Raw genomic sequence first — 57,671 nt, 5'->3', positions numbered from 1 at the left:
TTGGCTAAATTCAGGGCTTTGGCAACCACCTTAGCTTTGTTATTGCTTGTTTTGTCGGCTATATCTTCAATAGAAACGGCGAGTGCTAAAAATTCACCTAAAGAATCCCATCTGAGATGCCCTTCTTTTACAAACTGCTGTACGTGTTTCGGAGCAGAACCACCGGCTCCGGTTTCATACAATCCTCCCCCTGCAAGGAGAGGAACAATAGAAAGCATTTTGGCACTGGTACCCAATTCCAAAATAGGAAATAAGTCGGTCAGGTAATCTCTCAATACATTTCCTGTAACAGAAATCGTGTCTTTACCAGCTTTTACTCTCTCCAGGGTATACTGCATGGCTTCTTTCGGATTCATGATTTGAATATCCAATCCAGATAAATCATAATCTTTAAGATAGGTATCTACCTTTTTGATAAGATTGGTATCATGAGCTCTGTTTTCATCCAACCAAAAAATGGCCGGATTTCCCGTATTTTTAGCGCGTTTTACAGCAAGTCCTACCCAGTCTTTTATAGGTAGATCTTTAGTCTGGCACATTCTCCAGATATCACCTTCTTCTACTTCATGAGACAGTAGGGCGTGTCCTTCTCTGTTTAAGACATCTACACGACCGTTTTTAGGTATGATGAAGGTTTTGTCATGAGAGCCATATTCTTCGGCTTTTTTGGCCATCAAACCTACGTTGGATACATTTCCCATGCTGGTCACATCAAATGCACCGTGTTTTTGACAAAAATCGATAACCTGCTGGTAAATGCCTGCGTAACTCCTGTCTGGAATCACAGCTTTCATATCCTGTGTTGCGTCATTTTTGTTCCACATCTTTCCGCCTTCTTTCAGGGCAGCTGGCATAGAGGCATCAATAATAACATCGCTGGGAACATGTAAATTGGTGATCCCTTTCGATGAATCCACCATAGCTAAATCGGCTTTCTTTTCATAAATGGCCTCAATATCTTTTTGGATAGCTTTGGATTTTTCTTCCGGAAGTTTAGAGATTTTGTTATAGACATCTCCAAGTCCGTTGGTAGGATCAACCCCAATGCTTTCGAATTCATCTTTATATTTATCAAAAACCTCTTTGAAAAATACGGTAACGGCATGACCGAAAATCACAGGATCTGAAACTTTCATCATGGTCGCTTTCAGGTGTACTGAAAACAAGACCCCTTTTTCTTCAGCATCTTTGATCTGTTCGGCCAGAAATTTCCTTAAGGCTTTAGAATTCATGACCGACGCATCAATGACTTCCTTTTCGTTGAGTTCGGTACTTTCTTTTAAAACCGTGCGGTTGCCTTCACTATCGAAATGAACGATTTTCACATCATCTTTCTTAGCTAAGACCACAGATTTTTCACTGCCGTAAAAATCTCCTTCAGTCATGGCAGAGACGTGCGATTTTGAATCTTTACTCCATGATTTCAGCTTGTGAGGATGTTCCTGTGCATATTCTTTTACAGGCTGTGCCACACGGCGATCGGAGTTTCCTTCTCTCAACACCGGATTTACAGCACTTCCTAAGACTTTCGCATATCTTTTTTTAATTTTTTCCTGGTCCTCATTTTGAGGATTTTCAGGATAATCTGGTATTTTATAGCCTTTGTCCTGCAATTCTTTGATTGCTGAAGTGAGTTGAGGCACTGAGGCACTAATGTTAGGCAGTTTGATGATATTGGCTTCAGGAGTTTTTGCTAATTCACCCAGGTAGGCTAAATTATCCTCTACTTTTTGATCATCGGTTAGGTAATCCTCAAAATCGGCAAGTATCCTCGCTGCCAGAGATATGTCTTTAGAAGTTATTTTTATATCAGCACTTTCGGTAAACCTCCTCACAATTGGTAAAAATGAGTAAGTTGCCAGAGCAGGTGCTTCGTCCGTTTTCGTGTAAATGATTTTAGTACTTTGATCTCCCATATGTCATTTGTTATTTTTGGAATTAATTAAATAAAGTTCAACCTTTCAAATATAAAGATTAAGCATATAATAACCTTGCCAGGGCAGGTTATAACCCTGTTAAAAACCAAAAAACCTTCTTTCAATTTTGAAAGAAGGTTTGTGTGAATCGGAAAAACAAACTTAATTCGTTCTTTTTTCTTTAATTCTTGCTTTTTTACCTGTAAGATTTCTGAAGTAATAAATTCTCGCTCGTCTAACGGAACCTCTTTTATTAATTTCAATTTTTTGAATTGCAGGCATGTTGATAGGAAATATTTTTTCAACTCCTACAGTTCCACTCATTTTTCGAATGGTAAATGTTTTAGAAGTACCAGAACCTTTAACTTGTATCACAACTCCTTTGAAGAACTGTGTACGTGTTTTCTGACCTTCTTTAATTTCGTAGTAAACCGTGATTGTATCACCTGAAGAAAATTTTGGAAAATCCTTCTTTTCTACAAATTCGTCTTGAACAAACTTTACTAAATCCATTTTATTTTAGTTTTTCTATTACCCAAACCAACATTCACGGATCTCGTCAGAGGTTGATTTAGAGATTGCAAAAGTAAACAAAAATTATACTTATACAAATTAAGAACCTTAATCTTCCAATAAATCTGGTCTTCGATCTTTCGTTCTTTGTAAGGCTTTTTCATCTCGCCAGTCATCGATTTTTCGCTGATGACCACTCAACAATATTTTAGGAACCTCGTGTCCTTTATATTCTGCCGGTCTTGTGTAAATAGGAGGAGATAATAAATTATCCTGGAAGGCATCAGTGAGGGCTGATGTTTCGTTGCCTAAAACCCCTGGAATTAAACGTATAATCGAATCACAAAGCACGGCTGCAGCGAGTTCCCCTCCCGACAGGACATAATCTCCTATGGAAATTTCTTTTGTGATAAACATATCCCTAACCCTTTGGTCCACTCCTTTATAGTGTCCGCAAAGCATGATCATATTTCCCTGTAATGACAGGGAATTTGCCATGCCCTGATTGAGCACATCGCCGTCTGGGGTCAAATAAATAACCTCATCGTAAGTTCTTTCAGACTTCAGTTTGGAAATACACTTATCTATAGGCTCTACCATCATGACCATACCCGCACCACCTCCATACTGATAATCATCAATTTGATTGTAGCTGGAAGTAGTGTAATCTCTCAGGTTGTGCAGATGAATCTCAACCATCCCCTTTTCAATAGCTCTTTTTAAAATGGAAGCTTCAAAAGGACTTTTTAGTAAATCTGGAACGACTGTGATGATATCAATTCTCATTTTTTTAAACTTTTTTAAGGGTGAAGCTTAATGAAATACAGGCTACCAGTAGCAAAAGAAAAAACCAAAACTGATAAGCCAGGCCAAAATATTCGGCAATAAGCCCAAAAGAAGCCGCTACTATGGTGAATAAACCAATCAAGGTGTTGGCGACAGAAACGTAAGTAGGTCTTTCATCATCGGGTGCATAATCTATGATATAGGTTTTTCGGCTCAATCTGGCTCCCGCATATGCTATACCATTTATAAATATGACAGGCATAAAATAATAAAAATTGAGAAAATCAGAATCAGAATAGACAAAAACCAAAGCGTAAAGTATGCTTAAGATAGAAAGTCCGGCTGAAATCCTCATGAGATAAAGACTGGATTGGTCTGCCAGTTTTCCCCAAAACGGACTGCTTACAATTTGCGCTAAACTGCCAATAATGATGATAAATCCTAAATAATTCCAGTTTTCTTGACTCACGTCTTTGGCTACTAGGATAAAAAAAGGATCTAAAAGGGGTATGGTCATCAACAAGGCTCTGGTGATGATGAAGTTTCTGTAAGAATGATCTGTTTTCAAAAGTGAAGCGCCGGACTTCAACTCCTGGATGGGTGTTCTCCCCCCTTTTGTAGACCCTGGTTCTTCTACAATTCTAGAAAAAATTAAAGCTGCAGCGATCCAAAGCAAAGCGGCCCCTGCAAATAATCCAGTATACATCCACTTATTATCCTCTTCTTTGAAAAAAAATACCAGAGCGCCTCCCGCTATTAATGCCAAAGCACCACCAAAGGTAGATCTATAACTCAACATTTGTCCCCTTTCGCCTTTTGGGACGGTCTTTCCAGTTACGTCTTTAAAACTAACTGAGCCAACCCCCGAGGCAACACTAAACAGGAGTAGCAATACCACAATCGCATAGCTTACAAAGCTTTGATTATCAATAAAGGCTAGAAGGATAGCAGAAAACAGTAAACAAATGCCCTGGGTTAACCCAGCACCTACCCAATATGGCTTTCTTTTTTTTTCTTTTCTAAGCTTTCCACTCACCAATAACTGGGGCAGGAGAGAGCCTACATTTTTTATAGGGACCAACATCCCGATAAGAAAAAGAGGGGCTCCCAAGTAACTTAGAATCCAGGGTAAAGTAAGCCCCGGACTAATCAATTTTTCAGCGAGTTTGGTTAGGCTGCCGTTAAGAATATTTAAGGAGAAGTTTTTAGGAACTTGTGTACATTCGGAATCTGGAATCGACTCACATGCCCTTGTTTCGTCATCTTCGGTCAAAAATTCATAAAATTCTTCCGTCTTCGACATTATTTTTTATTCCCCTTATTGAATTTTTGGTTTTTATTTTTTTCGTCCTGAAGTTCTCTTCCTAGTTTTTGTTGTTTTTCTAAGGCAATACGCTTATAGTTTTCATAATCAGCATCAAGATTTTTCAAATTCTGTTTGGCCTCCCGGGTAAGCAGATTACTTCTGTTAAATTTGAATAGAAAGAACAAAAGCAAAGCTATTAATATCCCGATTATTGACCAAGTGATAGTGTTATATGTCGCTTTGGTTAATGCCATTCCCAAAAATTGAATTTCATCTTTCTCATTTTGAAGATTAGTAAGTTCTGCATTTAAATCTGAAACTTCTTTATTTAAAGATTTGATAATTTTATCTTGGGATTGAATACTATCCTTTAATTCAGAAATTTGCGAAGTCAAACGATCAAATTCAGTCGAAACCTTTTCAATAGCATTATTGATATTCACTTTTTCAATCACTTTGTATTGCTGGTAATTGTTTGATTCATCAACAACAGCCTTTAGGTTCTCGACAGCGGAAGGCTCTTCTGTTTTTTCTTCTGTAGAGCTGTCTTGTGAATAGCTAGACAGCGTTAAAAATAAAACGACAACAAGAAAATAGAAAGATTTCATATAACTAAGGTTTTTGCAAAAGTATCTAAAATGCTTTTAATACTATTCAATTTGAAAAAATAAAATCCTTAATTTCTTAAGGATTTTTATTCTTTAGTAGTAAGTAAATCGTCTGACCTTAGAAATATATTTTGCTAATCTTATCACCTGGTGGCTATAGCCAAACTCATTATCATACCAAATATAAAGCACCACAGAATTGGTATTTTCATCTGCAATAGTCGCATGGCTGTCTAAAATGGCTGGTGCAGATACACCAACAATATCAGAAGAGACAAGTTCATTATCTATGGAATATTTGATTTGTTCTACCAAATCTCCATTTAGTGCAGCGTCTTTGATTCTGGCGTTCAGTTCTTCTTTTGTGGTCTTCGTTTTTAGGTTCAAATTTAATATAGCCAACGACCCATTGGGAACTGGCACACGAATAGCGTTGGAGGTTAATTTTCCTTCCAGCTGAGGAAGTGCTTTGGCTACAGCCTTACCAGCTCCTGTTTCAGTAATCACCATATTTAATGCTGCAGCACGGCCTCTCCTGTATTTACTGTGCATATTATCGACCAGATTTTGGTCATTGGTATAGGCATGTATGGTTTCTAAATGGCCATGTTCTACACCAAAATTATCTTCAATGGCTTTTAGAATTGGGGTAATGGCGTTGGTTGTACAAGAGGCCGCAGAAAAAATGGAGTCTTTCGTTATATCATGATTTTTGTGATTTACTCCATGAACAATGTTTGGAATGCCTTTTCCCGGAGCTGTCAGTAAAACTTTGTCAGCGCCTTTGGATTTTAAATGTCGGCTTAAGGCTTCCTGATCTCTAAAAGCTCCTGTATTATCGATAATTAAGGCCCTGTCAATTCCATATATGGTATAGTCAATGTCTTCAGGCTTATTAGCAGAAATCATCTTTACAGTGGTATCATTTATGATTAAAGCCGAATTTTTCATATCTATTTGAACTGTTCCATTGAAATCGGCATGGATGGAGTCATTTTTAAGCAGTGAAGCTCTTTTCTCTAAAATCTCCTGTGTGATTTCTCCTCGAGTAACAATAGCTCTCAATCTTAACTGATTGCCTTTGCCTGTTTTGGCCATCAATTCTCTGGCGATAAGACGCCCAATTCTACCAAAACCATACAACACAACATCTTTGGGAGTGATAGTATTGAAATGTTCAGAATCTTTAAGTTTATCGGTAAGAAAACTCATCACATTTTGATCTTTGTTTCCGTTTTGAAGATATTCAAAAGTGAGTTTCCCAATATCCAACTTGGAAGGTGGCAAATTCAAGTTTTTGATACCTTCTGCTACTTCAGTAGAATCAAAAATAGAGATGGGTTTATCTACAAATTTTCCTGCATATTCATGAAGTTTGAGAATCTCTCCTACGTTTTTGTTGATGAGCGAGTTTCTAAATAAAACAAGTTCGATTGATTTATCATACCAGAGTTCGTTTACAATGCTAATAAATTTTACTGAAGCACGACGCCTGTCGGCCTGAAAGGAAAGTTCCTTTTCATAAATTTGAGATGGGTTCATTACGAGGTTACGTTTTTAAAAATTTCTGGCAAAAGTATAGATTTCAATCGTTTTCGTAAACACTTATCAAAGAATAAACATATTTTTTTTTGCAGTTTTATAATCCCATAAGCAGGTTGACTCACGAAGCGAAATTTGTTAATTAATTTTTACTGCTCGTATTGTAAATCAGAAAATTCAAAATACTTTTGCAAAAATTTACATCAACTTATTATACAAGTAATGACAGAGTTAATCGCTTTTGGAATTTTATCTTTTACAACCTTTTTCACGATCATCAATCCGCTTGGTGTCATGCCTATTTTTATGACTATGACTTCAGATCTGGATCAGGCCAGTAGAAAATCTACTGCCAAAAAGGCTATTGTCGCTTCGTTTGTTACGATCCTCATATTTGCTTTTACAGGTCAGATTTTATTTACGTTTTTCGGGATTTCTGTCAATAGCTTTAGAGTCGTAGGTGGAATTATTTTCTTTTTGATGGGCATGGATATGTTGCAAGCCAGATTGGGGAAAGTGAAAGTTCAGGAGGCTGAAATTAAAACCTATGTGAATGATATTTCTATAACGCCTTTGGCAATTCCAATGATTTGCGGACCAGGAGCTATTACCAATGCTATCGTTATGATGGAAGATGCACAAAGCGTAGAAATGAAAACCGTACTTATCGGAGCTATCATTGTGGTTATGGGAATCACCCTGGCGATTCTTCTGAGTGCGGGAAAAATCATGAAAATTTTAGGTCAAACGGGTAATAATGTATTAATGAGATTGATGGGACTTATTATCATGGTTATCGCTATCGAATTCTTCCTGAGCGGCTTTAAACCTATTTTTCAGGATATTATAGCGGGGAGGTAAATAGTAAACTCAGTGTTCTCGCTGGCTCTGTGGTAAAAAAAAATACCACTAAGTCACAGAGTTCACAGAGAAAAATATTAATCTAAGTTAGTAAGCAACTTTGACAAAGATTCCTTTATCGTCTGTATGCTGTCTATCTTGAATAAAGTTCAATCCAGAAGAATTTCTTTTCAAATTGGAGACACAAAGCGCCATGGCATCTAGGATATCGTCCGGTTTCACTTTCGATTTAGGGAAGGTTTCAATGATATCCTGATACAGTAGTTTTAGTTGAGGATCTTGTTTTTGAAGCAAGTGAAAGCGTTCTAGAAATCCTTTTTTGGTCGACTTTTTAGTCTGAATCACTTTTGAATCATTCAAATACTTAAAGCAGATCTCCGGATGACTTTCATAGACTTCTAGTCCGTCAGGTTTAGAGGTCATAAACCGGTCAATTTCTTTTATTTTTTTAGAGATGTTGTAACTCTGAATCGAAATGCTTTGACCTAAGACCTGCTTATTGATTTCCCGGGCTTCATCGTAATCTGCAGCATAGACAGCTTTCCTGCAGGCTGGTGTAAATATGGTTGAAGACCTGCTTCCCAGTTCTTTTCTGAGTTTTGATTCGATTGTCCGGGTGTAATTTTCGGAAGACAAACCAATGGGAATGTCAATAAAGAATCTTTGAAGGTCCGGATGTAATTCCATCAAATGACCGATGGACTTGACGGCTTCAAAGCCAAAGTCCTTAGAGTCGTGATGGATGACAATCCAGCCCAGCGGACAGGAATCTATTCCGGCTATTTTCATGTGTTGGATGCTTTAGGTGAACGAAACATACGCATTATTAGAAAAACATTCAAGGCTTCTGCCACTCAGGGCGGCACATCAAGTTTGTGGTTAGCCTGAAGCTAGCTATCTTGAACATTTTAAATAATCGCAAACAAAATCGAAATAAAAAAAAGCCGATACATCAGGATATCGGCTTGATTGTAATATTTACGGGAGGTTTAAATATGTAAAGCTCTGTCTCCTGTTGCCGCGAGAGCAGCTTCTTTTACTGCCTCTGCATAAGTTGGGTGAGCATGGCTCATCCTGGCAATGTCCTCGGCACTGGCACGGAACTCCATAGCGGTAACCGCCTCGGCGATAAGGTCGGCCACTCTCGCACCTACCATATGAACGCCCAGAACTTCATCGGTTTTCTTGTCTGAAAGAATTTTTACAAAGCCGTCCACATCTCCACTGGCTCTGGCTCTTCCCAGAGCACGCATCGGAAATTTACCTGTTTTGTATTCGACATTTTCATCCTTCAGCTGTTCTTCATTTTTACCTACGGAAGCCACTTCTGGCCAAGTATAAACGACTCCTGGAATCAAATTATAATTGATATGCGGCTTCTGTCCTGCAATCACTTCGGCGACAAAAGTACCTTCTTCTTCAGCTTTGTGAGCTAACATGGGGCCTTTGATGACGTCTCCGATAGCGTATATGTTATCTGCGGAAGTTTGGAGTTTTTCATTAACGATGACCTGACCTTTGTCATTGATTTCAACGCCAGCTTTTTCAGCTCCTAGGCCATCTGTATAGGGCTTTCTTCCAACAGAAACCAGACAATAATCACCCTTGAATTCTACTTCTTTATCATTTTTATCATCTGCTTTTACGGTGATTTCGTCTCCATCGCGCTCAACAGATTTTACTTTGTGAGAGAGATGAAATTTCACTTTTTGTTTTTTCATAGCTTTCATCAATTCCTTGCTCTGGTCTTTGTCCATGCCCGGAATGATACGGTCCATAAATTCAATAACTGTCACTTCGGCACCCAGTCTTTTGTAGACCTGTCCAAGTTCAAGACCAATCACTCCGCCGCCTATCATAATCATGTGCTTTGGAATTTCTTTTAGCGAAAGCACTTCGGTGGACGTGATAATACGTTCTTTATCGATCTCTATAAAGGGAAGACTGGAAGGTTTACTTCCCGTAGCGATAATGCTGTGTTTGGCTTCAATTTCGGTTTCTTCGCCGTCATTATCCGTGATGATAAGGTGGGTTTTGTCTTTAAACGAAGCCACACCCTGTAATGATTCGATATTGTTTTTGTCCATCAGGAAATCAATTCCTTTTGTGGTTTGCTCCACAACGCTTGACTTGCGCTCCATCATTTTTTTCAAATTGACCTTTACTTCTCCGGAAATATCGATGCCGTGTTCTTCGAAATGCTTGATGGCATCTTCGTAATGGTGAGAGGAATCCAGTAAAGCTTTGGATGGGATACATCCTACATTAAGACAGGTGCCACCTTTGGTAGCGTATTTTTCGATAATAACAGTTTTCATACCCAGCTGTGCACAGCGAATGGCCGCTACATAGCCTCCAGGTCCCGAGCCGATTACGGCTACATCATATGTGTTCATAAAATGAATTTTAAGTTCTAAAAATAAAGTCTTACAAATTTACACCTTCTGTTATAAAGGGCAATTGAATCCTTTTAAAACCTTATTAAATTCTTGAATAATTTGAATTATAAGCGCAATGCATCTGAAACCTCTTCAAAAAGACAGGTGAAAGCTTACAAACTGTGACTTAATTTCCTGCTCATAAATACTATCATGATTTTAAATGGATTACAACGAAAGGGGGATAAAACTGAAGCTTTATTTTGTGAAATAAGCTACAAAATTGTAACATTACGTCGATTTTAAATTCTTGACATGAGTGATCCCCTGAATGTACCTGAAGAAGACCCATCCGGAACCAAAATTAAACTGAGTATCTGGCAGGCTTTAATACCAGTGATAGTGCTTATAGGTATGTTGGCTTATAATGTTTTTATTTATGGAGATGATTCGCTTGCAGGCTCTAATCAGTTCATACTGCTGATGGGGGGTGCTGTAGCAGCGATTGTGGGTGTTTCCAAAGGCGCCAGGTTTGAAACCATGATAGAGGATGTCGCCAAGAACATAAAATCTACCACCGAGCCCATTTTAATTTTACTGATGGTGGGAGCCCTGGCAGGAACCTGGCTGCTAAGCGGAATTATACCGACCATGATTTATTATGGCTTACAAATTCTGAATCCAACTATATTTCTTGCAGCCTGTGTGATTATATGTTCGGTCATATCCATTGCCACAGGAAGCAGCTGGACGACCTCAGCCACCGTTGGTATTGCCTTAATCGGTATTGCAGAAGCGCTTGGAGTATCTATTGCGATGACCGCCGGAGCGGTATTGTCCGGAGGGTATTTCGGAGACAAATTATCGCCCATGAGTGATACGACCAACCTCGCGCCGGCCATGGCAGGGACAGATTTGTTTACCCACATCAGATACATGACCATTACGACCGTACCTACCATTATCATTACCCTGCTTGTGTTTGTCATTATTGGTTTAAATCTTGACACCTCCGGGCAAACCAATCCAAACGAAATTCTAAATAGTATAGATGCTTCTTTCAATGTATCTGGCTGGTTATTTGTGGTTCCGGTTTTGGTTATTTTTTTAATCGTAAAGAAAACACCACCGCTCATCGCCTTGCTTTTAGGTACGCTGTTAGCGGCAGTTGCCGCCCTTATTTTTCAGCCTGATCTGGTTCAGCTCATTGGCGGAGGAGATACACTCACTTTTGAAACGGCTTATAAAGGCATCATGAATTCGATTACGGTGGCTATTGTGATTCCTACAGAAAATGCAATTTTACAGGGTTTATTTTCAGCTGGTGGGATGTACGGCATGTTAGGCACAATCTGGCTGATTATCTGTGCTATGGTCTTTGGTGGCATTATGGATGCTATCGGCGCCCTGGAGCGAATTAGCGAAGCACTTCTGAATCTGTTTACGTCCACTTTTGGCTTGTTTTTCAGCACAGTCACCAGTTGTCTGGCTTTAAACCTTACCGCTTCCGATCAGTACCTTGCCATTGTGGTTCCTGGAAAAATGTTTTCAAAAGCCTATGAAAAGAAAGGCTTAGCACCGGAAAACCTAAGTAGAACTTTAGAGGACTCGGGTACAGTCACTTCAGTACTAGTCCCCTGGAATACCTGCGGGGCTTACCATAGTGGGGTTTTGGGTGTGCCGGTAGTGGATTACTTTTTCTATGCGATCTTTAATTATTTGAGTCCTTTCGTCACCCTATTTTTTGCTGCATTCGACATTAAGATAAGACAATTGAGAAAAAAATAAATTATGAAATTAGATATACTGGCTATTGGAGCACATCCCGATGATGTAGAACTGAGTTGTTCGGGGACACTGGCTAAAGAAATCAGTAATGGAAAGAAGGTGGGGATTTTAGATTTAACCCGCGGGGAGTTAGGAACGCGAGGTACGGCTGAAATTAGGGATGAAGAAGCCAGGAACGCAGCCGAAATTCTTGGCGTAAGCATGCGAAAAAACTTAGAGTTTAGCGATGGGTTTTTTACGAATAATACCGCTCATCAACTCGAGGTCATTAAAATCCTGAGGAAATACAGGCCGGATGTTGTTTTGTGCAATGCCATCCGTGACCGGCATATAGACCACGGGAAGGGAAGTCAGCTCGTTAGCGATTCCTGCTTCCTGAGCGGTTTAAAAAAAATAGAAACGATTTGCGAAGGCAATTCTCAAAGGGAATGGAGACCAAAGCATGTGTATCATTATATACAATGGTTTGATATTGAGCCCGATATCGTGGTGGATATAACCGGGTTTATGGACAAGAAAATAGAATGTATCAAAGCCTATAAGTCTCAGTTTTACGATATAGAAAGCAAAGAACCTCAAACCCCTATTTCCAGTTCCAATTTTTTTGACAGCATCACCTATAGAGCCAGGAACTTAGGAAGATTCATTAACACCGAACATGCTGAAGGTTTTACTGTGGAACGCTATCCGGCGGTGGACTCTATATTTGATCTTATCTAAACGCTTTTAATTCAATGGCTTAACATTTACCCTGTTTCCAGCTGTGGAGTCAGGGTTTTTTTATGTTCAGATTCAAAAAATCAACAAGAATCTAATCTCAGACAGTCATTTTTATTGCTAAATAGATATATTTATGCAAAATATGTATATATGAAATTCTGTCCTCAATGTCAGTCCAATAACATCGTGAAAAGCGGTATTGTTAATGAACGCCAACGCTATAAGTGCAAAGCCTGTAACTATTTTTTTACAGTAAATAAACTGGGAAAAAGAATAGATCAGTATTATGTAACCAAGGCTCTTCAGCTTTACTTAGAGGGTCTTTCTTACCGAGAAATTGAGCGTATTTTGGGAATTTCTCACGTGAGTGTGATGAACTGGGTGCGAAAGTATAACATTCAAAAAGTCCAGAATTCAGACGTTCACCCCACCTATAAAATATTGAGTCAGACAGAGCTGGGTAAGTACTTTTCATCTGAAGAAAACACCAGGGGTTCTGGCATGATCGTTACAGAACTCGGAGATAAATTTATGGTGATTAAATGGGAGCGCTTTAAAGAATAACTATATATTTTACAGAAATATATATTATTTTTTATTTAACAAGGAATTAATGTCATGTTCGTAGCAAGTTATTAGCATTAAATAGCATAAATATTTAAAAAATTGTCACCTGATGAGGTATTTTATTACACTTTTCGCATGTATTATAGCTTTAGTAAGTAATCATGCATTTTCACAAGGATCTCCTAATTATAGAGGAGGTTTCAAAATTCAGTTTAACGAAGATCAGCCTGATAAATTTTTAAGAATCATCTCATGGGCGCAGTTCCAGATGAATTACCAGGATGATGTTCCGGAAAATGAAAGTCAGACCAATTTCCTGCTCAGAAGAGCCCGTCTCCTTTTTATCGGACAAATCTCAAAGGATTTTACCATCGTGTCTCATATCGGACTCAATAACCTGAGTTCTCAAAACATGAATCCAGTGGGTACCGGAGATGCAGCCCAGGTTTTTTTGCACGATGCGTGGGTACAATACAATTTGGGTGAAGAACTCACGCTTGGAGGCGGTCTTCACTATTTCAATGGCATTTCGCGGTTAAACAATCAATCCACTTTGAACATGCTGACTTTGGACAATAACAGGTCGTCCTGGTCAACCCTGGGCTTAAGTGACCAGTTTGCAAGGCATATCGGTGTTTTTGCCAAAGGGAATCTGGGTAAATTTCAATACCAGGTAGCCGTGAACAATGCTATTGCCAACGGACTGGACAGCAGGCTTCCAACTCAGGATCAGGCGACCTATACAGGACTTGCCAATCTAGGCTCTGCCAATGCACTCTACAATTATGCCGGCTATTTTACCTACCACCTTTTTGATAAAGAATCCAGTTATCTTCCTTACAAAGTCGGGTCCTACTTAGGCGGTAAAAAGGTACTGACGCTAGGCACCGGATTCTTTGCTCATCCCAATGGCAGTGCTATTCAGAACCAAGGAAGCTTAGCGGGAGAGGATGTTATGCTGTATGCCTTTGATGTGTTTTATGATGCTCCTTTAGGAAATAATAATGCGGCATTGACCGCCTACGCGGTCTATCAGAATAACGATTACGGAGAGAATTATCTATTCGGTCCTTATGGATCGGGAGCTATGCTATACGGCCACACGGGTGTAGTGATTCCCGGTCAAAAGCAGGCTGTCAAATTTCAGCCTTACCTGTCTTATGCTTTACAAAGCTTTGATGCTGTAGATGACAATCAAACTATTTTAGGCATAGGCGCGAATGCTTACTTCAGCGGTCACAATTCAAAATTAACCTTAGAATATAAATCTCAATCCTTTGGAAATTTCAATCAGAAAACCCTTAGTCTTCAGGCTATGATATACTTGTAATTATGGATAAACAAAACGACAAAAAACAAAAAAAAGCTACGGCTTACTGGAAGGAAAACCTTAAATATTTGGCCATACTCCTCCCCATTTGGTTTCTGGTTTCCTATGGAGCCGGAATCCTCTTCAAAGACTGGCTGGATCAATTTCAAATCGGAGGCTTCAAACTTGGTTTTTGGTTTGCACAGCAAGGTTCTATTTACGTATTCATCATTTTGATTTTCGTTTACGTGAGGTTAATGAACAAATTAGATAAAAAATACGGATACGATAAATAAAAAACTATGGATTCTCAAACACTTACTTATATTTTCGTCGGCGTTTCATTTGCTATCTACATTGGAATAGCGATCTGGAGCCGTGCTGGTTCAACTAAAGAATTTTATGTCGCAGGAGGTGGTGTTTCGCCTCTGGCAAATGGTATGGCCACCGCAGCCGACTGGATGTCTGCAGCTTCTTTCATATCCATGGCAGGAATTATTTCTTTTATGGGTTACGATGGCTCGGTTTTTTTAATGGGCTGGACTGGTGGTTTTGTGCTTTTAGCTTTATTATTGGCACCTTATTTAAGGAAATTCGGAAAATTTACCGTCCCTGATTTTATAGGAGACCGGTATTATTCAAAAGTAGCGCGTTCAGTAGCTGTTATTTGTGCCTTAATTGTTTCTTTCACTTATATCGCGGGTCAGATGCGAGGGGTAGGGGTTGTCTTTTCAAGATTCCTGGAAGTTGAAATTGAAACCGGCGTTATTATCGGGATGATTATCGTTTTATTCTACGCTGTCCTGGGCGGTATGAAAGGCATTACCTACACGCAAGTCGCTCAGTACTGCGTGTTGATTTTCGCTTTTCTGGTTCCGGCTATTTTTATTTCTTTCCAGGTCACCGGCAATCCTATTCCTATGTTTGGCATGGGAGATACGCTGGCCAGTCAGCCCGACACCTACATGCTGGATAAACTAGATGGTTTGAGCCAGGAATTAGGCTTCACAGCCTATACCGAAGGCTCTAAAGACCTGATAGATGTTTTCGCTATCACTTTGGCTTTAATGGTTGGAACTGCTGGTCTGCCCCATGTTATCGTAAGATTCTTTACTGTAAAGCGGGTTAAAGATGCGCGTAAATCAGCCGGATATGCTTTGCTGTTTATAGGTATTCTTTATATCACAGCTCCTGCTGTAGCCTCTTTTGGTAAACTGAATTTGCTACAGACCGTAAATGAAAAAAATTATACTGAGATGCCCGAATGGTTTACTACCTGGGAAGGTTTAGGCCTTTTGGCGTGGACGGATAAGAATTCTGACGGAAAAATTCAATATCTGGGTAAAGCTAAAGAAGGCGGGGATGCTCTAACAGGGATTCCCTTGTTTACTGATAAACAGAGAGGTGAAAGTGGCGAAAGAATCGTAGAGAACCCTTCAGAGAACAAAAACGAATTGTACGTAGACCGGGATATTATGGTATTGGCTAATCCGGAAATCGCCAATTTACCAAACTGGGTCATCGCTTTGGTGGCTGCAGGATGTTTAGCTGCTGCACTTTCTACTGCTGCCGGACTTTTACTGGTGATTTCCTCTTCCGTCTCTCACGATTTGATCAAGAAAATGGTATATCCAAAAATTACAGACAAAGGCGAGCTGGTTGCTGCTCGTTTAGCTTCTGTTGTTGCTGTGGTTGTTGCAGGGTATTTCGGAATTAATCCTCCTGGATTTGTTGCAGCCGTTGTTGCCCTGGCTTTTGGTCTGGCAGCGGCTTCCTTCTTTCCTGCTATTATTTTAGGAATTTTCTACAAACGCATGAATAAAGAAGGTGCTGTGGCTGGTATGGTCGTTGGAATTTCACTGATGATATTTTATATGATGAAGTTTAAATTTGACTTCTTTGGGGGCGGTACTCCTGCAGACTGGTGGTTTGGCATTTCTCCGGAAGGTTTCGGATCGGTGGCCATGCTGGTCAACTTTATGGTATCTATCGTGATAAGTAAGTTTACTCCAGAGCCACCTCTGGATGTTCAGGAGATGGTAGAAAATGTAAGAATTCCTAGTGGAGCAGGAGAAGCCTCAGATCATTAACAGGATTTATTTATTCTCAAGAGCATGCCGATTTAAATGCATTCTCTTGAGGATTTTATTTAATTTCAGGATATATTTCTCATCACATGAAAAAGAGGCATCAACAGAAACTCATTTTTTTAAGCTTTGGCTTGATTCTGCTTTTCAATATACCTTTGGTACTTGCTTTCAATCAGGTGACTTCGGTGCTTGGGTTTCCTTTGTTTTACTTTTTTGTCTTTATAGTTTGGCTGGTGAGTATTCTCATGTCCTACTTGATTCTTAAAAAATATTCAGACCGATGAGTAAAACCGCACTCATAGCACTCATTTTTGTCTACTTGGGGATTTTGTTTCTCATCGCTTTTTTTGCTGAAAAAAATAAAGGCTCAAAACTGGTGTCACATCCGGTTGTATATGCTTTATCCCTTGCGGTGTACTGCTCGGCATGGACCTATTATGGCAGTGTAGGCATGGCAGCAAAGTCCGGAGTTGAGTTTCTTACGATTTATCTCGGACCTATCATCGCTGCGCCATTGTGGATTGTTTTATTGAAGAAAATAATTCAGCTATCCAAAGTGTATAAGGTTTCGAGTATTGCCGATTTTATCTCTCTTAGATATGGTAACAGCAGATCTCTGGGAGCTTTGGTCACTCTGGTTTGCGCTGCGAGTATTATTCCTTATATCTCTCTTCAACTCAAAGCGATTTCTGAAACCTTTGAAATTGTTTCTACTTCAAGTCTTGGGATTGAGGGTTCATCGGTGATAACGGATTCTACCTTTTACATCGCTTTAATTTTGGCCATCTTTGCCTCCTTTTTTGGAACCTTAGCCCTGGATGCTTCCAAGCACAGAACAGGCGTTATGTTTTCTATTGCTGTTGAATCTGTATTGAAGTTAAGCTTCTTTCTCATCGTTGGAGTTTACGTCACCTACTTTGTGTTTGACGGCACATCAGATATTTATAAGCAGGCTAAGTTGGGTTTGGATTTGAATGAGTTAAGTACCATCAAGGGTTTAAGTGGCGGCATCAATTGGTATTTTAGTGTAGCGCTTTCTTTTTTGGCGATTTTTCTGTTGCCACGCCAGTTTCAGGCTTCTGTAGTTGAATTTACTAATCGAAAACAGCTAAAAACCTCGATTTGGTTTTTTCCGCTTTACCTTTTATTATTTAATGTATTTGTCATTTTTATCGCCTGGGGAGGAATGCTGATTTTAGGAGATCAGTCCAAAGCCGACTATTTTACGCTTCTTATTCCTTTATATTTTGAGGAGTATTGGTTGGCTATTTTAGTTTTTCTGGGAGGTCTTTCAGCAGTGATTTCTATGGTTGTGGTTTCCACGGTGGCGCTGTCCACGATGTTGAGCAATAACCTTATTATACCTTACGGATTTATAAAAAATCTGACCCAAAGCAAGTCGTTTAAGAACGAAAAAACCATTAAAAACATAAGACGCCTATGTGTATTTAGTTCTATAATTCTGGCTTATTTACTTTATGCCCTGTTTGACCCCAAAGTTTCTTTATTTTCAATCGGGCTTATTTCATTTTTGATCATCGCCCAGTTAGCTCCTAGTTTTTTCATAGGCATGTTTTGGAACAGAGGCTCTGCTTTAGGTTCAAAAGTGGGTATTATACTCGGTATGCTTATAGTTGGGTTTACGTATCTGCTACCCTTTATTACTGAAAATGTTTTGAGTCAAAATTCATTTGCAGAACAAGGATTATACGGTATCGACCTGCTTAAACCTTATGCGCTTTTTGGTGTTGACTTACTGAATCCGGTTAACCATGCCTTATACTGGAGTTTATTGCTCAATACGGGAGCTTATTTGGTTTTATCAGTTGTCAAAAAAGGAAATTACCGGGAGAGAAACTATGGTGAAATGTTCGTAAACAGTGAGAAAGTCGTGGAACTCAAAGAAAATGCTTACGTCTGGAAAGGTGAAGCCTACGTAGAGGATATCCAGAATATATTGATTCGTTTCCTTGGGGAGGCCAAAGCCAAGAAAGCTTTGAACGTCTTTAGAAAACGCTACCAGGTAAATCCGGAAGAAAAGTTGGCAGATGCCAGATTTATCAATTTCTCAGAACGATTGCTTACGGGAGCTGTGGGAAGCGCTTCTGCTAAAATCTTAATTTCCAATGTGGCCAAAGAAAAGCCGGTGTCTTTGGTTGAAGTTTTAAAAATATTGGAGGAAAACAAAGAAACCATTTCCGTCAACAAGTCACTGGAAGAACAGTCTCAAAAGCTGATTAAACTCACTTCAGATTTGAAATCTGCGAATGAAGAGCTTAAACTCCAGGACCAGCTTAAGGATGACTTTTTGGATACGGTAGCGCATGAGCTCAAAACTCCAATCACTTCCATCAAGGCAAGTTCTGAAGTATTGACAGAAGATGATGATATGCCATTTGAACTTCGTCAAAAATTCCTGAACAATATTATTCAGGATACAGAACGCCTCAATGCACTGATCAACGATATTCTGGATTTGGAAAAAATGGCTTCAGGAAGAGATGAATTGAATATAACGTCCGAAGCCTTGAATACGTGTATCCAAGATGCTATTGATGGAATAAGCAGTATCGCTGAACGAAAACACATAGAGGTCAATTTTGAGAATAAAACTCAAATCGAAGCCGAATTTGATTACAGCAAAATGCTTCAGGTGTTTACTAACTTACTTTCCAATTCTTTAAAATTTGTTTCAGAAAACGAGGGGAGGATAGAAGTGCTTTTAGAGGAAAATTCAGAAGAAATTACGATTAAAATCAGGGACAACGGCAAGGGAATACCAGAAGGGGACTTTGATTTGATTTTTAAAAAATTCTATCAGTCCAAAAATCAGACCTTCAAAAAACCTGTTGGTAGTGGTTTTGGATTAGCGATCTGTAAACAGATTGTGCAGATGCACTGCGGCGAGATTTATGCTGATCCAGGCCTTGAAACAGGAGCAGAATTCATTGTGAAATTACCAAAACGAAAGCTATGAAAAAGATCTTACTTGTAGATGACGAGCCTAACATAATCATGGCACTGGAGTATACCTTAAGAAAAAATGATTATGAGGTTTTTATTGCCCGAGACGGGGAGGAGGCGATTGCGCTCGCAGAAAAACTCTTGCCAGACCTGGTGATTTTGGATATTATGATGCCTAAAGTAGATGGATATGAAGTCCTGCAGCATTTGCGAGAGCACAACGCACTCAAAGCCTCTACGCAAACTGTAATTATAAGTGCGAAACAAAAGGAAAGCGATGTTCAGAAAGCCTTGAATCTTGGCGCTAAAGCATACATCAAAAAACCGTTTTCTATGAAAAAACTCCTGAATACTGTAAGTGAATTATTAAATCACAAACCCTAAACTATAGTGTTATGAATTATAAAGAAGTCTATCAAAAAAGTATTGAGCATCCTGAAGAATTCTGGATGAAAGCCTCTGAAAATATAAGGTGGTTCAAAGCGCCAACCAAAGCTTTGGAACAAACCTCAGAAGGGATATACCACTGGTTTCCTGATGGAGAAACCAACTTGAGTTATTTGTGCATAGATCAACACGTGGAAGATGGATATGGGGATGAAATTGCCCTTATTTATGATTCTGCGGTCAGACAGAAGCAGGTGAAATACACCTATAATGAGGTTTTGGAGAAGGTATCCAAACTTGCCGGCGGCCTAAAAGCCTTAGGTGTTGAAAAAGGGGATCGGGTCATTATTTACATGCCAATGATTTCTCATTCGTTGTTCAGCATGCTGGCCTGCGCCAGAATCGGGGCGATACATTCTGTGGTTTTCGGAGGTTTTGCACCAGATGAACTGGCGATGAGAATAGACGATGCCAAGCCCAAAGTGATCATGACGGCGACTTCCGGAATTGAAGTGGATCGACTCATAGCCTATAAGCCCATGGTGGATGAAGCCATTGAAAAAGCTAAGCACAAGGTAGAAAAAGTTGTGGTGTTCAATAGAAAACTGGGAGTTGAATTTGAGGAGAAGCCTTACGATATCGATTATACAGAATTGATGGAAAAGGCTGAACCCACTCCGGCAGTAGCTTTAAAATCTAAAGATCCTTCCTATATTCTTTACACCTCTGGAACTACTGGATCGCCCAAAGGAGTGGTAAGAGATACGGGGGGGTACGCGGTTGGATTAAAATTTTCTATGGAGAATATTTATGGAACCAAACCCGGCGATGTGTTCTGGGCTGCATCGGATGTGGGCTGGGTGGTTGGACATAGTTATATTGTTTATGGCCCCATGATTCATAGAAATACAACGATTATATATGAAGGGAAACCCGTTAAAACCCCTGATGCCGGGGCGTTCTGGAGAGTGATTGAAGACCATAAAGTAAATGTCATGTTTACCGCTCCAACAGCTTTCAGAGCCATCAGAAAAGAAGATCCAAAAGGAGAGTTTATCAAAAAGCATGATATTTCTTCCTTAAAATATCAATTTCTGGCTGGAGAGCGATGTGATGAAACCACTTTGAAGTGGGCCGAAGATCATCTGAAGGTTCCTGTGATTGACCACTGGTGGCAGACAGAATCGGGCTGGTCTATTGTTGCTAATTACATGGGAATGGATGCTTTGCCTGTAAAACCTGGTTCTGCAGGAAAACCCGTCCCGGGTTATGATCTGGCGATTCTTTCTGAAGACGGCGAAACCCTACCTGCCAATACTGAAGGTTATATTTGTTCCAAATTACCGCTCCCCCCAGGATTCATGCAAACGCTTTGGAATAACCATGAACGCTATAAAAACGGGTATCTAAGCAAATTTCCGGGCTATTACTTCTCCGGTGATGGTGGGTATATCGATGAAGAGGGTTATGTCTTTATCACTGGAAGAATTGACGATGTCATCAATGTGTCTGGTCACAGACTTTCTACAGCAGCTCTCGAAGAAGTTGTTTCTCAGCACCCGTCTGTTGCTGAATGTGCTGTTGTTGGATTACAGGATGAACTGAAGGGAGAAGTACCGCTAGCCATTGTCGTCCCCAAAACTGGTGAAGAAGGCTATGAATCCTATAAAATGCAAACTGAAATTATTCAGTTAGTCAGAGATAAAATTGGAGCTATTGCTGCCTTGAAGAATGTAGTTATAGTCAAGCGCCTGCCGAAAACCAGAAGTGGTAAGACCTTAAGAAGAACTTTAAGGAAACTTGTAGCGGGAGAGGCGTATAAACTTCCTTCAACTATCGAAGACCCGATGGTAATCAGTGAGATTATTGAAATCTTTAGCCAGCAGAAAATCGGTGCTTTCAGTAAAAATAAAGATCAGGTAACTCAGTCTTTAAAAGCACTGACTAAAAGCTATTATAACATCGATTCACTTGCTAAGTATATGGATGTGTATAGGATTTCTCAAAACGATCCGGAGAATTTTTGGAACACCATTGCTGAAAGAAATTTTGAATGGAAAAGGAAATGGGATTCGGTATTGAAATGGAATCCTGAAAAAGCAGAGGTGAGCTGGTTTGAAGGGGCTCAGCTCAATATTACTGAAAATGCTATTGACAGGCATTTAAAAACCAGAGGTAATAAAACGGCAATTATTTGGGAACCGAATAATCCAGATGAAGAAGCACTTCATATCAGTTACAATGACTTGTCGAAGCGGGTCAATAAAATGGCAAATGTGCTTAAGAAAAATGGAGTTCAGAAGGGAGATCGGGTTTGCATTTACTTACCGATGATTCCCGAACTGGCCATTGCTACTTTAGCCTGTGCCAGAATAGGAGCAGTGCATTCTGTGGTTTTTGCCGGATTTTCTGCATCTGCTTTGGCTTCAAGAATCAATGATTCAGACTGCAGGATGGTAATTACTTCAGACGGATCTTACAGAGGTTCCAAAAGCATTGATTTAAAGAGCATTGTGAATGAAGCTTTGGAATCTACACCTTCAGTAGACTGCGTTTTGGTTGCCAAACGTACCTTCTCTAAAGTGGATATGCTTGAAAATCGCGATGTCTGGCTTCACGAAGAATTAAAGCAGGTAGGCGATAAGTGTGAAGCAGAAGTCATGGATGCAGAGGACATGCTTTTCATTCTATACACTTCAGGATCTACCGGAACCCCGAAAGGTATGGTGCATACCACTGCGGGATACATGGTATACACGGCATTTTCATTCAAAAATGTTTTTCAGTACCAGGAGAATGATGTATACTGGTGTACGGCTGATATCGGCTGGATAACAGGACATTCCTATATAGTGTACGGCCCACTTTTGAATGGTGCTACAACACTCATGTTTGAAGGTGTTCCGTCTTACCCCGATTTTGGTAGGTTTTGGGATATAATAGATAAATTCAAAGTGAATCAGTTTTATACTGCTCCAACGGCTATTCGAGCTTTGGCTAAACAAGATATCGAATTTGTAAATACATACGATTTGTCGTCTTTAAAAGTTCTCGGAAGTGTTGGTGAGCCTATCAACGAGGAAGCCTGGAACTGGTATAATGAAAACATCGGTAAAAAGAAATGTCCAATTGTGGATACCTGGTGGCAAACAGAAACGGGTGGAATTATGATTTCTCCAATTCCGTTTGTGACCCCGACCAAACCCACCTATGCAACCCTGCCTTTGCCGGGAATTCAGCCTTCACTGATGGATGATCAAGGAAATGAAATACAGGGTAATTCGGTCTCTGGTAAACTTTGCATCAAGCATCCCTGGCCAAGTATGGCCAGAACGGTTTATGGCAATCATCAGCGCTATAAAGACACGTATTTCTCAGCCTTTAAGGATGTCTATTTTACTGGGGACGGGGCGCTCAGGGATGAAGTAGGCTATTACAGAATCACCGGTAGAGTAGATGATGTGATTATTGTTTCCGGGCATAATTTGGGCACCGCGCCTATAGAAGATGCCATCAATGAGCATCCTGCCGTGGCCGAGTCCGCTATCATCGGCTTCCCTCATCAGGTAAAAGGAAATGCTCTTGCTGGATTTTTAATTTTAAAAACCGATGGTGAATCCAGAAATAAAGAGAATCTGAGTAAGGAAATCAATCAGCTCATTGCAAGCAAAATTGGTCCGATAGCCAAGTTAGACCGCATACATTTTGTATCCGGATTGCCTAAAACACGAAGTGGTAAAATCATGAGGCGTATCATGAGAAAGATTTCTTCTGATGAAGGGGATCAGATCGGAGATGTATCTACCTTGCTGGACCCCGGTATTGTAGAGGAAATCAAAGAAAAAGTACAGCCGTTTTTGGATGAATAAGCCCTGAAATTTTAAAAGAAATCCGGATTAGGGGATTTATAACCCATTCACGCTTAATGATCTGAATGGGTTATAATTTTACTTTCATTTATTTTTTCTGTTATTTATCTAAATCCTTTTGTAGAATGCAATATTATATTAAATTTGCATCGTCTTAAAGGACAACTGGTGGATGTAGCTCAGCTGGTTAGAGCACTGGTTTGTGGTACCAGGGGTCGTGGGTTCGAGCCCCATCTTCCACCCAAAAAAAAGGTCTTATCCATTTGGATAAGACCTTTTTTAGTTTTCAGAAATTTTATTACCTCATTATTTTTGAGGGAAATACCACAACACTTTCGTGTCCGTTTTCACCAACAGAGGAAATTCCGAAGAAAAAATTATCGATGATGATTCCCTCTAATGTAATTTCATTTACGTTTTCTACATATCTGAAATGATCCCAGGTCGGGGAAGTTGTAGATCTCCAGTATACCTTATAGCCTTTAACATCTTCCGGGTTTTCCTGTTCCCATTGGAGTCTGACCGAAGGTTCTACAATACCGCCAATGGCAACTTCTAAGGGAGCGGGAGGAGCCCAGGCCAAACTTGCCATGCTAATGGCATTCACTGCAGTTAATTTTTTGACATAATCAAAATTAACATGTTCTATCACGTCGCCATAAGCGATGCCGCTTTCCACTCTAACGTCCTGGTGCTGCTGGTTATAGTTTTCATGTGCTTCCATAATTCTGATCCCGGGATAGCCCAAATCGTTAAAAGACCTGTGATGTCCCCCACGACCAAAGCGGTCCAAACGGTAAATCATGATCGGATTCATTTCCGGCATATAGGTTTGTGTCGTTTCATACACATATCTGGCCAACTGTCTTGAAGCTCCATCCACTTCACCGCCATAAAAACGCTTCATTTGTCTTTCTCTGTCGGTTTCGGTCGGGTTGTGAGCTTCGCTGAAAATTCTGAAGCTTCTGTTATCAATCACACCGTCAAGTCCTTCAATATTGCCAATCATGTCGTTATTAAGGACTCCAATAATATCCCAGCCCTTTTCTTTGGCGTATTCGGCGAGAAACTTACCCCCAAACAGACCCTGTTCTTCACCACTTAGTCCCACATATACAATACTGTGATCGAATTCATATTGAGAAAGGACCCTGGCGGCTTCCATGGCTCCTGCCATTCCCGTGGCATTGTCATTTGCTCCAGGAGCATCGGTTGTAAAATCCTGAGTGTCTGAGGCTCTGGAATCGATATCTCCGCTCATGATGATATAAGAATTAGGATATTTTATCCCTTTCTGAATGGCGACAACGTTCTTAACTTCGGCTGTTTTAGGAATTCTGCTTCCCATGTCAGGCGTAACCGTTTCCCCTTGAAAAAAAACCTCAAGGCAATTGTTACAGTCTGATGAAATCGCTTCAAACTCTTTTTTTATCCAGCGTCTGGCCGCCCCTATTCCTCGGGTATCGCTTTCGGTTTCACTAAAGGTGTTTCGGGTTCCAAAATCAGCCAGGTTCTGCACATAATATTCCAGTTTTTCTGCGGATACATCATCCACAATATCATAAATCCGGGTATCGATTTGACCATAAAAGACAGTCGAAATGCTTAAAAAAGCAATTGTAAGTATAGTTTTCATATAAAAATATTTTTGGCTCAATTTACTATAATTTTAGAGGAATAAAAATTTTAAGAGCTAAGCGGGTTTGTTATCTTTGCACGTTCTATAGATATATATTATGAAGATTTCTTATAACTGGTTAAAGCAATTTTTAAAGACCAACTGGACAGCCCAAGAAACTGAAGTTTTACTTACAGATCTCGGACTTGAAGTCGAAGGAATTACAGACTTTGAATCTATAAAGGGAGGGCTGGAAGGTATAGTCGTAGGCTATGTTGAGTCCTGTGAATCTCACCCCAATGCCGACCGCTTAAAAATCACCAAAGTAAATATTGGTAAAGAAAAGCCAGTTTCAATAGTATGTGGTGCCCCCAACGTTGCCCAGGGACAAAATGTTCCTGTAGCTACAATTGGGACTACTCTTTATGATGAAAAAGGTCAGCCCTGGCCAATTAAAAAAGGAAAGATCAGAGGGGAGGTAAGTGAAGGGATGATTTGTGCAGAAGATGAAATCGGAATTGGTAAAAGCCATGCTGGAATTATGGTTTTAGGAGAAAACCTGATTCCAGGAACACCTCTTAACCAGGTTTTTTCAGTGGAAAAAGATCAGGTCTTCGAAATCGGACTTACTCCCAACCGAGCGGATGCCATGAGCCATTGGGGTGTTGCCAGAGATCTAAGGGCTGGATTAATTCAAAATGAAATTAATATCCCGTTGGATACACCTTCTGTAAGTAATTTTCATGTGGATAATAGAAGCTTGAGGGTTGCCATTTCTGTGAAACAGCCCGAACTGGCCCCAAGGTATTGTGGCCTGAGTATTTCTGGTTTGGAGGTGAAAGATTCTCCAGACTGGCTTAAAAATAAACTTCAGGCTATAGGTATAAATCCGAAAAATAATATAGTAGATGCGACCAATTATGTGTTACACGAGTTAGGTCAGCCCCTACATGCCTTTGATTTGGATAAAGTCAAAAACAATAAAATTGAAGTTAAGACTTTAAAAACGGGAACTAAATTTACCACCTTAGATGGCATAGAACGAGAGCTTCATGAAGAAGATTTGATGATCTGTGATGACGAAAAGCCTTTATGCATTGCTGGTGTTTTTGGTGGAGCAGAAAGCGGAGTAACTCAAAGTACAACAAATATTTTCCTTGAAAGCGCCTACTTCAATCCTGTGAGCATTAGAAAAACTGCTAAGCGTCATGGTTTGAATACAGATGCGTCTTTTCGCTTTGAAAGGGGAATAGATCCCAATATAACTGAATTCGCCTTAAAACGTGCAGTAATTTTAATTCAAGAAATAGCTGGCGGTCTAGTGTCTAGCGATATTGACGATTTTTACCCTAAAAAAATAGAGGACTTCCAGGTCTTCTTAACCTTCGATAAAATCAATCAGTTAATAGGTCAGGAGATCGATACCGGAGTTATTAAAACGATTTTGACCTCTTTAGATATCCGGGTGAACAATGTTTCTGAAAGTGGTTTGGGACTGACGATTCCTACCTATAGAGTTGATGTTCAGCGAGAGGTGGATGTGATAGAAGAAATTCTGCGGGTTTATGGTTACAACAACATTGAGTCTGATAGTAAATTCAATGTGTCTGTCGCTAATTCTTCGCCATACGACGATTATAAAATTCAGAATAAAATAGCAAACCAGCTGGTTTCTCAGGGTTTTTTTGAAATAATGTCCAATTCCCTGACTACCAAAGCCTATGTAGAACTGGCCGAAGACCTTAAAGAAGAACACAATGTGGATATACTCAATTACCTGAGCAATGACTTAGGCGTCATGAGACAATCGATGTTATTTTCCGGGTTGGAGTCTGTGAGCTACAACATCAATCGAAAGAAAACCGATTTAAAGTTTTTTGAATTTGGTAAAACCTATCATAAAAAGGAGGATGAATTTCTGGAATTCAAGCATTTAGCCTTGTTTCTTACCGGTTCTAAAACTCCTGATTCCTGGTCGCATTTTGAAGAAAAGACTAATTTTTTTCAGCTGAAAGCTTACTTAGAACGTATTTTTGAAAGATTTGGCTTATCAAGTTTAGAATACCAATCTGTTGAATCAAAATCCATTTCAGAAGGACTTACAGGTAAATTGAATTCTAAGACTATCGTCGAATTTGGCAGGGTTAAGACCGAGATTTTAAATCATTTTGACATCGATCAGGAGGTACTTTACGCAGATATCCAATGGGATAATGTATTGGACGTTCTCGAGAAAAAACAACTCAAAATTAGCGAAATACCCAAGTTCCCTTCAACTCAGCGTGATTTTGCTCTGTTGCTCGATCAAGGGGTGAAATTTGATGACCTTAAAGAAACCGCATTTAATACAGAGAAAAAAATATTGCAGAAGGTTGATTTGTTCGATGTTTATGAAGGAGAGAATCTTCCGGAAGACAAGAAAAGTTATGCACTTCGATTCATATTCATGGATAAAAAGAAAACACTCACCGATAAGCAAGTGGATAAAGTGATGAAGAAGTTACAGAATCAATTTGAAATTAAATTCAATGCGAGTTTAAGATAGGTGCATTTAAACTTATATTTAATCCCTAAGCTTAAGAGCTTGGGGATTTTTAGTTTCTAAAACCTGATATAATGGATTTACAGGATGAGTTTGTAAAGAAAATGATTGAAGAAATTATTCCTATCCACAAGTTTTTGGGTCTGGAACTGCTTCATATTGAAAAAGATTACGTGAAGGTAAGAGTTCCCTTCCGACCGGAAGTGGTTGGAGATATCCGTTCCAACAGATGGCACGGAGGCATTATTACTACGGTGATGGATTCAGTCGGAGGAATTGTTGGAGGAACTCACTTAAGCTCCATCAAAGATAAAATGGCCACTATCGATATTCGTGTTGATTTTTTATCGCCAGCATTTGGTAAAGCTATCATCGTGGAAGGAAGAACGCTGAGGCTAGGCTCCAGGATATTTGTCGCTGATATGAAATGCTATTTAGAAGAAGATTCCAGTCAAGTATCTGTTGCTGAAGGAAGAGGGGTTTATAACTTCATTCGTCTGAACCAAAAGGAATAAGCTTGAATATATACTTAATGGGTGTTAAATTTTTAATTTCCAATTGCTTGAATTTAACTTACTTATTACTTTTATACCGAATGTTGAAAAAGAGCCATGATGTTTCCAAGAACAAACCTTAAAACCCAGTTGAACAAAGAGAAATTCAAAACAACTTCCAACGAAGCCATTTTGAAACAGGTTCATGATGTTCTCAAAGATGTTGATGTAAGAAACGGTGAGATTTTAAATAAGGTAACTTCCGGAGACTCTATCGACTCCAATGATTTTGATTTTGATAAACTGCAGTCCAGTGAAATTTATCATATCGATCAAATTGAAAAAATTTGCATCACGTACAGATTAAGATTTCTAGATTCAAAATATTTTAAGGGCAAACTACCTTATGAAGCCATTTCAAAAATTAAAACCTTGGAAGAAGAGCATGAAACCAGTTTGCAGGGATTTAAAATCATGGCTCCTTCCAAATTATTTAAATTAGAAAATGCAGATGATCCTTTATTATTTGCACCTATTGGAAATGATTATTACTACTTGATTCATAAATGGGGAAACGACTTAAATCCATTTCGTAAATTGATGATGTGGCCTTTTAAAACCTTCGAAAATTTTATGCTTCTCGTATTCTTATCAGCCCTGATTTGTACTGCACTTGTCCCAAGTGGCTTTTTTATGAGTGAAGATAATATCAGGACAGAATTTATCTTGCTATTCTTATTTATGTTCAAATGGATTGCGGGTATTGCCCTGTATTACGGCTTTGCAAAAGGCAAGAATTTTAACACAGCCATCTGGAGAAGTAAATACTATAATGCTTAAAATTGCAACATGATTATTTTTCAATTTATATTCCAGCAGTTATCTCCAGCAAAATTTTGCGGGTTTCTTTTTAGGTCTTACAAAACCAAGCTTAAAAGAAAATTAGTTTCCAAGCTGGTAAAACAAAAACGCGTCAAAATTTCAAAGAAATGCTATCTGAAATCTAAGATAGCGGCATAATCCTTATTCATTTATGTTTACTATTTTAGCCGGATTAAAAATCTTAACCCGAATAACCCCTTTATTTTAAATTTTAAAACCAATGATACACGCAGACCTTTTAAAAATCACTCAGGAATTTGGTAGTCCAGTTTACGTTTACGATTCAGAAAAGATTACAAAACAGTATAAACGTCTTACGGAAGCTTTTAAAAAGGTCAAACACTTGCGTCTTCACTATGCGGTAAAGGCCTTGTCCAATTTGAGTATTCTGAGATTATTCAATCAGCTTGGAAGTGCTTTGGATACCGTTTCCATACAGGAAGTGCGCTTGGGTATTGCGGCAGGTTTTGAACCGGGTAAAATTATTTTTACGCCTAACGGGGTCTCCATGGAAGAACTCGAAGAAGCGGTGGAGCTAGGCGTTCAAATCAACATCGATAATCTGCTTATTCTTGAGCAGTTTGGGGCGAAACATCCAAGCGTACCGGTTTGTATTCGTATTAATCCTCACGTCATGGCCGGTGGAAATACCAATATTTCTGTGGGCCATATCGATTCCAAATTTGGAATTTCTATACATCAGATGCCTCACGTTTTACGGATAGTGGAAAATACGAGCATGAACATCAACGGTATCCACATGCACACCGGGAGCGATATTCTCGATATTGGGGTGTTTCTTCACGCTGCAGAAATTCTCTTTGATGCTGCGGCTCAATTCAAAAATCTGGAATTTCTGGATTTTGGAAGCGGATTTAAGGTGCCATACCACGAAGGGGACATCGAAACCGATGTGGAGGAATTGGGCGCTAAGTTAACCAAACGTTTCAATGAATTTTGTAAATCTTACGGCAGGGAATTGACGCTGGCCTTCGAGCCCGGGAAATTCCTAGTAAGTGAAGCAGGATTGTTTTTGGCTAAAGTGAATGTAGTTAAGCAAACAACCTCAACGGTTTTTGCTCAAATCGATTCCGGATTCAATCACTTAATTCGTCCCATGTTTTACGGGTCGAAACATGACATCATCAATATTTCACATCCAAAGCGCAACAAGCGGTTTTATTCTGTGGTAGGCTATATCTGTGAAACAGACACCTTTGCCAACAATAAAATGATTTCAGAAATAAGTGAAGGCGATATTTTAGCCTTTAAAAATGCCGGTGCCTACTGTTACTCTATGGCGAGCAATTACAACTCAAGATTTAGACCACCGGAAGTGCTCTGGCATAAAGGCAAAGCTCATTTGATCAGACAAAGGGAAACTTTTGAAGATATCATGAGAAATCAGATAGAAGTCGCATTATAAATGGATTTACGCGTATTAAACAAAAAAGATAGAGCTATTCAGCTCTATCTTTTTTGTTTTGGAAGTTTTCAAGTCCGGTTTCTAACCAGTTCAAATAAGCCTGAGATGAAGGTTCGTAGGCATTGGTTACATTCAGAATCTCCAGCTCTGGAGAGAGTAAAACGTAGTAAGGCTGAGAATTATTTCTGAAATTTAGGGTCTGAAAGGTGGCCCACTTATCACCAACGGTTCTGATTTTCTTAACCGACCCATTGCTTCTTTCAAAGTTAAACCTCTCCTCTTTATCCAGCCTGGCATTATCGTCGACATACAGGGAAATAAGAATGTAATCGTTTTTGATGGTTTCATATACCTCCGGATCACTCCAGACCTGTTCTTCCATTTTTCTGCAATTCACACAGGCCCAGCCTGTGAAATCCAATAGGATGGGTTTGCTCTGTGCTTTAGCAGCCTGTAATCCCTTATCAAAGTCCTTATAAGCTTTCAATCCAAGCGGACCTTCGGTTTCTTTTTCATAAATGCTATAAAACAGAGGAGGAGGGAATCCGCTCAGTAATTTTAAATTGGCCTGTGAAGAATTGGTAAGTCCAGGGATGAGGTAGATTACAAAAGCCAGAGTAAGAAGCCCTGCAAAAATTCTTCCTTTACTCAGTTTTTGGCGAGGTTCATCATGAGGAAATTTGAGTTTTCCAAAAAGATAGAGCAGCATGGCAATTCCAATCACAATCCAAATACCGATAAACACTTCTCTTTTGAGTATTCCCCAGTGTTCTACCAAATCTGCATTCGATAGAAATTTGAAAGCAAGTCCTAATTCCAAAAATCCTAAGACGACTTTCACTGTATTGAGCCATCCCCCGCTTTTTGGAAGTGAGTTCAACCAATTGGGAAACAACGCGAACAAGGCAAAGGGCAGGGCCAAAGCCAGTCCAAAACCACCCATACCGAAGGTCAGCATCGTAGCGCCCCCGTCTGCGGTAAGAGAACCGCCGAGTAAGGAGCCAAGTATAGGTCCTGTACAGGAAAAAGACACTAAGGCGAGCGTTAGCGCCATAAAGAAAATACCGACAGCACCGCCAAAGCTGGTTGCTTTCTGATCTAGTCGGCTGCTCCAGGAATTTGGTAATGTGATTTCGTAATACCCAAAAAATGAAAAAGCAAAAAATAAGAAAATGATGAAAAAGATGATATTCAGAATTGGATTTGTGGAAATGCTATTCAAAATTTCCGGATTAACCGAATCGATCAGGTGAAAAGGCAAACTCAGCAATAGGTAAATCAAAAAGATAAAAAAGCCATACATCAGAGCATTCATCAGGCCTAATTTTTTGGTCTTTGCACCTTTGGTGAAAAAGGAAACCGTCAACGGAATCATAGGAAATACACAGGGGGTAAGCAAAGCTATAAGTCCGCCAATAAAACCCAAAAGAAAAATGGTAAAATTGCTGTCCTGGTCTTCTTCTGAATTTATCTGGAATTGGCTTTCACCTTTGAGATCGAGTTTTAAAGCTTCAGTTTGAACTTTGTCCCTGCTTTTAATTTCGATGATTTGGGTTTCTGTAAGCATCAACTGTGCATCTGAAATACTAAAGCTAAAGCGTTTTTGATCCTGAGGGAGACACATCTCATCATTACAAATCATGAAGAGGATTTCTAGATCGAGCGAACCCTCTTTAGCTGTTACTTTAAAATCTTGCTTAAAGGTGGCCTGGTTAAGAAAATAGGTTAAATCTGTTTTGAAGATCTCATCAAATTTGGTTATGCCATCCGGTTCCTGAGTTGATCCTATTTTTTCTAATACCGCAGAATCAAATTCAAAATTGAACTCTGTAGGGATAGGTCCGCTTTCACCTTCTTTTAATTCAGTTTGAGAAGGTAAATGCCAGCCTTCTTCAATTTGAGCAGTAATCTTTACCGTAAAAATACTATCGGACTTTTTAACAACTGAAGCTTCCCAGCTGGATGGGTTTAAAGAGTTATCCTGTTTCTCAAACCCAAATTGAGCCTGGGACTTAGTTATAATCAGCAGTGAAAAAATGAGTAATAAATAGGCTCTAATCATTTAAAATTTCAATTTTGAGGATATCCTCAGTGGTTGATTCTACTTTGTAGCGATTATCTATTCTTAAGTTCAGTACCCAAATTACATCAGCATTGCCATTGCATAGCAAAAGCTGAGAAGGTTTCAGATGCGGACTTATTTTTTCATCTTTTAGAAAATCGCTTAATTTCTTTTTTCCTTTCATTCCGAAGGGATAAAAGTAATCTCCATGTTGTACAGTTCTCAAATGTAAGGGAAACTGAAGTTTTGATTTATCGACGTAGGCCACATTCGAAGTGAAATTTCCAAGCTGAGTGACGTCTTCTATGTTCAATCTGAAATTACCTAAGTCAAGACTTGTTTGACCGGCTTTGAGGTCAGCAGCTTTAAAGCTCTGTTTAGAAATACTTGATAAGATCAATTTTTCACGATCTTTAGTAAGCTGATGCGAAGCTGAAAATATTTTCTTACCCGTTTGAGCATCTTTCAAACGGTATACATCCTCCCATTCAGTAAAACCAAAACTTTCCAGCAATTGATACAAAATCGCTTTTTGGTTTGGAAATCTGTTTAGCTTTTCAATATCGATTTCATAATGCTCGTCCTTTTTTGTGACCAGGGTTTTAAAAAGCAAAGTGGTGTAATCTTCAATCAGAAGTTCAGCATCCTTTAATTTTTCGAGACTGGATTCAAAGTTGGCCAAAAAATTTGGATTTAAATCTATTAAGTTAGGTACAACTTCATGTCTTACCTTGTTTCTTAAGTATTTTGTAGAATTATTGCTTTGGTCTTCCCGCCATTCAATGTTCTGCTCAATAGCAAAATTTTTGACTTCTTCTTTGGAGAATATCAAAAGCGGTCTTCTTATGTAGTCATTCCGGTCTGGGATTCCCAAAAGACCCTTGAGCCCGGTAGAGCGGCTTAGGTTTATAAAGAAAGTTTCCAGACTATCGTTGAGGTGGTGTGCGGTGAGCAGGTAATTGTATGAGGTCGTTTCTATCAACTCGCGAAACCATCCGTAGCGCAGGTTTCTGGCTGTGATTTGAATGGATTCATTTTGTTCATCTGATAAAGTCTCGGTTTCAAATTTTTTTATAAAAAACGGCCTATTCATGGAGTCGGCCAAATCTTCCACAAAACGCGCATCTGTATCACTGGCTTCTGCTCGCAATTGAAAATTGCAGTGGGCTAAAGCGAAATCCAGTTTCAAATGGAAACACAGATTCGCCAAAACTACAGAATCAATACCGCCACTGGTGGCAATGATGAATGGCTGACTCAGTAATTCGGGGAACTCAGATTCTATATGTGTCTGGAAACGGTTTTGCATCTTTAGAAAAACACTAAATTAAACTTTATTGCTTTATTCTTCAGTAACATTAGACGCATTAACAACATATTGTAATGCTTTGCCTTTTATAAGGCATTCCTCATATTCCTGTTCCGGTTTTGCCAGAGAAGTTAAGGCACTACCTACCATATAGGACAGGTACTTTTTTTCTGAATTGTAGAGCAAACTTCGGATGACCACATTAAAATCAAAATCATTTTCAGGAGTGATATAACCAATAGCTCCGCTGTAAAGTCCACGTTTTGTAGATTCGTAGGTTTCTGCAATTTCCAGGGCCGAACACTTGGGAGCTCCTGTCATACTTCCCATAGGAAACAATGATTTTAAGATTTCAGCTACAGAATAATCGATTCTGACTTTAGAGGTGATAGTCGAAACCATTTGATGAACCTGTTCATAGGAGTAGATCTCACAAAGTTCTTCAACCTTTACAGAACTTTTTTCTGCTGTTTTGGACAAGTCATTTCTCACTAAATCCACAATCATAATGTTCTCTGAAATCTCCTTGGGATCATTTTGTAAGTTTTGTTTTAACTGCTCGTCTTCAGCGGGATTTGCGCCACGCCTGGCAGTGCCTTTAATGGGCTGTGAGATCAATTTCTGATTTTCTTTTTTCAGAAACCGCTCCGGACTGGCGCAAAGTGCAAAGTATTGTTCCAGCTTTAAAAAACAGGAAAATGGAGCTTTTGAAACTGAATTCAGATGATCAAAGGTAGCATGAGGTTGAATTTCGGTGTTTTTCACGAAAAATTCCTGACAGAAATTGACTTCATAAATATCTCCTCTTTGGATATGCGCTAAAACTTGTTTAGCCTTTGCAACATATTCTTCTTTATCCCATCCGGGAGTAAATCGTATGGCTTGAGAAGTCGTATTGTGAAGATCTGTTCTTAGAATAGATTCTAAGTCTGTATCGATTTGATCATCGACCATCTTCAGATAATGCGCTTCGATTTGATCTTTCTTTAAAAGCCATATTTTTTTAGGCTGAATAAAATAGAGTTCAGGAAATTGAAGATGATCTTCATTTTTTGAAGAAATGGATTCGGTATCGTTTTTTAAGTCATAACTCAGGTATCCAAATAACCAGTCCCTGGTGTTGCTCTGGTATTCATCAAGTCGCTCAAAAGCTTTGTCATCGTCAGATTTTATGGCAGTAAAGGCCTCTACAGCAAGCATAGCTCCATAGCTCTGATATAGATGCTCACTATCGTTGGAGTCTAAGTAAATAGCTTCTTCGAATTGCTTACCCCAGTGAAAAAGCTTTTGTTTAAAATCTCCGCTAAAATGCTTCTTTTGAAATGTTTTGACAGTTCTCAAATCGCTTATAAATCGTTTTCAAAAGTGGTGAGTAAAGATTCGAGATGGGCTTTGTATTTATCTGTCATTCCATTTTCATCAAAATTTTCTTCAAAGGAAGGCAGACTAAAATTATGAATAACGTTTCCACCAAATTTTTTAAAATTATTGGTCGTGTATTCTAAACTTGATTGAGCTCCACCTTTACCGGGTGAGGTAGACATCAAAAAAATGGGTTTGTCCTTAAGGTATTCGCTGTCACTTCGAGAAAGCCAGTCGGTTATATTTTTGAAAAAAGCAGACATCGCTCCGTTGTGCTCATTGACGGCAACGATTAAGGCGTCAGCTTTTTTGATCTCGGATTTTAAATTTTTAATATCTTCTGGAATACCATTCGAATTTTCAAGGGTTTCAGAATACATCGGAACATCCAAAGCTTTCAAATCAATATAATTGACATTCGCTTTCTTTATAAAGTTTAAAGCATACTGCAACAAATTATCGTTGATGGAAGTCTGTGAATTGGATCCTGTGAAGGCTGTGATTTTAGACATTTAAATTTTTGAGTAAAGGTACATATAAAAGAAAAATCCACTATTTCCTCGGAGGAATAATGGATTTAATTTAAGGTGATGTTTAATATTAATCGAGGTAAACCATACATTGTTTTAAAGATGGATTCTTTTTTATCAAACTTAAAATAAAGTCTCTAAGTTCGTCAAGTTCGTAAGGAAGTAAGCGTTCTGTCGCCTTTTTTAATTCTTTGCAAAAGAGATGGGCATCAAAACTTACTTTTCTCAAAATTTCTTTAGTGTATTCAAACATTGCTCTGGGCATCATTAAAAAATTTTAAAAATTATGTAGAAGTATGTCATATAAATTGTTTCTGTGAATATAACAATTTCATACCTGGTTTATTATGATAAATGTCATAAATTTTGTTTTTTATTAGCATAAATTTATTTTTTCCGGACGGTCCATTGGAACTTAAACTCTGATACCACTTCACCAGATTTGTTTTTAGCTGTCGAAGTCATCCAGAATTTTAGTCCTTCAGGTTCTTTAAGACAGGTTTTGATGCTGTCTTGAACCAGCTCCACATCCTCACAGGTAAACCTTATTTTTCCTTTGGCTTTTTTATAAAACCTTGAGGAATTTTCCTGAACCAGCATGGAAATATTTTCACCGCTGTCGCTGATTTCTTTCATAACTATAGCTCCTGTACTCAGTTCTGCTGCCATAGCCTGTACAGCAAAATACATACTATTGAAGGGGTTCTGATTAATCCACCGGTGAGTGACAGTGGTCATACACAGCTGTGCATTTATCGTTTTTACTCGAACTCCGCAAAGCCAGGCGGAAGGTAATTTGGACAATAAAAACAAATTGATTTTGGAGGGAGAAAGCTTCATTGAGATTCTATTTTGAAGTTTCAAGGTAGTCATTTATTCAATTCAATACTGTGATTTTATTTTTTTCTAATTCTATTTGACTTTATTTATTTCATTCAAAAAAAGCTGGGTGTACTGATTTTACTAATGCTTCTGAACTATATCAAAAAAATCAGCATCAGGCTAATGTTAATAAAATTTTAAATTATATTACTATGTATTGCAAAGTAGTGTCTAAAAGATATATCTTTGTTATATATTATTTAAAAGGAGATTATGAAAATAGAAAACACTAAAGCTCAAATGCGCAAGGGAGTCCTGGAATATTGCATTTTGTCTGTGCTGAGTCATGACGATGCTTATGTTGCAGAAATCCTTGACACGTTGAAGTCCGCAAAGCTCCTGGTTGTTGAAGGAACGATTTACCCTTTGCTAACCAGGCTAAAAAATGCAAATCTTCTATCGTACCGATGGGAAGAATCCACAGGGGGGCCACCTCGTAAATACTATGGCCTTACTGAAGACGGGAAGGATTTTCTCAGCGAACTTTCAGAAACTTGGACCGAATTGAGTTTCGCAGTCACAAAAATTACTTCAAAAAAACAAACTAACGATGAATAAGACAATCAACATTAATCTAGCAAATGTGTTTTTTCACATCGATGAAAATGCGTTTATTAAACTGGACAGGTATTTAAAAACCATAGAAAGCTATCTGGCAAAAGAGGAAAGCAAAGACGAAATTCTTCAGGATATTGAAGCTAGAATTGCAGAACTCTTTACGGAGTCGATGACACATGAAAAGCAGGTCATCAATCTTTCTCAAGTGAATGAGATGATTGCCATCATGGGTGAGCCTGAAGCTTATAAGATTGACGATGAAGATTCAACCTCTACCTCCTCAAGGGCGAGAACCTCTCGAAAGTTATATAGAGATATTGAGAACAATTATATAGGTGGAGTTTCAGCCGGTCTGCATCATTACCTGGGACTAAATCTAATTGTAATTAGACTCATTTGGATCGTTTCAGCCTTGTTTTCCTTTGGGGCGACAGTAGCTATTTATGTAATCCTCTGGGCAGTAACTCCAGCTGCAAGAACAACGGCTCAAAAGCTAGATATGCAGGGTGAGCCTGTAAATTTATCTAATATAGAACGCAAGGTGAAAGAGAGCTATTCCAAATTCGCAGATAAAGTGGGGGATATAGATTATGACAAATACGGTCAGCAGACCAAATCTGGAGTCACTAAGTTTTTTGACGGTCTTGGAGAAGTATTAAAAGCCCTTGGTGTTTTTATATCAAAATTCTTAGGGGTTATATTGTTAATCATCTCTGGCGTGGTTTTGGTTGGATCTCTTATTTTTTTGTTCAGCTTTGGAACTATATCCATCTTCGAACTAGGAGATTTCACTACTATGGAAATATTTTCTCTTGGAGTTCCATACTGGATTCAGGTCGTTTTGTTTTTCCTGGTAGGAGCAATCCCTTTTTTCTATCTGCTTATTTTAAGCCTGAAATTGCTCTTTTCCAACCTTAAATCGATTGGTAAAATAAGCCACATCACCTTAGTAGGCATTTGGATACTTTGTGTCATTGTAATCACGACCCTAAGTATTAAAAAAGAACTCGAGGTGAGTTATGATGCCGAAGTGGTAGAGGTAAAGTCACTGGCCCTCGCTTCTGAAGATACTTTAAGAATCAAGATGGATGCAAACCTTCTGTTTTCAGATGAACTTAGACAGAGTAAACTTCAGAAAATAGTCCAGGATGAATCCAATACAAGCAGATTATACAGTCCCAATGTATATGTCAATTTCAGAACCTCCAATGATGAGGAATTGAAGGTAAGAGTTACCAAAAAAAGCTTTGGTTCAAGTGAATCGCAGGCCAGAGAAAGGGCTTCTTTAATCGATTATGACTTCGAACTGCAGAATTCTAATTTAGAACTCGACACCTATCTCCTGACTCAGCCAGAATTCCTGAAAGAAGATATGAAAGTTGAAGTAACTGTTTATATACCAAAGGACAGGATTGTGTATTTAGATAAAAGTCTGTTGGATTTTAGCAGAGTAAGAAACTTCAAACGCTCATATTATAACACCTATTTAGACTATAAGGAGAATACCTGGAAACCCTTGGATAGCAGTATGAAAACCGATTCATTAACCCTTCAAAACTAAATCTTATGAAAACCATGACCTACGCACTAGTATACAGCCTGTGTTTATTGTTTTTCGGCTGCAATATCAACATTGATTATCTCGAAAAAATCGAAGGTGAAGGCGAAGTCATCACCGAGCAGATCATGTTGGATTCCTTTACCGATGTTGAACTCAAAAAAGGCTGGGAAGTTATTTTAGAACCTGCTTCTTCCAACTATATGGTAGTGGAAGCCAATGAAAATTTATTTGAAGTTTTTGAATATGAAAATAAAAAGGGGAAATTGATCATTGGAGCCTCCAAACAGATTTCAAATGCAGATGCAAAACAGATTACTCTTTATTTTACTGAAAAATTAAAGTCTTTAAAAGTATCCAGCGGAACTGAAGTTACTTCTCAGGAACGCTTGAATTTTGACAATCTCAATTTGGATCTTTCAAGTGGAGGTGAAGTGACCTTAGATTTAGAACTTAACACCTTGAATATAGAAACCTCAAGTGGTTCTGCTGCTCATTTGATTTTAAACCTAGATGATCTAATTGTGGATAGTTCAAGTGGAGCCAGGGCTTATTTAGATGTGAATGCCATATCAGTCAATGTTGAATCTTCTTCAGGTTCTTCGGTTAATCTTGAAGGTACAACAAGTGAATTGGAGGTCCAGTCTTCAAGTGGATCAAATGTAGATGCCGAAAAATTAAAATCAGAAAATGTCACATCAAAAGCTTCATCAGGGGCTTATGTGACCGTGTATTCAGTCGTTAACCTGAAGGCTGAAACAAGCAGTGGCGGAAACATTAAGTATTTGAACCAGCCAACAGGTGATGTAGTATTAAACAAATCAAAGTCTGGAGGTCCTATAGAAATCAAATAAATCCATCACACTAAAAACCTTAGCTTATGATTACCTTAATCAAAGTACTTATAGTGGTTTTAATCTACTATCTGGAATGTTATTCATCTTTCTCATAATTTTCATTGAAGGCCGAAGGCAGGAGTTGAGGAATGAATTTTATGATAATGGGAAGTAGAACACTGCCTCCCGGCATCACAAAAATGGCAAGGGAGGGAATGCTTTTGAAAATGTCATAAAGTTGACTTTTAACTTTTAGTTTTTCATCTGCGTTCAGTTCTCGCTGTGTTGACTGGGAAAGCAGATATACCAGTTCTTTGCTCTGGATAATTTCCTTATACAGCCGATTTTTATTTCTGCTCAGTAAGAGTTTTACAGCCTTCTGATTTTTTTGGTAAAAGTGATTTAGGGGATTACTGAAATGAAAATAAGCAATATGCTGTCTGTACTCAGAAACAAAATGAAATAGAAACTCAATACTTTTATGGGTTTGAGACTCGGTAAGATTCAAGTCGGATCCCAGAATATTCATGAATTTCAGTTCACTGATTTCAATTTCTTCATCGCTGTAAACCGCCATGCAGGCCAGATCGAAGACATACAAACTTCCCATGCTACTGAGTACCGGGCTATAGTCAATACCTTGAGTTTTCATCACATTTTCAGTATCAGTGGCATGATAACGCAAAGAGCTTTTTATAAGTTTCAGGATGAGTGAATCGTAAGTTGTTTTATTGGTTTTTTTATCCAGAGCTAAGAAAACCGTCTGCATAATCAAGCCTTCCAAAGTTTTAGCATAATCGCTTGGCTTTACTGATGTCATCAGGCTTTTTCTGTAAGTCAATACATCTGTAAACAATAAAGCATTGGTAATAAGGTGGCTGAAATTCTTTTGAATAAGACCTTCATTGGTTTGAACACGCTTATGAATGAGCTGTTCCAATTTTTGTTCAGCTTTAGTTTTGAATTTGAAAATCGACTTTAGAAACTCTTTTTGAGAATGTAGCGATTCATAAAAGCCTATAAGTCTAATTATGATTTCACTGCCAGGCTGGTCTTCACAAATTTGATGATCCACGTAGACGAGAGTAACAAGGAGGTTTATTTTTGCTAATTCTTGCTGGGTGTATTTGAGATTTTTGGTTAGAAGAATCAAACTGCTTTGGCTGGATCCATATATAAAGCCAGTTTTTCTTAACCTGTCGTAAAATTCATTCTCATTTAAAGATAGAATGGTGGATTCGCTGATGCGATGTAAACACTTAATTAGCCAACCTGAAGCTGATGGATTCATAGGACAAAGAACTCTAATTTATTCTTTTAATAATCGATTTAAAACTAAAAAGGAGCCTAAAATTAGACTCCTTTTTAATGCATGAACCCCTTAGTTGGAGTAAATTTTATTGTAAAGATCCATATACTTTTCTTTTATCACTTTTCTTTTTAACTTCATTGTAGGCGTAAGGTGTTCATCTTCAACCGTCCACTCATCTGGAGTTAATTCGAATTTTTTAATTTTCTCCCAGTTTCCAAATTTCTGATTGTATAAATCGATCTCTTCCTGAATTCTATCTATCAAGTCTTGATTTTTCACCATTTCTGAAAGGGATTCACCGAGATTTAGATCTTTTCGTTCTCCCCATTCAGTAACAAATTCTTTATTCAATTGTATCAGGGCAGCAGGCATTTTTTGACCTTCTCCAACAACCATGATTTGTTCTATAAAGCGAGATTGCTTCATTACATTTTCAATGATCTGAGGAGCGATATACTTTCCTCCTGAAGTTTTAAACATTTCTTTTTTACGGTCTGTGATTTTTAGGAAACCGTCTTGATCAATTTCTCCAATATCACCTGTATGAAAATATCCGTCTTTTAAGACTTCATCCGTTTTTTCCTTGTCTTTATAATAACCGATCATGACCTGTGGACCTTTGACCAGGATTTCGCCATCTTCTGCAATTTTCACTTCGGTTTCTGCAATTGGCCGGCCAACAGTTCCTATTTTGAATCCCCCATCGCGCATATCGTTTACAGACACCACTGGCGAGGTTTCTGTAAGACCATAACCTTCCATAACCCCCATTCCAGCTGCATTAAAAACTCTTGCTAATCTCGGCTGTAAAGCTGCACTTCCGGATGCAATCACTTGCAGATTTCCTCCCAAAGCTTCTTGCCACTTGCTGAAAATCAATTTTCGCGCAAGTTTTAAACGGGTTTCATACCACCAGCCGTTGCCTTCGTAAGGTTCGTATTTCAATCCAAGTTCTACAGCCCAGAAAAATAATTTTTTCTTCACACCCGTAAGATCGGCCCCTTTAGCGATGATTTTGTCATATACTTTTTCAAGAAGTCTTGGCACAGCAGACATCACTTCTGGTTTTACTTCTTTAAGGTTATCGCTTATCGTCTCTATAGATTCTGCAAAATAAATACTTACTCCGCTAAACTGATACATATACTGCAGCATGCGCTCATAAACGTGACATACAGGAAGAAAACTCAAAGCTTTTGCATTTCCTTTGTCTAATGGCAGTCGTGTAGAACTGTTGATAGCATTACTGGCAATATTTTTATGAGAAAGCATAACTCCTTTTGGTCGTCCAGTTGTTCCTGAAGTATAAATTAAGGTCGCTAAATCGTTTTCGGTTACTTTATTCATGATAGAAAGCACCTCGCTTTGATTGCTTTCGTCGGCACCCAGGTCCAAAACTTCTGTCCAGTTTTTGGCTCCTTCTATCTGATCAAAGGTATAAACCTCTTTTAGAGATTCCACTTCACCTTTTATAGCCATTACTTTGTCATACACCTCTTTATCAGAGACAAAACAAAACTTGGATTCACTATGGTTAAGCACATACGCATAATCTTCTTCAGAAATGGTTGGATAAATAGGAACGTCCTGAGCTCCCAGCTGCATGATACCAATATCCATAATGTTCCACTCGGTTCTGTTGTTGGTGGAAATAATGGCAACTTTATCATTAGGCTTTACACCAAGTCTCAACAGACCTCGACTAATTTTATTGAACTGTTCGATGTATTCCTCGGTAGAAGTAGATTTCCATACCCCGTCATATTTGGTTACAAGAGCGTCGTTTAAATTATATTTTTCCAGTTGGTAGTATGGAAAATCAAATAAGCGTTTTAGTGATGCCATGAGAACTTTAATTTTTATCAGGGAAAAATAATAAATATTTGCTTTAAATTCTATTAAAACCTTTTTTTAAACAAGACAATTTTACGAAATTCTTAAAGCAGATTTTAGTCATCTGTAAATCAAAGCCTTGGAATTAAAACCCAAGGGCGGTATCATCTCCGCGATAATCTGCACCTCCCTGTAGTTTCCCGTTTGGTAATTTTAAAATGGCATCTACTTTCCCCAGAATCTTAGAGTCCTGTTGAATCACCTTATAATTTTTTGCTCTTAGAGAGTCCAGTAAATCAGAGTCAAATCCACGAGTTTCAAATGTGATTTCATCGGGCAGCCATTGATGATGAAATCTGGGCGCATTTACGGCCTCCTGCATAGACATATCAAATTCGTACACATTTAAAATAGTTTGAAGTACAGAGGTGATAATGGTGGATCCGCCAGGCGAACCCAGGCTCATCCAAAATTCTCCATCCTTTTCCACAATGCTGGGTGTCATGGAACTCAGCATCCGCTTGCCAGGCTCGATAGCATTGGCTTCTGCACCAATGAGTCCAAACATATTGGGAAAACCTGGTTTTGCACTAAAATCATCCATTTCGTTATTCAGAAAAATACCGAGTTCATTGCTGTAAAGTTTAGATCCATAGGCTCCGTTCAGGGTCGTGGTTGCAGCAATCGCATTCCCGAATGGGTCTACGATAGAGTAGTGGGTGGTTTCTTTACTTTCGACAAATCCTGAAATCTTCCCATGTCCAATGTCTTTTGAAGGTGTTGCCGCTTCAAATGTAAATCCCTGCATACGTTGTTTGGTATAATCTTCGCTGAGAAGACTATCCTGTGGGATGTTGACAAAATCCGGATCGCCCAGATAAAAACTTCTGTCTGCATAGGCTCTGCGTTCTGCTTCGGTAAGCAACTGAATGTATTTTGAAGAGTTATGACCTAAAGCTTTAAGCTCATGATTTTCTAGCATCATTAAAATTTGACCTAACACAATGCCCCCACTGGAGGGGGGAGACATGGAAATGACTTTGAGTTCTTTATAAGAGACCTCAATGGGTGCTCTCCACGCCGCTTCGTAGGCTTTCAGGTCTCGAAGCCTTATAATTCCGCCATATTTTGAAATAAAATCAACTAAAATCTCTGCCGTTGTTCCGCTATAAAATTCAGAACGTCCATGTTTAGAAATTCGTTCTAGGGTTTTAGCCAGAGCGATATTTCTAAGCGTATCTCCGCTTTGAAATGCTCTGGAATACAGAATAGAGTCTTTATTGACCTGTAAGAAGGTGGATTGTAGTGTGTTAAGCATATCTGCCTGCTTCGAGGTCACCACAAAACCGGTTCTGGCCAGATCAATACTTGGCTGAAGTAATTCCGCCATGGGTAAAGTCCCGAACTTCTCATGGACTTTAAACATGCCTGCTACTGTCCCTGGAACTCCAATGGCCAGACTTCCGAGTCTACTCAGTTGTGGGCTGGGAACCCCTTCTTTATCAAGGTACATGGTCTTGGTGGCCAAAAACGGAGCCTTTTCCCGATAGTCCAAAGCACCGGTTTGGCCTTCATGGGTTCTGTACACCATAAAACCGCCTCCGCCAAGGTTACCTGCAAAGGGATAGCAAACCGCCAGGGCCATTTCTGTTGCCACCATAGCATCAAAGGCATTTCCGCCTTTTTTCATGATATCCAGACCTATCCCGGAAGCTTCCTTACGTGCAGAAACCACCATAGCAGAATCTGCTATAGTGGTTTCAAAGCCATCTTTACTAACTGAGTTTTTCTCTTTTTGGCAGCTAAAGCTTAAAGACAAAATAAGCAGCAGACAGCTTAACTGAATACAGGTGTGTTTCATGGTTTTTAAATCATTTGTTAATCTTTAATGATGAGCAAAGGTATTTTTAATTCCCGATTAAATAAATCTTCCGTGATACTTCCCAAGGTGAGGTTTGAGATCGTATTGGAACCTTTATCTGCAACCATCAACAGATTGACATCATTTTTGTAGGCCTCTTTTTTGAGTCTGCTTGCCACATTGGCTTCTCGGCCCAATATTTTGTATTTTTTTATTTTATCGGAGAAGTCGATCTTTCTGAGAAAATTGTCAAATCTTTTGTCGATATATTCTTCCATCTTAGGATTGATTTCAGAATTATTTAAATAGGGTGAGAAATGAACGGGCAGGCTGTAGACGTGAACAGCTTCAAGTTCGAAGTCATGATTGGATTTTAATAGGTCTGCATAAGCGAAACATTTTTTAGACGAATTTGAAAAATCTGTACCTACCCAAACTTTTTTCATCTCCATACTGGCATTTTCCGGAACCCACAAAAACTGGCACCTTGTCGTTCTTAATAATTTAAAGGCCAGAATTCCAGAGCCTTCCTCGTTGTTTTTATTTCCCATCATCAGCAAATCAATACTGTATTTATTGACTATATAGCTAATAAGGGATTCTGTGTAAGGATCATCAGAAATAAGCACTTCCCATTCCACTTCGGTATTGAAGTTTTCATCCACTCGGTCTTTGAGTTCTTCGGTAATCAGTTCTTCCAGATCGATATCTTCTAATTCTTTTTCCAGCATTTCAGATATCTCATAACGTTTGATGTTATGTACAAAATAAACTTTGTCAACATCGATTATATCGGCAAAAAAGGAACTGTATCTGATGAGCTGTTGATCAATATCAGAGAGGTCTAAACCGACTAAGATCTTTTTAATAGGTCGCATAGTTTTTATTTTTTATTTCGTTTTTTTATAATCTCACTTACGATGTTTTCGTAGTCTTTTTTCTGTTCGCTTTCTTTATATTTTTCTTTTTTAGCTATTTCTTCTCTCAATCCTCTGTATAGAGAGTAGCACATAATGAGAAGAATGACAGCAAAGGGTAAACCTGTGGCAATGGAGGCCGCCTGTAAAGCTCCAAGTCCACCGCCTATAAGCAAGACTGCTGCAACAGTACCTTCAGTTACAGCCCAGAAAATACGCTGACCTACCGGCGCTTCAATTTTTCCTCCGGAGGTCAAACTATCAATAACCAAAGAACCGGAGTCGGAAGAGGTTATGAAGAAACCTATGATTAAAATGATCCCTACAATATTAAGTATGAGAGTTAATGGAATCTCTTCAAAAAAGACAAATAACGCAGTGGCGACATCAAAATCTACAGCCGTGGCAATGGTATCATTCCCGTTCAAAATCAAATCCAGTGCGGAAGTTCCGAAGGCCGTAATCCAAAAGAATGTGATGAGACTGGGAACGATAAGCACGCCTAAAATAAATTCCTTAATCGTTCTTCCTTTAGAAACCCTGGCGATAAACGTTCCTACAAACGGAGACCAGGCAATCCACCACCCCCAGTAAAATAAAGTCCAGTTGTTTTGCCAGTTTCCACCAGTAAAACTTTCATTCCACAGTGAAATTTCAACAATGCTTGTAAAATAATTTCCGAGATTTTCCAGATAGCTTTCAAATATGAAAAGTGTTGGACCCAATACAACGACCAAAAGCAACAAGACAACCGCTATTCTGATATTCCATTCACTAAGCACCTTCACCCCTTTATCAACCCCCAGTACAACTGAGATCGTCGCAACAGCTGTAATTCCTGCTATAAGTAAAACCTGGGTTGTTATTCCAGAGCTTAAGCCAAAAACCTGTTCCAGACCGGCAGCTACCTGCTGTACCCCGAAACCCAGTGAAGTTGCAAGTCCGAAAAGCGTAGCTAACACGGCAAAAATATCGATAATGTCTCCAATAATACCATAGATTTTATCACCTAGAAAAGGATAAAACACACTTCTTATGGTAAGTGGTAAACCTCTGGAATAGGTGAAAAACGCAAGCGCTAAACCTACCAGAGCGTAGATGGCCCAGGCATGAAAACCCCAGTGTAAGAATGTAAAATTCATGGCTTGTTTGGCTGCTTCGGCCGTATTTTCTGTACCCGCCGGAGGATTGACAAAGTGTGTGACGGGTTCTGCAACACTCCAGAAAAGTAAGCCAATCCCCATTCCTGCACTAAAAAGCATGGAAAACCAGGAAATGGTTTTGAATTCGGGCTCAGCATTCTTTCCGCCTAACCTAATTTTTCCGTATTTACTAAAAGCCAGATAGAGAACAAAGATCAGAAAAACGTTTACACTTAGCACAAATACCCAGCCGCCATATTTTGCAATTTGGTTTTGAGTTGAATTAAAAAAGGCTTCAGCAGCATCCCCAAAATAAAGGGTAAGAGCAATGCTGATTATGATTAAGATGGTCGATGAAAAGAAAACAGGACCGTTAATTTCCAGGCCAAAGATGGATTTCTTTTCATCGCTTCTGGTTACTTTTTGAGACATATAATTATTCTTTTAGTTTATAACTTATCTTGATTTATTGTCGGTTAAGAAATAATACCCAAAATTGATATTAAACCTCGCTTCCCAGCCTAAATTTGGATTACCTTCTCCCAGTTCGTTAGTGAAGTTTCCACCAAACCAGGAGTGATTATATCCGGCGGCATAATCTACATAGATGTACATATCGCCAGCCATGACCAAAACCCCCGTAACGTTCATAGCTGTATTTTTGAATCCTGAAGCCTGTTTATCCATATACCCAAAGTCATTGTAGAATTTGAGATTGCTTATGGGGCCCAGACTCACAGGCAAATTATAAGATATAGCTGCGGTGTACATTTCATAGTCGGAAGCTACTTCATAAGGAAATCCATAAGCTCCCATTTGGACAACCTCTCTGCTTTGTCCTAGGGCATTGATGGGATTATGTCTAGCTGTAATCAATGAGGTTTTTAAGTTCCATCTTTTATGAAAAACTTCATGATGGAGTGCAAACGCACTGTGGTTTCCAACCTCTTTAGTGTCGATGTTATAAAGTCCTCCATATTGAGCAGACAGACCAATTCTGTGTTTGAATTTCTCTCCTGTTTTATAAACAAATTTTCCATTGAACTGGTTTATTTCTTTATTCCTGCCCACAATATCATAGGCATACCGATTTGAACTGACCTCACTCGCTCCTCCGAGATCAAATAACTCAGAGCCTTTGAAAAAGGCTAACTGGTATTCAAATTTTTCTCCTTTATTCATGTATTTTACCCCCATATCATGGTCATCTTCAAGTCCGGTGTAGTAAGTGAGATTAAAAAACCAGTTGAAAGAATTGTATTCCTGAATGCCAAAGGGAACCTGAGTCAAGCCAATATGAATATCTTCTTTTTCATTGAAGGAATACCCCATCCAGCCACTTTTCATGAATCCACCTCCAAAGGCTGGAGAGTATTCACGATATTCTGCATTTAAGTAAACGCCCTTGTATCTGGCCTCAGCATTCACTCTAAATATATCATAAACAAAATCTCCTCCTATGTCTTTTTGGTCGCCATTCCATGAGGTGTATAGATAATTGTAACGCAATGCACCCCCAATATCAACAATTGGCTTGTCCTGCGCATAATTTAAAAATGGAAGAAAGAGCAATAAAAGAATTTTTTTCATCAGGCATTTTTTAAGGATATTCAAATTAACAAAATATAATAGAGTTGAATAAGAAGTTGATCTTAACTTTTGATAAAATTTGTTTTAGGTTAAAAAATATAAAAAAAATTAGGGATTTTGCTCTCTAAAGCCTTACAATCAAAATTTTTGTGATTAAGATTAAGAGAATTGTAAAAATATGTTCTGTATAACCTGTTTAGTGCCTTTTGCCCTTCCAGGTTCCTCCGTATTTGTAATGCGGGAGGCCCTGCTGCTTCTCTGAGGAGGTTTTACAGGCAAAAATCCATGTTTTGCCCTTTTCTATCTGAATTCGATACAGTACCTCAAATTCTTCTTCACAAATCGAACAGATTTTTGTTTTCAAAAAAGAAAGTTAGCGTGTGAGTCTCAAAATCAATTCACTATGTTTAGGGAATTTCTGCTGAAGTTGCTGGCGTTCAGCTAATTTAAAATCTTTAAAATCAAAGCCGGGAGCAACGGTACAGCCCACAAGTGCAAAGCCTTCGGGATGATCAATTTCAGCAGCAAACCAGTGCTGAGCAGGAACGACAAACTGAGGTGTTTCTCCTGCTGAAAAATCCGACCCTATTTTGATATTAGAGTAATCCCCTTCAGGAGAAATCATGTGAAGTGAAATTCTTTGCCCTAAATAAAAATGCCAGGCTTCATCCTGATTGACTTTATGAAAGGCTGAAAACGCGTTAGCTGTTAACATAAAATAAATGCAGGTGCATACACTTCGTTCTGACTCAAATTCAGAAGGTAATTCGTTTTTAGAAATGGAAAGATCACTTCTGTAGGTTTCTTTGAAATACCCGCCTTCAGGATGTTTTTCTAAATCTAATTTTTCAATCAATTGTTTCTGAGTGAGCATAGCTTAAGCTTTTTCGAACCATGTTTTTGCATTTTGAAAAGCCTCAATCCACGGCGAAACCTCATCGGTTTTTCTGTCTTTAGGATAATGTGCCCAGTTCCAGGAAAAGGTCGATCGCTCCAGGTGTGGCATCATCACCAGATGTCTTCCTGTTTCATCGCAAAGCATGGCTGCATTATAATCTGAACCATTCGGATTGCAGGGGAATTCCTCTCTGAAGTATTTCGCAGGTATGGAATACTGATGTTCTTCCATTGGTAAATAGAATTTACCTTCCCCATGCGCGGCCCAAATACCCAGCGTAGAGCCTTCGAGGCTTTTGAGCATGATGCTCTTGCTTTCGGAAATAGTGACCGCCGTGAAGCGACATTCAAACTTTCCTGAGTCGTTGTGTAGCATTTTCGGTTTTTCTTCATGCTGTGGTGTGATCAGTCCCAGCTCTACAAAGAGCTGACATCCGTTACATACCCCAAGCGATAAGGTGTCTTCCCTGTTGAAGAAATTGCGCAAAGCCAGGTTGGCGTTTTCATTGTATTTGAAAGCTCCGGCCCAGCCTTTAGCGCTGCCCAGAACGTCGGAATTCGAAAATCCTCCAACGGCTGCAATAAACTGGACATCTTCCAGAGTTTCTTCACCAGACATCAAATCGGTCATGTGGATGTCTTTTACATCAAACCCGGCCAGATGCATGGCTCTGGCCATCTCACGTTCAGAATTTGAGCCTTTTTCTCTTATGATGGCAGCCTTGATGCGTTTCCCCTCAACGGGTTTTAATTTTCCATCAAAATGCGCCGGGAAATTGAAGGTTAAGCCGTTATCCCTGAAGTTCTCGTGACGTTCTTTAGCTTTTACTTCTCCACTCTGGTGTTTGTCAAATTCATAAGACGTCTGTAACCAGTAGTTCCTGTAGGTATCCACATCAAAACTCAGGTTTTGTTCATCAAGAGCAATGCTTAGCTTACCGGTTGAGTTTACTTCTCCAAGATAGAGGGGATGTAGGTCAAGTTCCTTAAAATCTGCAGTTAAATCTCCATCCGCCTGAAACACAATGCCTGTATTTTCTGCAAACAAGAGTTTGAACACATCTTTTTCTTCAAAAGCTTTGAAATCCAGTTCAGCGCCTAAATCATTGTCCGCAAAGCATAATTCCAGCAAAGTGGTAATGAGGCCTCCCGATGAAATATCATGACCGCTGACTAGTTTATGTTGTTTGATCAGCGTTTGAATGGCATTGAATTTCTTTTTGAATTCAGCATCTGCATTGACGGATGGGGCCTTATGTCCAACTTTATTCAAGAGTTGATAGAAAGCTGAGCCGCCGAGCTCCAGGTCATGCTGAGAAAAATCCAAATAATATATAGATCCTGCCTCTTTTTGAAACATAGGTTCAATCACACGGGTGATTTCATTACAGTGCCCGGCCGCAGAGATAATCACCGTCCCCGGCGAAAGCACTTCCCGGTCTTTATAACGCTGCTTCATCGATAAGGAATCCTTACCGGTAGGAACGTTGATTCCCAGATTAATAGCAAATTTTGAAACGGCTTTCACTGCCTCATACAGTCTGGCATCTTCGCCCTCATTATTACAGGGCCACATCCAGTTAGCTGACAATGAAACTGAAGTTAAATCATCTTGCAATGGTGCCCAAATGATGTTGGTTAAGGCCTCTGCGACAGAGTTTTTGGCTCCTGCAGCAGGATTGATTAAGCCAGAAATAGGCGAGTGACCAATGGAGTTGGCAACCCCTTCTTTGCCGTTATAATCTAAGGCAACTACCCCGCAGTTATTAAGTGGAACCTGCAAGGGTCCTACAGTTTGCTGAACAGCAACGCGACCGGAAACGCATCTGTCCACTTTATTGACCAGCCAGTCTTTACAGGCGATGGATTCCAGTTGAAGCAACTGCTCGACGTAATCGTATATTTTTTTAGAATCGAATTCAGGATTTGAATAAGTTCTTTCTACTTTGTGATCTTTCATGATGGTTTTGGGAGAGCTCCCAAACATATCCTCTAACTTCAGATCCAAAGGTTTTTCCTGAGTTTTGGAATTTTTGAATACAAACTGATGGTCATCGGTGACCGTTCCTACGCGATACATTGGAGAGCGCTCCCGTAAGGCCACTTTTTTCAAAAATTCGGAGTCTTTTTTTCCAATCACCAGACCCATGCGTTCCTGAGATTCGTTACCTATAATTTCTTTGGCGGAAAGCGTTGAATCGCCCACAGGAAGTTTGTCAATATCTATATGACCCCCCGTGTCTTCAACCAATTCACTTAAGCAGTTCAGGTGACCGCCGGCGCCGTGATCATGAATAGAGCGAATCGGGTTTTCCTCGAGTTCGACCATGGCACGAATAGCATTGGCAGCTCTTTTTTGCATTTCGGGGTTGGATCTCTGTACGGCGTTGAGTTCGATACCGCTTTCGAATTCGCCGGTATCTGCAGAAGATACTGCAGCACCTCCCATACCAATTCTGTAGTTGTCGCCGCCCAGAATAACGATATCATCGCCTTTTTTGGGAATGTCCTTTAAGGCCTGATCGGCTTTGCCGTAACCAACACCACCGGCCAGCATGATGACTTTATCGTAGGCTAATAATCGGTTATGTTCCTCATGTTCGAAGGTGAACAAAGAACCATTGATGAGCGGCTGACCAAATTTATTTCCAAAATCTGAAGCGCCGTCGGAGGCTTTAATCAGAATGTCCAGCGGACTTTGGTACAGCCATTCCCGTTTAGGGACTGATTTTTCCCAGGTCCTGGAATCGGTAAGTCTGGGGTAAGAGGTTATATATACAGCAGATCCGGCTAAGGGCAACGAGCCTTTTCCGCCGGCAAGCCGGTCTCTTATCTCACCGCCGCTACCTGTGGCAGCCCCGTTGAAGGGTTCTACTGTAGTCGGAAAATTGTGGGTTTCTGCTTTCAGGGAAATTACAGAATTGAATTTTGAATTTTTATATTCTGAAGCCATTTCAGGACGGGTAGGAGCAAACTGCTCAACCTGTGGTCCTTTGATGAAAGCTACGTTGTCTTTATAGGCCGAAACGATACTGTTGGGATGCGTTTCAGAGGTTTTACGGATGAGTTTGAAAAGCGATTCAGGCTGCTCTTCTCCATCAATGATAAAGGTTCCGTTAAAGATTTTATGTCTGCAATGCTCTGAATTGACCTGAGAAAAACCAAAGACTTCAGCATCGGTTAATTTACGTCCCAGTTTTTTGGAAAGGTTTTCCAAATAACCGACTTCTTCCTCATTGAGAGCCAGGCCTTCCTGTTGATTGTATTCCGCTATGTCATTTATGTCAAGAACAGGGTCAGGATGGATATCTATAGTAAAAATTTCCTGATCCAAGCCATCATACTTTTGGTAAAGCATTTTATCGAAATCCCTATCTTCCGAAGTCACATCATAAAACTCTTCAATTCTCTGAACATCATCGATTCCCATATTTTGAGTAATTTCCACAGCATTGGTGCTCCAGGGTGTAATCATCACCTGACGAGGTCCGATAAACTGCCCGTCGATCTGTTTTTCATCAACGAATTGAGCATCGCCAAATACCCATTTAAATTTTTTGATGGTTTCGTAATCTGGTCGTTTTACAAGGGAAACTGCGAAGTAATGCGTCGATTCAGCTTTAAAGAAAATGATCATTCCGTGTTGGATTTGAGTTGTGTTTTGACGCCTTCAAAATTACGATAAATATGTGAGTATTTTTAAAAATTGATTAAGTTTGAGACTGAATTTACCTAAACTCCCGTAGTGGACAATTCATCATATAATTAAATGACCACTTGAAAAACATCACCTTAAACTGTCTTGCTTTATTTTTTCCTTTTCAGTTGCTCTTGATTTACGTGCTGAAACAAAACCCTGCCTGGGTCGAAACGTATTACAGTGAAGGTTTTTTTTTAGTCTCATCTCAGCTTCAGCATTATCTGACGTCCTGGATTCCTTTTTCGCTTGGAGATTTGTTTTATTCTGCGCTTGTCCTAATAATTGTGGTTTGGATATTCAGGTTAATTAAGAGCAGGTTCAGAAAATTGGGCACACGGTTTTTAGAAGCTATGGCGTTTGTGTCTTTAATTTACTTTTTGTTTCATCTGTTCTGGGGCTTCAATTATTACCGCCTCCCATTGCATAAGTCTTTGGGCATCTCCACAGAATATACCAAAGCGGAGTTGTATGAATTCACCTGCGATTTGATTCAGAAAACCAATGATTTACATGCTGAACTGGCCGAGAATGACAGTGTTAAAGTAGACTATAAATTTAAGCAGGGTCAACTTCAGCAGTGGGTTTTTGAAGCCTATACCAACTCAACCAACGAAGATCTGAAAATTCCGTATCGGGTAGAAAATCTAAAAAAATCTTTGTTTTCCTTACCGCTTTCTTATGGAGGCTTTAGCGGGTATGTTAATCCGTTTACCAACGAAGGACAATACAATTATAAAATTCCCAAGTATAAACTGCCTACAACCATGGCGCACGAAATTGGGCATCAGCTGGGATACTCCAAGGAAAATGAAGCCAATTTCATAGCCTCTGTCATCACTATGCAGGACGAGAACAGATTTTTGCAATACTCGGGTTTAACTTTTGCTTTGAAGTATAGTCTCAATGATATGTATAAAAAAGATCCTCTTTTATCGGAAGCTCTTATCGCAGAACTCCGTCCAGGCGTTTTGAAAAATTACAAAGAAGTTCAGGAGTTTTGGCAGGCCTACACCGGACCTGTAGAATTAGTTATGGAAACCGTATACGGGAATTACCTCAAAGTCAATAATCAGCCACTGGGTATGAAAAGTTACGACTATGTGGTGGCTTTACTGGTCAATTATTATCAATAAATAAATTATTAATCACTAAATCAAATTTCAATGAAACAAAACATCTTTCTTTTATTTTGCTTGTTGAGTGCTGGTCTTTTTGCTCAGGATTATTTTCCTGAGAACAAGGGAGTCAAGACTCGGACCAGCAATTACACCGCAGTCAAGTCTGCCATCATTCATGTATCACCCTCACAAACCATTGAAAACGCTACCTTGCTTTTCAGGGATGGGAAAATCGTTGAAGTTGGTAAAAATGTAAGTCTTCCGGAAAACACAGTAGTTGTGGATGCGAAAGGCAAACACGTCTATCCTTCTTTTGTGGAAGTCTATTCTGATTTTGGAATCAAGGATATTGCCTCTGCACCCAGAGCTTCTCAGCCCCAGTATGACCCAAACAGAAAGGGCTATTACTGGAATGATCACATGAGACCGGAGCAGTCTGCAAAATCTCATTTTGAATTTGATGAGAAGAAAGCGGAGACCATGCGTAAAGCAGGTTTTGGAGCGGTTAACACGCATATAGCTGATGGCTTTATGAGGGGAAGCGGTGCTTTATTTGCACTGGCTGAAAGCGAAAATTTCAACGAAAATCTGTTGAAAGATAAGTCCGGGTTTTACTATGAGTTTAGTAAAAGCAAGCAGTCTCGTCAGGCCTATCCAAGCTCGATTATGGGTTATACAGCTTTGCTGAGACAATTTTACCATGATGCTAAAGCTTATGAAAACGGCCTTATAGAGGAAAAGGATCTGGCTATTGAAGCTTATCTGGCCAAAAAGAACATGCCTCAATTATTTTCGGTAGACAATTATTTAGACGCCTTCAGAGCTGATAAAATTGGAGACCAGTTTGATGTTCAGTATACCATCATCGGGTCTGGAGATGAGTACAAACGCATAGAAGACCTGAAGGAAATTAATGCGCATTTCATTTTACCGCTTAAGTTTCCTGAGGCTTACGATGTGGAAGATCCCTTCTTAAGAGAATATCTTACCCTTGGAGATATGAAACACTGGCAATATGCACCTTCCAATGCAAAAATTCTTGCAGAGCACGGGGTTGATATTTCGTTTACGTCTAAAGGACTAAAATCCCCGGATGAATTGCTGAAGAATCTGAAGAAAGCGGTTGAACGCGGCCTGGATAAGCAGACTGCTCTTGCCGGTCTAACGACACAGCCTGCCAAAGCTATAGGTGCTTCTGAGCTACTAGGAACTTTGGAAAAAGGTAAAGTGGCTAACTTCATCATTACTTCTGAAGAACTGTTTGAAGACGAATTTAAAATCTATGAAAACTGGGTTCAGGGACAACGTCACCGTTTGCAGCCTATGGATGTGATTGATATTTCAGGGGCATACGATTTGGTTTTGAATGATGAAACCTATGAATTAACCATCAAGAACAAATCGGGTGAATTTTCTGCTGAAGTCAAGCAGGATACCTTGAAGCTTGGAAGTAAACTTACGTATGAAGACGAATGGATGACCTTGGTCTTGAAAGATGCCGATAAATCCAGGGAAGAATATGCGCTTCTAACCTCAAAAATTCAGCCTTTTCAGGCAAATATTGACGGTCAAGCTATTTTAGGTGACGGTAACACGACCACATTCAGAGCCATTCAAAAGCAAACTGAATCCGTTTCAGAACAAGAAGAGGAGGACAAGAAAGAGGAGGAAAAAGCTATGGAAATGCTCTCCATGACGTATCCTAATTCGTCCTATGGAAGAGCTTCTGCCCAGTCGCAACCAGAGCGTTTATTGATTAAAAATGCAACGGTTATTACCGGTGAAGCGGAAGGAACTTTGGAAAATACCGATGTTTTACTGAAAGATGGTAAAATCGCTAAGATTGGTAAAGACTTAAGTGATGGAAGAGCTGAAGTTATCGACGGAACCGGTAAGTTTTTAACCGCCGGTATCATAGACGAGCATTCTCACATAGCCGGAACATCGATCAATGAAGGCGGACACAATTCTTCTGCTGAAGTGACTATGGAAGATGCCGTAGATCCTGATGACATCAGTATTTACAGATCTTTGGCTGGTGGTGTAACCAGTATTCAGTTGCTTCATGGTTCTGCCAACCCGATTGGCGGACGCTCTGCGGTTTTAAAACTCAAGTGGGGAGAAAATGCTGAAGATTTAATTTATGATAACACCCCAAAGCACATCAAATTTGCTTTAGGAGAAAACGTCAAACAATCTAACTGGGGTGGAAACTCAAGATTTCCGCAAACCCGAATGGGAGTGGAGCAGGTCTTTAGAGATTATTTTACACAGGCTAAAGCTTACGGCGAGAAAAAAGCATCAGGAGAGGCCTACCGTCACGATGATGAAATGGAAACCTTGCTGGAAATATTAAATGGTGAGCGTTACATCAGCTGTCATTCCTATGTTCAAAGTGAAATTAACATGCTGATGAAAGTAGCCGAAGAATTTGATTTTACGGTCAATACCTTCACGCACATACTGGAAGGCTATAAGGTAGCAGATATTATGGCAGAACACGGTGCAGGTGGTTCAACCTTCAGTGACTGGTGGGCTTATAAATACGAAGTTAATGACGCTATTCCTTTTAATGCTGCAATCATGCATAACCAGGGAGTAACCGTAGCCATTAACAGTGATGATGGTGAAATGATTAGACGTCTTAACCAGGAAGCAGCCAAATCCATGAAATATGGGGGAGTTCCAGCGGAAGACGCCTGGAAATTTGTAACCCTGAACCCTGCAAAACTGCTTCATATTGATGACAGAGTAGGAAGTATCAAAGAAGGGAAAGATGCCGATGTGGTGCTTTGGAACGGAGATCCGCTGTCGATTTATGCTACACCGGAGAAAACCATCATTGAAGGGGTTGTTTACTTCGATATCGAGAAGGATTTAGCCATGAGAGAGCGAGTTCAGGAGGAAAGACAATTCTTAATCAATAAAATGATGAAAGCCAAAAACAAAGGCCTGAAAACCCAACCGATTAAGAAACAAGAAAAAGTTTTTCTTCACTGTGACAGTTTAGATGACATTAACCATATACACGAATAAGATGAATTATAAACACATACTGACAAGCTGTTTTATTGCGTTAGCCCTGGTATTTTCAAGTCAGGCGCAACAAACACCAGCACCTAAACAAACCCAGGCTATTTCAATAGTAGGGGGTACAGCGCACATTGGAAATACAGACGTGGTTGAGAACTCCGTTGTTGTTTTTGAGAATGGAAAGATTACCTATGTAGGAACCGATGTGTCTGAAGCCAAAGGCAAGCTTATAGATGCCAAGGGGAAACACGTCTATCCCGGATTTATAGCACCAAATGCTACCTTAGGCCTGGTTGAAATCGATGCGGTTGCGGCCACAAATGATGAAGATGAACTGGGGAAGATGCTTCCGCACGTGAGAAGTTTGATCGCCTATAATGCCGAAAGTAAAATTGTAGAAAGCATGCGTCCTAACGGCGTTTTGATGGGCCAGATCACCCCAAAAGGCGGTCGTATCTCAGGAACCTCTTCTGTGGTTCAGTTTGATGCCTGGAACTGGGAAGATGCTGTAATCAAGGAAAATGATGCGATTCATATGAACTGGCCAAGCGGTTTCAGCAGAAGCGGAAACTGGTACGATGCCGACAGGGTATGGGAAAAGAATA

At 39.4% G+C, this 57,671-nt stretch carries 44 protein-coding genes and 1 tRNA gene (2 of these 45 cut by a window edge); 21 read left to right on the top strand and 24 right to left on the bottom strand.

The window, feature by feature from the left end; translation table 11 throughout:
- From BLP81_RS07450 to BLP81_RS07425, 6 genes are all read right to left on the bottom strand, one after another.
- Positions 1 to 1,916, bottom strand: the 5' portion of a protein-coding gene (locus BLP81_RS07450) for an NADP-dependent isocitrate dehydrogenase (protein ID WP_093367823.1). The gene continues 313 nt to the left of window position 1, outside the view; 1,916 of the gene's 2,229 nt are visible here — the first part of the coding sequence; the start codon lies at positions 1,914 to 1,916; its stop codon lies off the left edge, out of view.
- Between the two features lie 162 nt (positions 1,917 to 2,078).
- Positions 2,079 to 2,429 (bottom strand): 50S ribosomal protein L19, encoded by a 351-nt coding sequence (gene rplS / locus BLP81_RS07445; protein ID WP_093367822.1) that lies wholly within the window; start codon positions 2,427 to 2,429, stop codon positions 2,079 to 2,081.
- Between the two features lie 108 nt (positions 2,430 to 2,537).
- Positions 2,538 to 3,215: a tRNA (guanosine(37)-N1)-methyltransferase TrmD gene (gene trmD / locus BLP81_RS07440; RefSeq protein WP_093367821.1), complete on the bottom strand. Its 678-nt coding sequence runs from the start codon at positions 3,213 to 3,215 to the stop codon at positions 2,538 to 2,540.
- A 4-nt stretch (positions 3,216 to 3,219) separates the two neighbouring features.
- Complete coding sequence (locus tag BLP81_RS07435) at positions 3,220 to 4,518, bottom strand: MFS transporter (protein ID WP_093367820.1); 1,299 nt, start codon at positions 4,516 to 4,518, stop codon at positions 3,220 to 3,222.
- Positions 4,518 to 5,129 (bottom strand): hypothetical protein, encoded by a 612-nt coding sequence (locus tag BLP81_RS07430; RefSeq protein WP_093367819.1) that lies wholly within the window; start codon positions 5,127 to 5,129, stop codon positions 4,518 to 4,520. The genes BLP81_RS07435 and BLP81_RS07430 overlap by 1 nt, the downstream gene beginning before the upstream one ends.
- Before the next feature lie 93 nt (positions 5,130 to 5,222).
- A complete protein-coding gene (locus tag BLP81_RS07425) occupies positions 5,223 to 6,671 on the bottom strand; it encodes a glyceraldehyde-3-phosphate dehydrogenase (RefSeq protein ID WP_093367818.1) in 1,449 nt (482 codons plus the stop codon).
- 222 nt (positions 6,672 to 6,893) lie between these two features.
- On the opposite strand from BLP81_RS07425, the gene BLP81_RS07420 reads away from it, so the two are divergent.
- Positions 6,894 to 7,532 carry a MarC family protein gene (locus tag BLP81_RS07420; protein ID WP_093367817.1) on the top strand — a complete coding sequence of 213 codons (639 nt, stop codon included), beginning with the start codon at positions 6,894 to 6,896 and terminating at the stop codon, positions 7,530 to 7,532.
- Positions 7,533 to 7,619: 87 nt separating this feature from the next.
- Here the strand turns inward: BLP81_RS07420 and BLP81_RS07415 are convergent, their stop codons facing one another.
- Together BLP81_RS07415 and lpdA are read right to left on the bottom strand one after the other, a co-directional pair.
- Positions 7,620 to 8,321: a DUF429 domain-containing protein gene (locus tag BLP81_RS07415; RefSeq protein WP_093367816.1), complete on the bottom strand. Its 702-nt coding sequence runs from the start codon at positions 8,319 to 8,321 to the stop codon at positions 7,620 to 7,622.
- A 200-nt stretch (positions 8,322 to 8,521) separates the two neighbouring features.
- Positions 8,522 to 9,928: a dihydrolipoyl dehydrogenase gene (gene lpdA, locus BLP81_RS07410; RefSeq protein ID WP_093367815.1), complete on the bottom strand. Its 1,407-nt coding sequence runs from the start codon at positions 9,926 to 9,928 to the stop codon at positions 8,522 to 8,524.
- Positions 9,929 to 10,225: 297 nt separating this feature from the next.
- Here lpdA and nhaC point away from each other — a divergent pair, with 297 nt between their 5' ends.
- The 10 genes from nhaC to BLP81_RS07355 all read left to right on the top strand — a co-directional run bounded on the left by nhaC (position 10,226) and on the right by BLP81_RS07355 (position 23,847).
- Positions 10,226 to 11,698, top strand: coding sequence for a Na+/H+ antiporter NhaC (gene nhaC, locus BLP81_RS07405; protein WP_093367814.1), 1,473 nt, complete (start codon positions 10,226 to 10,228; stop codon positions 11,696 to 11,698).
- Positions 11,699 to 11,701: 3 nt separating this feature from the next.
- Positions 11,702 to 12,418, top strand: coding sequence for a bacillithiol biosynthesis deacetylase BshB1 (gene bshB1, locus BLP81_RS07400; protein ID WP_093367813.1), 717 nt, complete (start codon positions 11,702 to 11,704; stop codon positions 12,416 to 12,418).
- 150 nt (positions 12,419 to 12,568) lie between these two features.
- Positions 12,569 to 12,982 carry a transposase-like zinc-binding domain-containing protein gene (locus BLP81_RS07395; RefSeq protein WP_093367812.1) on the top strand — a complete coding sequence of 138 codons (414 nt, stop codon included), beginning with the start codon at positions 12,569 to 12,571 and terminating at the stop codon, positions 12,980 to 12,982.
- A 112-nt stretch (positions 12,983 to 13,094) separates the two neighbouring features.
- The gene (locus BLP81_RS07390) at positions 13,095 to 14,315 is read left to right on the top strand and encodes a hypothetical protein (protein WP_093367811.1); all 1,221 of its coding nucleotides are present in this window, start codon (positions 13,095 to 13,097) and stop codon (positions 14,313 to 14,315) included.
- Between the two features lie 2 nt (positions 14,316 to 14,317).
- On the top strand, positions 14,318 to 14,590 hold the full coding sequence (locus BLP81_RS07385; RefSeq protein ID WP_093367810.1) for a DUF4212 domain-containing protein: 273 nt from the start codon (positions 14,318 to 14,320) through the stop codon (positions 14,588 to 14,590).
- A gap of 6 nt (positions 14,591 to 14,596) precedes the next feature.
- Complete coding sequence (locus tag BLP81_RS07380) at positions 14,597 to 16,384, top strand: sodium:solute symporter family protein (RefSeq protein WP_093367809.1); 1,788 nt, start codon at positions 14,597 to 14,599, stop codon at positions 16,382 to 16,384.
- 280 nt (positions 16,385 to 16,664) lie between these two features.
- The gene (locus BLP81_RS07370; protein ID WP_093367807.1) at positions 16,665 to 19,361 is read left to right on the top strand and encodes a sensor histidine kinase; all 2,697 of its coding nucleotides are present in this window, start codon (positions 16,665 to 16,667) and stop codon (positions 19,359 to 19,361) included.
- Positions 19,358 to 19,732, top strand: coding sequence for a response regulator transcription factor (locus BLP81_RS07365; protein ID WP_093367806.1), 375 nt, complete (start codon positions 19,358 to 19,360; stop codon positions 19,730 to 19,732). The genes BLP81_RS07370 and BLP81_RS07365 overlap by 4 nt, the downstream gene beginning before the upstream one ends.
- Before the next feature lie 11 nt (positions 19,733 to 19,743).
- Complete coding sequence (acs, locus tag BLP81_RS07360; RefSeq protein WP_093367805.1) at positions 19,744 to 23,604, top strand: acetate--CoA ligase; 3,861 nt, start codon at positions 19,744 to 19,746, stop codon at positions 23,602 to 23,604.
- Between the two features lie 167 nt (positions 23,605 to 23,771).
- Positions 23,772 to 23,847 (top strand) — tRNA-His (locus BLP81_RS07355).
- Positions 23,848 to 23,902: 55 nt separating this feature from the next.
- Here the strand turns inward: BLP81_RS07355 and BLP81_RS07350 are convergent.
- Entirely contained in the window at positions 23,903 to 25,240 is a 1,338-nt protein-coding gene (locus tag BLP81_RS07350) for a M28 family peptidase (protein WP_093367804.1), read from the bottom strand.
- Positions 25,241 to 25,340: 100 nt separating this feature from the next.
- On the opposite strand from BLP81_RS07350, the gene pheT reads away from it, so the two are divergent.
- The 4 genes from pheT (at position 25,341) to lysA (ending at position 30,566) form a co-directional block, all read left to right on the top strand.
- Positions 25,341 to 27,767 carry a phenylalanine--tRNA ligase subunit beta gene (pheT, locus tag BLP81_RS07345; RefSeq protein WP_093367803.1) on the top strand — a complete coding sequence of 809 codons (2,427 nt, stop codon included), beginning with the start codon at positions 25,341 to 25,343 and terminating at the stop codon, positions 27,765 to 27,767.
- A 71-nt stretch (positions 27,768 to 27,838) separates the two neighbouring features.
- Complete coding sequence (locus tag BLP81_RS07340; protein WP_093367802.1) at positions 27,839 to 28,279, top strand: hotdog fold thioesterase; 441 nt, start codon at positions 27,839 to 27,841, stop codon at positions 28,277 to 28,279.
- 96 nt (positions 28,280 to 28,375) lie between these two features.
- Positions 28,376 to 29,098 carry a hypothetical protein gene (locus BLP81_RS07335; RefSeq protein ID WP_093367801.1) on the top strand — a complete coding sequence of 241 codons (723 nt, stop codon included), beginning with the start codon at positions 28,376 to 28,378 and terminating at the stop codon, positions 29,096 to 29,098.
- A gap of 262 nt (positions 29,099 to 29,360) precedes the next feature.
- Positions 29,361 to 30,566, top strand: a complete 1,206-nt coding sequence (lysA, locus tag BLP81_RS07330) for a diaminopimelate decarboxylase (protein WP_093367800.1) — start codon at positions 29,361 to 29,363, stop codon at positions 30,564 to 30,566.
- 34 nt (positions 30,567 to 30,600) lie between these two features.
- On the opposite strand, the gene BLP81_RS07325 is transcribed toward lysA, so the two are convergent.
- The 6 genes from BLP81_RS07325 to BLP81_RS07300 all read right to left on the bottom strand — a co-directional run bounded on the left by BLP81_RS07325 (position 30,601) and on the right by BLP81_RS07300 (position 36,669).
- Entirely contained in the window at positions 30,601 to 32,628 is a 2,028-nt protein-coding gene (locus BLP81_RS07325) for a protein-disulfide reductase DsbD family protein (RefSeq protein ID WP_093367799.1), read from the bottom strand.
- Complete coding sequence (tilS, locus tag BLP81_RS07320) at positions 32,621 to 33,937, bottom strand: tRNA lysidine(34) synthetase TilS (RefSeq protein WP_093367798.1); 1,317 nt, start codon at positions 33,935 to 33,937, stop codon at positions 32,621 to 32,623. Before tilS ends, BLP81_RS07325 begins: the two co-directional genes overlap by 8 nt.
- 33 nt (positions 33,938 to 33,970) lie before the next feature.
- Positions 33,971 to 35,278: an anthranilate synthase component I family protein gene (locus tag BLP81_RS07315; protein ID WP_093367797.1), complete on the bottom strand. Its 1,308-nt coding sequence runs from the start codon at positions 35,276 to 35,278 to the stop codon at positions 33,971 to 33,973.
- A 5-nt stretch (positions 35,279 to 35,283) separates the two neighbouring features.
- Positions 35,284 to 35,811 carry an NADPH-dependent FMN reductase gene (locus BLP81_RS07310; RefSeq protein WP_093367796.1) on the bottom strand — a complete coding sequence of 176 codons (528 nt, stop codon included), beginning with the start codon at positions 35,809 to 35,811 and terminating at the stop codon, positions 35,284 to 35,286.
- An 88-nt stretch (positions 35,812 to 35,899) separates the two neighbouring features.
- Positions 35,900 to 36,094 (bottom strand): hypothetical protein, encoded by a 195-nt coding sequence (locus BLP81_RS07305; RefSeq protein WP_093367795.1) that lies wholly within the window; start codon positions 36,092 to 36,094, stop codon positions 35,900 to 35,902.
- 122 nt (positions 36,095 to 36,216) lie between these two features.
- Positions 36,217 to 36,669 (bottom strand): DUF4442 domain-containing protein, encoded by a 453-nt coding sequence (locus tag BLP81_RS07300; RefSeq protein ID WP_093367929.1) that lies wholly within the window; start codon positions 36,667 to 36,669, stop codon positions 36,217 to 36,219.
- A 255-nt stretch (positions 36,670 to 36,924) separates the two neighbouring features.
- Here BLP81_RS07300 and BLP81_RS07295 point away from each other — a divergent pair, with 255 nt between their 5' ends.
- The 3 genes from BLP81_RS07295 to BLP81_RS07285 are packed head-to-tail and all read left to right on the top strand — an operon-like array spanning position 36,925 to position 39,681.
- Entirely contained in the window at positions 36,925 to 37,269 is a 345-nt protein-coding gene (locus BLP81_RS07295; RefSeq protein ID WP_093367794.1) for a PadR family transcriptional regulator, read from the top strand.
- Positions 37,262 to 38,830: a PspC domain-containing protein gene (locus tag BLP81_RS07290; RefSeq protein ID WP_093367793.1), complete on the top strand. Its 1,569-nt coding sequence runs from the start codon at positions 37,262 to 37,264 to the stop codon at positions 38,828 to 38,830. Before BLP81_RS07295 ends, BLP81_RS07290 begins: the two co-directional genes overlap by 8 nt.
- 5 nt (positions 38,831 to 38,835) lie before the next feature.
- Complete coding sequence (locus BLP81_RS07285) at positions 38,836 to 39,681, top strand: head GIN domain-containing protein (RefSeq protein WP_093367792.1); 846 nt, start codon at positions 38,836 to 38,838, stop codon at positions 39,679 to 39,681.
- Between the two features lie 79 nt (positions 39,682 to 39,760).
- Here BLP81_RS07285 and BLP81_RS07280 read toward each other — a convergent pair whose 3' ends face one another.
- From BLP81_RS07280 to purL, 9 genes are all read right to left on the bottom strand, one after another.
- Positions 39,761 to 40,954 carry an LETM1-related biofilm-associated protein gene (locus tag BLP81_RS07280; RefSeq protein ID WP_093367791.1) on the bottom strand — a complete coding sequence of 398 codons (1,194 nt, stop codon included), beginning with the start codon at positions 40,952 to 40,954 and terminating at the stop codon, positions 39,761 to 39,763.
- Positions 40,955 to 41,044: 90 nt separating this feature from the next.
- Positions 41,045 to 42,820 (bottom strand): AMP-dependent synthetase/ligase, encoded by a 1,776-nt coding sequence (locus BLP81_RS07275; protein WP_093367790.1) that lies wholly within the window; start codon positions 42,818 to 42,820, stop codon positions 41,045 to 41,047.
- 133 nt (positions 42,821 to 42,953) lie between these two features.
- The gene (gene ggt, locus BLP81_RS07270; protein WP_176752698.1) at positions 42,954 to 44,669 is read right to left on the bottom strand and encodes a gamma-glutamyltransferase; all 1,716 of its coding nucleotides are present in this window, start codon (positions 44,667 to 44,669) and stop codon (positions 42,954 to 42,956) included.
- 17 nt (positions 44,670 to 44,686) lie between these two features.
- Positions 44,687 to 45,547, bottom strand: coding sequence for a universal stress protein (locus BLP81_RS07265; protein WP_093367789.1), 861 nt, complete (start codon positions 45,545 to 45,547; stop codon positions 44,687 to 44,689).
- A 5-nt stretch (positions 45,548 to 45,552) separates the two neighbouring features.
- A complete protein-coding gene (locus BLP81_RS07260; RefSeq protein WP_093367788.1) occupies positions 45,553 to 47,160 on the bottom strand; it encodes a BCCT family transporter in 1,608 nt (535 codons plus the stop codon).
- 24 nt (positions 47,161 to 47,184) lie between these two features.
- On the bottom strand, positions 47,185 to 48,318 hold the full coding sequence (locus BLP81_RS07255) for a hypothetical protein (RefSeq protein WP_093367787.1): 1,134 nt from the start codon (positions 48,316 to 48,318) through the stop codon (positions 47,185 to 47,187).
- 196 nt (positions 48,319 to 48,514) lie between these two features.
- Positions 48,515 to 48,682 carry a hypothetical protein gene (locus BLP81_RS13655; protein ID WP_176752697.1) on the bottom strand — a complete coding sequence of 56 codons (168 nt, stop codon included), beginning with the start codon at positions 48,680 to 48,682 and terminating at the stop codon, positions 48,515 to 48,517.
- Positions 48,683 to 48,691: 9 nt separating this feature from the next.
- Positions 48,692 to 49,192 carry a cupin domain-containing protein gene (locus BLP81_RS07250; protein WP_093367786.1) on the bottom strand — a complete coding sequence of 167 codons (501 nt, stop codon included), beginning with the start codon at positions 49,190 to 49,192 and terminating at the stop codon, positions 48,692 to 48,694.
- Between the two features lie 3 nt (positions 49,193 to 49,195).
- Positions 49,196 to 52,852: a phosphoribosylformylglycinamidine synthase gene (purL, locus tag BLP81_RS07245; protein WP_093367785.1), complete on the bottom strand. Its 3,657-nt coding sequence runs from the start codon at positions 52,850 to 52,852 to the stop codon at positions 49,196 to 49,198.
- A gap of 140 nt (positions 52,853 to 52,992) precedes the next feature.
- Here purL and BLP81_RS07240 point away from each other — a divergent pair, with 140 nt between their 5' ends.
- The 3 genes in view from BLP81_RS07240 to BLP81_RS07230 are tightly spaced (at most 30 nt apart) and all read left to right on the top strand, a layout consistent with a single transcriptional unit that may run on beyond the window.
- Complete coding sequence (locus BLP81_RS07240) at positions 52,993 to 54,048, top strand: DUF3810 domain-containing protein (protein WP_093367782.1); 1,056 nt, start codon at positions 52,993 to 52,995, stop codon at positions 54,046 to 54,048.
- 30 nt (positions 54,049 to 54,078) lie between these two features.
- Positions 54,079 to 57,069 (top strand): amidohydrolase family protein, encoded by a 2,991-nt coding sequence (locus BLP81_RS07235; RefSeq protein WP_093367779.1) that lies wholly within the window; start codon positions 54,079 to 54,081, stop codon positions 57,067 to 57,069.
- Between the two features lies 1 nt (position 57,070).
- Positions 57,071 to 57,671: the start of an amidohydrolase family protein gene (locus BLP81_RS07230; protein ID WP_093367776.1), read on the top strand. The gene runs 692 nt beyond the window's last position; the window shows 601 of its 1,293 coding nt (coding positions 1–601); the start codon lies at positions 57,071 to 57,073; its stop codon lies off the right edge, out of view.

The sequence above is a fragment of the Psychroflexus sediminis genome, assembly GCF_900099815.1.
Classification (GTDB): domain Bacteria; phylum Bacteroidota; class Bacteroidia; order Flavobacteriales; family Flavobacteriaceae; genus Psychroflexus; species Psychroflexus sediminis.
The sequence above is the reverse complement of the archived record's forward strand: the minus strand, read 5'-3'. Positions and strand labels throughout refer to the sequence as shown.

Coding starts and splice junctions, on each gene's coding strand:
- rplS (WP_093367822.1), bottom strand. CDS start 2,429: ATGGATTTAGTAAAGTTTGTTCAAGACGAATTTGTAGAAAAGAAGGAT.
- trmD (WP_093367821.1), bottom strand. CDS start 3,215: ATGAGAATTGATATCATCACAGTCGTTCCAGATTTACTAAAAAGTCCT.
- BLP81_RS07435 (WP_093367820.1), bottom strand. CDS start 4,518: ATGTCGAAGACGGAAGAATTTTATGAATTTTTGACCGAAGATGACGAA.
- BLP81_RS07430 (WP_093367819.1), bottom strand. CDS start 5,129: ATGAAATCTTTCTATTTTCTTGTTGTCGTTTTATTTTTAACGCTGTCT.
- BLP81_RS07425 (WP_093367818.1), bottom strand. CDS start 6,671: ATGAACCCATCTCAAATTTATGAAAAGGAACTTTCCTTTCAGGCCGAC.
- BLP81_RS07420 (WP_093367817.1), top strand. CDS start 6,894: ATGACAGAGTTAATCGCTTTTGGAATTTTATCTTTTACAACCTTTTTC.
- BLP81_RS07415 (WP_093367816.1), bottom strand. CDS start 8,321: ATGAAAATAGCCGGAATAGATTCCTGTCCGCTGGGCTGGATTGTCATC.
- lpdA (WP_093367815.1), bottom strand. CDS start 9,928: ATGAACACATATGATGTAGCCGTAATCGGCTCGGGACCTGGAGGCTAT.
- nhaC (WP_093367814.1), top strand. CDS start 10,226: ATGAGTGATCCCCTGAATGTACCTGAAGAAGACCCATCCGGAACCAAA.
- bshB1 (WP_093367813.1), top strand. CDS start 11,702: ATGAAATTAGATATACTGGCTATTGGAGCACATCCCGATGATGTAGAA.
- BLP81_RS07395 (WP_093367812.1), top strand. CDS start 12,569: ATGAAATTCTGTCCTCAATGTCAGTCCAATAACATCGTGAAAAGCGGT.
- BLP81_RS07390 (WP_093367811.1), top strand. CDS start 13,095: ATGAGGTATTTTATTACACTTTTCGCATGTATTATAGCTTTAGTAAGT.
- BLP81_RS07385 (WP_093367810.1), top strand. CDS start 14,318: ATGGATAAACAAAACGACAAAAAACAAAAAAAAGCTACGGCTTACTGG.
- BLP81_RS07380 (WP_093367809.1), top strand. CDS start 14,597: ATGGATTCTCAAACACTTACTTATATTTTCGTCGGCGTTTCATTTGCT.
- BLP81_RS07370 (WP_093367807.1), top strand. CDS start 16,665: ATGAGTAAAACCGCACTCATAGCACTCATTTTTGTCTACTTGGGGATT.
- BLP81_RS07365 (WP_093367806.1), top strand. CDS start 19,358: ATGAAAAAGATCTTACTTGTAGATGACGAGCCTAACATAATCATGGCA.
- acs (WP_093367805.1), top strand. CDS start 19,744: ATGAATTATAAAGAAGTCTATCAAAAAAGTATTGAGCATCCTGAAGAA.
- BLP81_RS07350 (WP_093367804.1), bottom strand. CDS start 25,240: ATGAAAACTATACTTACAATTGCTTTTTTAAGCATTTCGACTGTCTTT.
- pheT (WP_093367803.1), top strand. CDS start 25,341: ATGAAGATTTCTTATAACTGGTTAAAGCAATTTTTAAAGACCAACTGG.
- BLP81_RS07340 (WP_093367802.1), top strand. CDS start 27,839: ATGGATTTACAGGATGAGTTTGTAAAGAAAATGATTGAAGAAATTATT.
- BLP81_RS07335 (WP_093367801.1), top strand. CDS start 28,376: ATGATGTTTCCAAGAACAAACCTTAAAACCCAGTTGAACAAAGAGAAA.
- lysA (WP_093367800.1), top strand. CDS start 29,361: ATGATACACGCAGACCTTTTAAAAATCACTCAGGAATTTGGTAGTCCA.
- BLP81_RS07325 (WP_093367799.1), bottom strand. CDS start 32,628: ATGATTAGAGCCTATTTATTACTCATTTTTTCACTGCTGATTATAACT.
- tilS (WP_093367798.1), bottom strand. CDS start 33,937: ATGCAAAACCGTTTCCAGACACATATAGAATCTGAGTTCCCCGAATTA.
- BLP81_RS07310 (WP_093367796.1), bottom strand. CDS start 35,811: ATGTCTAAAATCACAGCCTTCACAGGATCCAATTCACAGACTTCCATC.
- BLP81_RS07305 (WP_093367795.1), bottom strand. CDS start 36,094: ATGCCCAGAGCAATGTTTGAATACACTAAAGAAATTTTGAGAAAAGTA.
- BLP81_RS07300 (WP_093367929.1), bottom strand. CDS start 36,669: ATGAAGCTTTCTCCCTCCAAAATCAATTTGTTTTTATTGTCCAAATTA.
- BLP81_RS07295 (WP_093367794.1), top strand. CDS start 36,925: ATGAAAATAGAAAACACTAAAGCTCAAATGCGCAAGGGAGTCCTGGAA.
- BLP81_RS07290 (WP_093367793.1), top strand. CDS start 37,262: ATGAATAAGACAATCAACATTAATCTAGCAAATGTGTTTTTTCACATC.
- BLP81_RS07285 (WP_093367792.1), top strand. CDS start 38,836: ATGAAAACCATGACCTACGCACTAGTATACAGCCTGTGTTTATTGTTT.
- BLP81_RS07280 (WP_093367791.1), bottom strand. CDS start 40,954: ATGAATCCATCAGCTTCAGGTTGGCTAATTAAGTGTTTACATCGCATC.
- BLP81_RS07275 (WP_093367790.1), bottom strand. CDS start 42,820: ATGGCATCACTAAAACGCTTATTTGATTTTCCATACTACCAACTGGAA.
- ggt (WP_176752698.1), bottom strand. CDS start 44,669: ATGAAACACACCTGTATTCAGTTAAGCTGTCTGCTGCTTATTTTGTCT.
- BLP81_RS07265 (WP_093367789.1), bottom strand. CDS start 45,547: ATGCGACCTATTAAAAAGATCTTAGTCGGTTTAGACCTCTCTGATATT.
- BLP81_RS07260 (WP_093367788.1), bottom strand. CDS start 47,160: ATGTCTCAAAAAGTAACCAGAAGCGATGAAAAGAAATCCATCTTTGGC.
- BLP81_RS07255 (WP_093367787.1), bottom strand. CDS start 48,318: ATGAAAAAAATTCTTTTATTGCTCTTTCTTCCATTTTTAAATTATGCG.
- BLP81_RS07250 (WP_093367786.1), bottom strand. CDS start 49,192: ATGCTCACTCAGAAACAATTGATTGAAAAATTAGATTTAGAAAAACAT.
- purL (WP_093367785.1), bottom strand. CDS start 52,852: ATGATCATTTTCTTTAAAGCTGAATCGACGCATTACTTCGCAGTTTCC.
- BLP81_RS07235 (WP_093367779.1), top strand. CDS start 54,079: ATGAAACAAAACATCTTTCTTTTATTTTGCTTGTTGAGTGCTGGTCTT.